This window comes from candidate division KSB1 bacterium (assembly GCA_034506335.1).
Taxonomy (GTDB): Bacteria; Zhuqueibacterota; Zhuqueibacteria; order JANLFK01; family Oleimicrobiaceae; genus Oleimicrobium.
Map to the genome: position 1 here is coordinate 12,609 of JAPDPR010000008.1, position 57,671 is coordinate 70,279.

Annotated in this window: 41 protein-coding genes, 1 tRNA gene, 1 other RNA gene and 1 pseudogene (1 of these 44 only partly in view); 10 read left to right on the forward strand and 34 right to left on the reverse strand. The window is 59.2% G+C overall.

Annotated features, from left to right (window positions below):
- The 3 genes from ONB25_04285 to ONB25_04295 form a co-directional block, all read left to right on the forward strand.
- Positions 1 to 2,471: hypothetical protein (locus tag ONB25_04285; GenBank protein MDZ7392110.1), on the forward strand; the 2,471-nt coding region annotated here is incomplete at its 5' end.
- A gap of 23 nt (positions 2,472 to 2,494) precedes the next feature.
- Positions 2,495 to 5,539 carry a hypothetical protein gene (locus tag ONB25_04290; protein ID MDZ7392111.1) on the forward strand — a complete coding sequence of 1,015 codons (3,045 nt, stop codon included), beginning with the start codon at positions 2,495 to 2,497 and terminating at the stop codon, positions 5,537 to 5,539.
- A 486-nt stretch (positions 5,540 to 6,025) separates the two neighbouring features.
- Positions 6,026 to 6,109: transfer RNA gene (locus tag ONB25_04295), tRNA-Leu, on the forward strand.
- Positions 6,110 to 6,154: 45 nt separating this feature from the next.
- Here the strand turns inward: ONB25_04295 and ONB25_04300 are convergent.
- Both ONB25_04300 and ONB25_04305 read right to left on the reverse strand, forming a co-directional pair.
- The gene (locus ONB25_04300) at positions 6,155 to 7,105 is read right to left on the reverse strand and encodes a DMT family transporter (GenBank protein MDZ7392112.1); all 951 of its coding nucleotides are present in this window, start codon (positions 7,103 to 7,105) and stop codon (positions 6,155 to 6,157) included.
- 24 nt (positions 7,106 to 7,129) lie between these two features.
- Complete coding sequence (locus ONB25_04305) at positions 7,130 to 9,037, reverse strand: CocE/NonD family hydrolase (protein MDZ7392113.1); 1,908 nt, start codon at positions 9,035 to 9,037, stop codon at positions 7,130 to 7,132.
- Positions 9,038 to 9,333: 296 nt separating this feature from the next.
- Between ONB25_04305 and ONB25_04310 the strand changes: the two genes are divergently transcribed.
- The 6 genes from ONB25_04310 to ONB25_04335 all read left to right on the forward strand — a co-directional run bounded on the left by ONB25_04310 (position 9,334) and on the right by ONB25_04335 (position 14,124).
- The gene (locus ONB25_04310; GenBank protein ID MDZ7392114.1) at positions 9,334 to 10,002 is read left to right on the forward strand and encodes a hypothetical protein; all 669 of its coding nucleotides are present in this window, start codon (positions 9,334 to 9,336) and stop codon (positions 10,000 to 10,002) included.
- A 95-nt stretch (positions 10,003 to 10,097) separates the two neighbouring features.
- Complete coding sequence (locus ONB25_04315; GenBank protein ID MDZ7392115.1) at positions 10,098 to 10,721, forward strand: GNAT family N-acetyltransferase; 624 nt, start codon at positions 10,098 to 10,100, stop codon at positions 10,719 to 10,721.
- 360 nt (positions 10,722 to 11,081) lie between these two features.
- Positions 11,082 to 11,945 carry an RnfABCDGE type electron transport complex subunit B gene (locus ONB25_04320; GenBank protein ID MDZ7392116.1) on the forward strand — a complete coding sequence of 288 codons (864 nt, stop codon included), beginning with the start codon at positions 11,082 to 11,084 and terminating at the stop codon, positions 11,943 to 11,945.
- 28 nt (positions 11,946 to 11,973) lie between these two features.
- Positions 11,974 to 12,192 carry a NifU family protein gene (locus tag ONB25_04325; protein MDZ7392117.1) on the forward strand — a complete coding sequence of 73 codons (219 nt, stop codon included), beginning with the start codon at positions 11,974 to 11,976 and terminating at the stop codon, positions 12,190 to 12,192.
- A gap of 34 nt (positions 12,193 to 12,226) precedes the next feature.
- Complete coding sequence (locus ONB25_04330; GenBank protein ID MDZ7392118.1) at positions 12,227 to 13,042, forward strand: DUF116 domain-containing protein; 816 nt, start codon at positions 12,227 to 12,229, stop codon at positions 13,040 to 13,042.
- Between the two features lie 50 nt (positions 13,043 to 13,092).
- Positions 13,093 to 14,124, forward strand: a complete 1,032-nt coding sequence (locus tag ONB25_04335) for a hypothetical protein (protein MDZ7392119.1) — start codon at positions 13,093 to 13,095, stop codon at positions 14,122 to 14,124.
- Between the two features lie 99 nt (positions 14,125 to 14,223).
- Here the strand turns inward: ONB25_04335 and ONB25_04340 are convergent, their stop codons facing one another.
- The 18 genes and pseudogenes from ONB25_04340 to ONB25_04425 form a co-directional block, all read right to left on the reverse strand.
- Entirely contained in the window at positions 14,224 to 14,997 is a 774-nt protein-coding gene (locus ONB25_04340; GenBank protein MDZ7392120.1) for a type III pantothenate kinase, read from the reverse strand.
- A gap of 74 nt (positions 14,998 to 15,071) precedes the next feature.
- A complete protein-coding gene (locus ONB25_04345) occupies positions 15,072 to 15,881 on the reverse strand; it encodes a biotin--[acetyl-CoA-carboxylase] ligase (GenBank protein MDZ7392121.1) in 810 nt (269 codons plus the stop codon).
- A gap of 94 nt (positions 15,882 to 15,975) precedes the next feature.
- Positions 15,976 to 16,908: a site-specific tyrosine recombinase XerD gene (xerD, locus tag ONB25_04350; protein ID MDZ7392122.1), complete on the reverse strand. Its 933-nt coding sequence runs from the start codon at positions 16,906 to 16,908 to the stop codon at positions 15,976 to 15,978.
- Positions 16,909 to 16,921: 13 nt separating this feature from the next.
- Positions 16,922 to 17,635: a hypothetical protein gene (locus ONB25_04355; protein ID MDZ7392123.1), complete on the reverse strand. Its 714-nt coding sequence runs from the start codon at positions 17,633 to 17,635 to the stop codon at positions 16,922 to 16,924.
- 1 nt (position 17,636) lies between these two features.
- The gene (locus ONB25_04360) at positions 17,637 to 18,077 is read right to left on the reverse strand and encodes a hypothetical protein (protein MDZ7392124.1); all 441 of its coding nucleotides are present in this window, start codon (positions 18,075 to 18,077) and stop codon (positions 17,637 to 17,639) included.
- A 92-nt stretch (positions 18,078 to 18,169) separates the two neighbouring features.
- Positions 18,170 to 18,367, reverse strand: a pseudogene (locus tag ONB25_04365) (cold shock domain-containing protein).
- A gap of 109 nt (positions 18,368 to 18,476) precedes the next feature.
- Positions 18,477 to 19,223: a PASTA domain-containing protein gene (locus tag ONB25_04370; GenBank protein MDZ7392125.1), complete on the reverse strand. Its 747-nt coding sequence runs from the start codon at positions 19,221 to 19,223 to the stop codon at positions 18,477 to 18,479.
- An 18-nt stretch (positions 19,224 to 19,241) separates the two neighbouring features.
- A complete protein-coding gene (gene rsmB, locus ONB25_04375) occupies positions 19,242 to 20,633 on the reverse strand; it encodes a 16S rRNA (cytosine(967)-C(5))-methyltransferase RsmB (GenBank protein ID MDZ7392126.1) in 1,392 nt (463 codons plus the stop codon).
- Positions 20,634 to 20,640: 7 nt separating this feature from the next.
- Positions 20,641 to 21,591: a methionyl-tRNA formyltransferase gene (gene fmt / locus ONB25_04380; protein MDZ7392127.1), complete on the reverse strand. Its 951-nt coding sequence runs from the start codon at positions 21,589 to 21,591 to the stop codon at positions 20,641 to 20,643.
- Positions 21,592 to 21,663: 72 nt separating this feature from the next.
- Positions 21,664 to 21,978 carry a preprotein translocase subunit YajC gene (gene yajC / locus ONB25_04385; protein MDZ7392128.1) on the reverse strand — a complete coding sequence of 105 codons (315 nt, stop codon included), beginning with the start codon at positions 21,976 to 21,978 and terminating at the stop codon, positions 21,664 to 21,666.
- Positions 21,975 to 23,135 (reverse strand): tRNA guanosine(34) transglycosylase Tgt, encoded by a 1,161-nt coding sequence (gene tgt / locus ONB25_04390; protein ID MDZ7392129.1) that lies wholly within the window; start codon positions 23,133 to 23,135, stop codon positions 21,975 to 21,977. Before tgt ends, yajC begins: the two co-directional genes overlap by 4 nt.
- 8 nt (positions 23,136 to 23,143) lie before the next feature.
- Entirely contained in the window at positions 23,144 to 24,517 is a 1,374-nt protein-coding gene (radA, locus tag ONB25_04395) for a DNA repair protein RadA (GenBank protein ID MDZ7392130.1), read from the reverse strand.
- A gap of 1,004 nt (positions 24,518 to 25,521) precedes the next feature.
- The gene (locus ONB25_04400) at positions 25,522 to 26,751 is read right to left on the reverse strand and encodes a tetratricopeptide repeat protein (protein MDZ7392131.1); all 1,230 of its coding nucleotides are present in this window, start codon (positions 26,749 to 26,751) and stop codon (positions 25,522 to 25,524) included.
- A 50-nt stretch (positions 26,752 to 26,801) separates the two neighbouring features.
- On the reverse strand, positions 26,802 to 27,956 hold the full coding sequence (locus ONB25_04405) for an aminotransferase class V-fold PLP-dependent enzyme (protein MDZ7392132.1): 1,155 nt from the start codon (positions 27,954 to 27,956) through the stop codon (positions 26,802 to 26,804).
- A 103-nt stretch (positions 27,957 to 28,059) separates the two neighbouring features.
- Positions 28,060 to 28,815, reverse strand: coding sequence for a slipin family protein (locus ONB25_04410; GenBank protein MDZ7392133.1), 756 nt, complete (start codon positions 28,813 to 28,815; stop codon positions 28,060 to 28,062).
- Between the two features lie 40 nt (positions 28,816 to 28,855).
- On the reverse strand, positions 28,856 to 30,154 hold the full coding sequence (locus ONB25_04415) for a nodulation protein NfeD (protein ID MDZ7392134.1): 1,299 nt from the start codon (positions 30,152 to 30,154) through the stop codon (positions 28,856 to 28,858).
- 37 nt (positions 30,155 to 30,191) lie between these two features.
- Entirely contained in the window at positions 30,192 to 30,413 is a 222-nt protein-coding gene (locus ONB25_04420) for a DUF2905 domain-containing protein (protein MDZ7392135.1), read from the reverse strand.
- Between the two features lie 22 nt (positions 30,414 to 30,435).
- Positions 30,436 to 31,575 (reverse strand): P1 family peptidase, encoded by a 1,140-nt coding sequence (locus ONB25_04425; protein ID MDZ7392136.1) that lies wholly within the window; start codon positions 31,573 to 31,575, stop codon positions 30,436 to 30,438.
- A gap of 330 nt (positions 31,576 to 31,905) precedes the next feature.
- On the opposite strand from ONB25_04425, the gene ssrS reads away from it, so the two are divergent.
- Positions 31,906 to 32,094: non-coding RNA, 6S RNA (gene ssrS, locus ONB25_04430), on the forward strand.
- Between the two features lie 250 nt (positions 32,095 to 32,344).
- Here ssrS and ONB25_04435 read toward each other — a convergent pair.
- The 14 genes from ONB25_04435 to ONB25_04500 all read right to left on the reverse strand — a co-directional run.
- A complete protein-coding gene (locus tag ONB25_04435) occupies positions 32,345 to 33,880 on the reverse strand; it encodes a YifB family Mg chelatase-like AAA ATPase (GenBank protein ID MDZ7392137.1) in 1,536 nt (511 codons plus the stop codon).
- A gap of 103 nt (positions 33,881 to 33,983) precedes the next feature.
- On the reverse strand, positions 33,984 to 35,411 hold the full coding sequence (locus ONB25_04440) for a hypothetical protein (GenBank protein MDZ7392138.1): 1,428 nt from the start codon (positions 35,409 to 35,411) through the stop codon (positions 33,984 to 33,986).
- Between the two features lie 38 nt (positions 35,412 to 35,449).
- Positions 35,450 to 36,412 (reverse strand): glycosidase, encoded by a 963-nt coding sequence (locus ONB25_04445; GenBank protein ID MDZ7392139.1) that lies wholly within the window; start codon positions 36,410 to 36,412, stop codon positions 35,450 to 35,452.
- A 358-nt stretch (positions 36,413 to 36,770) separates the two neighbouring features.
- Complete coding sequence (locus ONB25_04450; protein ID MDZ7392140.1) at positions 36,771 to 37,613, reverse strand: carbohydrate ABC transporter permease; 843 nt, start codon at positions 37,611 to 37,613, stop codon at positions 36,771 to 36,773.
- On the reverse strand, positions 37,613 to 38,548 hold the full coding sequence (locus ONB25_04455) for a sugar ABC transporter permease (protein MDZ7392141.1): 936 nt from the start codon (positions 38,546 to 38,548) through the stop codon (positions 37,613 to 37,615). The genes ONB25_04450 and ONB25_04455 overlap by 1 nt, the downstream gene beginning before the upstream one ends.
- Before the next feature lie 6 nt (positions 38,549 to 38,554).
- Positions 38,555 to 39,865 carry an extracellular solute-binding protein gene (locus ONB25_04460; GenBank protein ID MDZ7392142.1) on the reverse strand — a complete coding sequence of 437 codons (1,311 nt, stop codon included), beginning with the start codon at positions 39,863 to 39,865 and terminating at the stop codon, positions 38,555 to 38,557.
- Positions 39,866 to 39,875: 10 nt separating this feature from the next.
- Positions 39,876 to 41,294 carry a peptidyl-prolyl cis-trans isomerase gene (locus tag ONB25_04465; GenBank protein ID MDZ7392143.1) on the reverse strand — a complete coding sequence of 473 codons (1,419 nt, stop codon included), beginning with the start codon at positions 41,292 to 41,294 and terminating at the stop codon, positions 39,876 to 39,878.
- A gap of 22 nt (positions 41,295 to 41,316) precedes the next feature.
- Positions 41,317 to 44,478, reverse strand: a complete 3,162-nt coding sequence (locus ONB25_04470) for a T9SS type A sorting domain-containing protein (GenBank protein ID MDZ7392144.1) — start codon at positions 44,476 to 44,478, stop codon at positions 41,317 to 41,319.
- Between the two features lie 106 nt (positions 44,479 to 44,584).
- Entirely contained in the window at positions 44,585 to 45,607 is a 1,023-nt protein-coding gene (locus ONB25_04475; GenBank protein MDZ7392145.1) for a PorV/PorQ family protein, read from the reverse strand.
- Between the two features lie 25 nt (positions 45,608 to 45,632).
- Positions 45,633 to 48,779, reverse strand: a complete 3,147-nt coding sequence (locus ONB25_04480; protein ID MDZ7392146.1) for a hypothetical protein — start codon at positions 48,777 to 48,779, stop codon at positions 45,633 to 45,635.
- 51 nt (positions 48,780 to 48,830) lie between these two features.
- Positions 48,831 to 51,545 (reverse strand): TonB-dependent receptor, encoded by a 2,715-nt coding sequence (locus tag ONB25_04485; protein ID MDZ7392147.1) that lies wholly within the window; start codon positions 51,543 to 51,545, stop codon positions 48,831 to 48,833.
- Between the two features lie 176 nt (positions 51,546 to 51,721).
- Complete coding sequence (locus ONB25_04490) at positions 51,722 to 53,149, reverse strand: T9SS type A sorting domain-containing protein (protein MDZ7392148.1); 1,428 nt, start codon at positions 53,147 to 53,149, stop codon at positions 51,722 to 51,724.
- Between the two features lie 159 nt (positions 53,150 to 53,308).
- Positions 53,309 to 54,313 (reverse strand): LacI family transcriptional regulator, encoded by a 1,005-nt coding sequence (locus ONB25_04495; protein MDZ7392149.1) that lies wholly within the window; start codon positions 54,311 to 54,313, stop codon positions 53,309 to 53,311.
- Positions 54,314 to 55,114: 801 nt separating this feature from the next.
- Positions 55,115 to 57,671, reverse strand: the 3' portion of a protein-coding gene (locus ONB25_04500) for a hypothetical protein (GenBank protein ID MDZ7392150.1). Its footprint extends 80 nt past the window's final position; only the last 2,557 of its 2,637 coding nucleotides appear in the window; its start codon lies off the right edge, out of view; its stop codon occupies positions 55,115 to 55,117.

A 57,671-nucleotide genomic window follows, 5' to 3' on the forward strand; every position in this document is an offset into this window, starting at 1 on the left:
ACAGTTTGCCTGGGAGTGTGGAGGTAAAGGAGTTCAGTCGGGAGCCGGATGAGGTGGTGGGGAGGAGGGTGGTGTGGCGGTTGGATTCGCTGCGGGTGGGCGAGGTGATGCGCCTTGCGTTTGTGGCGGTGGTGGACTCGCCGTTGGTGGCGTCGCCGCTTCGTCTGCTCAATGTGGCACTGGTACGGGCAGCCAATGACACAACAGCTGGGAACGACACCTCTACGGTGGAGGTGGTAGCAGAGGAGCCGCAGGAGGTACCGCTGTGGTGTGATGTGCAGCTGACCAAAAAGGCGGATCAGGACACTGTGATGGTGGGGGCTACGTTGAGTTACAGGTTGGTTGTCACCAATTTTGGTCCGTCTCCTGCGACTGAATGTGCGGTGCGGGACACGCTGCCGGTGTGGGTGACGCCCATTAGGTTTGTGCCTGCTCCGGACAGCCTGGTGGGTCGGGTAGTGGTGTGGCGGTTCCCAGAGATTGCCGTGGGTGAGGAGCGGGCGATTGAGGCGCTGGTGAGGGTAAATGGTGGGGCTCCGGAAGTACCGTTCTGGTTGGTGAACTCTGCAGTGATCAGCGCCTTGGGGGACACGAACGTCGTGAACGATCGACAGCAGGCGTGGACCGTGGTGGTGCCTCAGCCTTGCGAGGTGTGGGTGAGCAAGGCGGCGGAGGTGGATACGGTGGAAGTGGGCAGCGTGTTTGCGTACCGGCTTGCCGTAGGCAACGAGGGGCCTGGGCCGGCCTATCGGATTGCGGTAGTGGACACGTTGCCGGTGCACGTGGCGGTGACCGAGTTTGGGATGCGTCCGGATTCGGTTGAGGGGCGCGTCGTATGGTGGTGGATTGATTCCCTGGGTGTGGGGGAGCGGAGGGAGTGGGCGGTATGGGTTCGGGTGGACTCGTTGAGCAGCGGCCAGATGCGGAATGTGGTGGTGGTGAATGCGGCTGGGGATTTGGTGCCTGGGGATGACGAGGCAGAAAAGGCGGTGATAGTTCGTCCTCGTCCGGTACGGCCGGTGGTTTGTGACGTGCGGATGGTGAAGCGTGCGGATCGGGACAGTGTGTGGGCAGGGGGTAGGATTGGGTACGAGCTTGAGGTGAGCAATCTGGGTCCTGGGGTAGCGCGGCAGGTGGTGGTGGTGGACAGTTTGCCTGGGAGTGTGGAGGTAAAGGAGTTCAGTCGGGAGCCGGATGAGGTGGTGGGGAGGAGGGTGGTGTGGCGGTTGGATTCGCTGCGGGTGGGCGAGGTGATGCGCCTTGCGTTTGTGGCGGTGGTGGACTCGCCGTTGGTGGCGTCGCCGCTTCGTCTGCTCAATGTGGCACTGGTACGGGCAGCCAATGACACAGCAGCTGCGAACAATGTAGACAGCACAGTGGTGGTCGCTGAACAGCCAATTGTGGCTCAGCGGCAAACAGACCTGGCCCTGACCAAGATGGCAGGCGTGGAGACTGTAGGCCCGGGCGAAAGCTTCACCTGCTTCCTTACGGTCCGAAACATCGGGCCTGTCCTTTCTGAGCCGGGATGGCTGGTGGACCTTTTGCCCGAACACACAGTGGCTGCGGACTTTAGCGTTACACCTGATAGCCTGGTGGGCAAGCGTATAGTCTGGCGCCTACCTGAGCTTGATAGGGGTGAGAGCCACGAGGTGGCGATGCGACTCGTCGTGGCTGCGGCACTCCCTCTGGACCTTACGCGTTTGGATAACACCGCCTTTGTGGCTGTACCCAACGATAGCAACGCTGCGAATGATCGTGCGTCAGTGACGGTGCAAATTCGCCGTGTGCAACCGGGCGGCGACAGGTGCGATGTTGATGTCCAGAAAGTGGCCACCCGCGATACAGTCGTTGTTGAGCAGACTTTCTGGTATCAGATTCTGGTGCGGAACTCTGGACCGGCTGTTGCCAGGGATGTAGTGCTAAGGGAGTTTGTTCCGGTTGGGCTCAGGGTGCGTACCTTTAGTCCCCCGCCGGATTCGGTTTCCGGCAACGTGGCGGTTTGGCGGATCGCCGCGCTTGCCCCAGGCGAACAAGTGCAGGTAGTCCTGGAGGCCATTGTTGCAACGCCACCAGAGTACTACCCTGCAGAGCTGCTCAACATGTGCACCGTGAGTGCTCAGGGGGACACCATGGCCGAAAACGACGTGTCGCGCGCCAAGGTCGTGATAAGCGAAGTGGCGAGCGACTGCGACGCTTTCTACTTTGACAAGAACCTATTTGAGCCGGAACGCGGTGTTCCTCTCACCATTTTCTTCGGATTGCAGGCGACGGCTGAGGTGGCCCTGGACCTGTATGACATTACTGGTTACCATGTGACAAGAATCGTAAAAGGTACCTACGGTCCGGGCGTGAATTCGTATGTCTGGGAAGGAACCACGCAAAGCGGCGAGAAGGTGGGAAGTGGCGTCTATGTGATTGCCCTGCGAACCGGAGGACTCATCTGTTGGAAGAAGGTTATTCTGCTCAGATAAAAACCCGCGCACCCAACAGGTGCTTGCGATGGGGTGCGCACGCCGGGGCACTTTTGGTGTTGCTGGTCTCCGACGCGGCGCTGGTCCGCGCTCAGGTGCGGGCTGGGGCTGCCTACCTGAAGGTGCAACCGAGTGTCCGTTACCAAGGGATGGCTGGCGCCCTTACTGCAGCCATTGACGAGGTGCAGGCCTTTTATGCGAATCCTGCTGCCACGGGGTTTTCCCGGGAATGGCAGTGGTCTGCCGCCTATACGCGGTGGGTGGCCGACATTTACAGCCTGTCGGCAAACATAGGCCGTCAGTTCCGGATGCCCTGGAGCAGGCGCTTCGGCGCAGCCTTTGGTCTTTGCTACCAGGGAGTGCGTCCATTCGATAGCACTAAGGGGCGGCAGGCTTCAGTTTCGGCAAGCGACGTCTTGGCGGTGCTGAGCGTAGCGAGCCCATTGGCTCTGCTTTCTCCCCACGTGGCCATTGGCGCCAATTTCAAGTACTTGCGCAGCGATCTCATGACTCATGCCGCCGGCGCCGAAATGTTTGATGTAGGCATGATGTGGTGCTCACCGCGCATCGGCCTCAAAGGCCCTTTTGAATATGGACTGTTGTCCGCAGGGATAGCCGCAGATCATCTTGGTGCACCACTCACATTTCAAGGGGAAAAGACACCGCTGCCACGAACGCTACGAGCGGGGCTCGGCCTGCATTTGGGCGCGCACGAAGGGCTCCAGGTACAGGTGACGGGAGACTATCACTGGGTCCGGGATGAAGTTGGGCGCCTCTGTCTCGGCGCGGAATTGGCCTGGGGGTATCGTCTGGCAGTGCGCACCGGATACGAGTTCAATGACCGCCTGCTGAGCAAGTTGTCCGCCGGCATGAGCCTGCGCCTCGATGATCGCGTCCCGCTTGCGGGGAACGTTCTTAGCGGCAGGAATCGAGCCTTGCGCCTTGATGTGGGTGGCCTCGAAGCGAACGAGCTGTTCGACGTAGCCAGCCGTGCGGGAGTCCACCACTACACCATTGGCCCGGAGCGCTTTGAGCTGCTCCAGCCTCTGCCCCACGATACTCTTCGCAGCATGGAAGCTGTGCTCCGCTGGCAGGCAGCACGGGATCCAGACCTTTTCGATCAAGTGCGCTACCTTCTTGTGGTGGAGCGAGTCACAGGCATAGCGGCGGAGCGGTCAGAGCTCGCGCGTCTGCTCGCCGTGTTGGCCAAGAAGGATATCGAGCTGAAAAATGCAGTGGAGGCGTTTGGACAGTCTTTCCTGATAATGTCCGATTCCCTCTTTGCGGAGGATAGCCCCACCTACCGTGCGGGCTTCTTGCCCCCTGGAGACTACCTCTGGACGGTATTCGCCTATGACCGGGATCAACACTGGCGTGTTGCAGCGCAGCGCATGTGGCCCTTCCACGTAGTAGCGCCCGACATCGAGGTCGTCAACATCTCCTTTGAGCCCGATCCCTGGATCACTGAGAGCGATACGCAGGGGGTGGTGACCGTCAACCTGCGCAACAACGGTTTCTGGACCGCGGAGAAAGTGACGCTTACCGTAACCGCTGCCCAAGGGGGCTCATTGTCCACACCTGACACGGTGTGGAAGGGCGCACTTCATCGTTTGGCTCCGCACACAGACCAGTCAGTGGCCTTTACCTGGCTCACCGCCAGACCTGGTTTGCATCATTTCCAAGCGGAGGCGCATCTGTTCGATGGCAATGGCAGGCCCTTAGCCGAACATGATACACTGAACAATAGATCGACGGCGTCTTTCTACACCATTCCAAAGGGCAGGGTGGCAATCCCTGATACGGTGCCTGCCTTCTTTTTTCCGCTCGTTTCCCAGCAGGTGCCTCTCGTGACCAAGGTTTTCTTTGACTTCCAGAGTGCGGTGGTGCCAAGCGAGTACTATCGTCCTTCGGACTGGTTTTATGCTCCTCTGGATACCCTGGCCAAGCGCGTCATTCGCCGCCCTGAGGTGGTGCTCCGCATTGAGGGATTTTGCGATGCGGTCAATGGAGAGCCGCTGGATTTGGCCCGAAAAAGAGCCATGGCCGTACGCCAAATCCTGCTGGACCTCGGTGTGAGGGGGGAGCAGGTACCTATTGACAGTGTCCATTGGGCAGTCTCGCCGGACAAAAAGATCACGCAGAATGCAGGCGTGCACCAGGAGCGGCGTAATGTGCGTATCAGGGCTTTCCGGCAGGGTTCAGATATCGCCGAGCTAGAGGTTATCGCTCCCGTGTCGTTCCGCTGCCTCCATGAACCTCCAGTCCCATTGCCAGTCGTCTTCGCCAATACCGTGAAAGGGGTGGTTCCAGCGAGGTGTGGGGTTCTACGATTGAGCAGCGACGCCTTGAACGACAGCATCCCCGCTGGGTACGCGTTGCCTCCAGGTGATTCCCTGCGTTGGCCCTTAACCGAGAGCGATACTGTGTGGGTACACAGGGAGGTGACTTACACGCTTGCCCTCACCGATACGCTGGATCGTCACTTCCGGACGAGGGGCAAAAGGGTTTACCTGGCGCCAAAAGGTTCTCACCTTCCGATTGTGGTTGGTCTGGCGGAATTCAACGACCCGCAGCCTTTCCCGATTGTTCCGTGGAAGAACCTGTTGCATGAATTGGGGATGCGCCTCAGGTACGCGCCCACCATGTACTTCCGCTTCGTGGGCCACGCCTGCGGCATCACCCCGCGCTCGGTGAACAACGCCTTCTCGCGTCTGCGGGCCGCGAATTTGCAGGAAGACTTTATTAAAGCTGTTGCCGAGATAGAAGGGCACGAGCCGGCGCTTTGCCGTCTTGTTATGGCTCGGCTCGACAGGGAAGGAACGATGGGCAAAGGGGCGGACGAGCCCTTTACCCTGGTCCTTGACGAGGAAAGGTTTGCCCAGGAGTATCAAGCCATCGATCCCGCTGCTTTTGCAAAGCTGAGGGCGCTGCAAGAGCTGCCTCGGGCCTCTTGTCAGCCGTTCGTCTTCAGCCGGGAAAGTGGTAAACTCCTTTTGGAGGGGGATAACGGTACTCCAGTAGGACGCCAAATCAACCGGCGGATTCAGATAGAATTCTTCTACAAGTAACGGGCCTTATCCGAATGCTTGGCTAGGCGCTCGCTTGAGATGTGTGGACGGCGCCAAGGAGGGGGCGCAAGCACGGCATCGCTTCCGCCCTTTGGACGGTGAGGCCGGATGCAATGGGGCAGAGGTTGTCGAGGAGCAGACGGGCCTCCGAGGACATTGGTGGGGCGCGACGCGGGCACCCATTACCACGGCTGCCGTTACGCAGGCGCTAGCACATTCTGAGGAGCTTGGGTTCTGCGTCCCCCAGCGCCTGGGTCGTTTCTGTGCCGAGGCTTCGGGCATCCTGGGTTCAGCTGCTGTCCGCAGCAAAGCGCTCACCGCCAGTCAAACGGCACGGGAGACCATGAACAAGCCCAGGAGCAACTGTGTTTCCGACGGGTCTAAGAGTTGGCCACGATGTACTTCTTTCCTCGTTGCGCGCGGTTCTAGCGCCGATCCAACATTTCCCTTGATATTATGCCGGGTGTTTGCTAAATTTTCCCGCGCGCCGGGGTGGTGAAACTGGTAGACGCACAGGACTCAAAATCCTGCGGACTTTTGTCCATGCGGGTTCGATTCCCGCCCCCGGCACAGCCAAGGGGCCGCACGCGTGCGTGGTGTGCGGCCCCTTCTGTTTCATGCTGCCCTGCTGCGCCAGGCTTCCACGTGTCGTGCAGAGCGAATCACGAGGATCCCCCCCGCGATGAGCAGGCTCCCTGCCACCCACTGCCCAAGTGAAAAGCGTTCACCAAAGAGTTGGCCAGAAGCGAGAATGGTAAGAAACGAGGTCATGAGCATAGAGGAGGAGCATATCGCCACGCCGAGGCGCGCCACGGCCATGTAGTACGCGACCTGGGCGATGGCAAGGCCCAACAGAGCGGAAAGGGCCATGAGCAGGGCGGTGCTTAGGTCAAGGGCCGCAAGACGCTGGGGGTGCCCCAAAAGTGCCATAAGCACGTTGGCGCTTGCGGCCGTATAAAGTGCGATGATGGCAAAGGCGAGTCTTGGATCCGCCGCTCTCAAGAATCTCCGCACCGTGAGTCCGTATCCCGCGGTGAAGAGTCCACAGCTCACCATGATGACCACGCCTACCATGCTGGGGCCATGCGAAAGGCCCCCTTGTTGCACCATTAGCGCTCCGTAGCCGGCCGCCGCCACAGTGAGCCCTATAGCAAAACGGGGGCTCTTAATGGCCGGACGCTCATCCGGAAAGATCACAAACGAGCCGATTACAGACCAGACTATGGAGCCCCGCGCCAAGAAGCTCATGAGCCCTGGGTTAATGAAATAGGGCGCCCACGTCCACAAATTCTGGCTCACGATGTTGAAAAAGGTTGGCACCAGCGCACACTTCCAGAGCCCCTTCGGCACCCGTCCGCGACCAGCTCGAGATAGAAGGAAGGGGAGGTACACCGCCGCAGCGACGGTGTACCGGTAGGCGTTCAAGGTCCAGGCATCCAGCAGGGAAGAGAAGTATTTCAGAAAGAGCGGGATAGATGCCCAGCAGAGGATAGCCGCACCAAGTGCGAGGGTGGCTCGCGGGCGAGAAACGACGCCCACGGTGCTGCCGTCTACGTGGCCACCCATGAGAGCATTCCTCGATCGAGCGGCTCAGTGCGTGATGACAAGCTTGCCTGTAGCCACTAATCCTGCCGCCCTGAGGCGCACCAGATACAGCCCTGCAGGTAACCCTTGTGTGCTTAAAGGCATCGCGGTTTTCTCCGGACCAATGTGCTGCCTCGTAGGGCCCGCCACGGCGCGACCCCTCACGTCAAATATGACAATCTCCAAGTCCGCGGGGGCGTGGAGATCAAGAAGGAGTGTCGTCCTCTCGCGGGCAGGGTTGGGGTAGAGTCTGACCAGCCTGGGCTGTTCCGGGGGGCGCCCAGTTGTCTCTTCGACTACACTGGGGCCGATCAAGTTGGTCACCGGCAAGAGGAGGTGTGACGGATAGAACTCGTTGCACATGATGGTGTTAAAAGCCACGCGAGAGGCTGGGTCAGTGCCTGGGAGTGCACCGGTGTTGGGGTTCGGTTCGAACCGGGGATAACTGCTGCTGGTCACTTGGAGCTGGACCCGATGGCCCGGCGCAAACACAATCGCGGTGGGGAGGAGCTCAATGCAAAACTCGTACACCACGCCTGGTTCCAGGGGCTGGCCGAAGGCGAACCCTTCGCGATAGCGGGCGCGCAGGACGCCATCACAGACGAGCATTTCCCGGCCGTCGGGGTAGACATCCACAAGCTTCACGATCCAGTCCGTGTCGGGCCCGTCCGAGGAGGCATACAGAGTGACCGTGGGCGTGCCCACTACCTCTAACGGTTCTTCAAGCGGCGCAGTGGTGAAGCGGAGAAGATCGCTCTCCTGATTGGGCCTCTGGTCATAAGGCCCCGCCTCCAGAAAGGGCGGCAGGTTCTGTCCACCTCTCGTGGGGACCGGCCTGGTGGGGTCGAACGCGTAGGCAACTGCCGCGCTCGCATCTGCGGGCGGAGAAGCAGCTAGTTCTCCGGATGCCGCAAGGAAAAAAGTGTGCCATGACGGCTGGGGCGGCCAGGCCTCGCACCTCACCCATTGGTTCCCCGGCCCATGGGGCGAATCGGTGTCGCCCATGAGATAAATGCGCACTGGGGGCAAGTCATCGGGGTAAGGATTTCCCTTGAGCCAGACGTCGAACCATCGACGCGTTTCCCCCACCAGGTCGACAGCACTGTTTGCCGGATAGCTTAGCTCTCCTGAACGGAAATCGTGGGTGGTGGGCGCTACCAACAACACCTGGCGGCCCTTCGCCTGGCTCCCACCGTCTGCTTGGAGTACGGCGAAGGCGTTGATTGGTCCCCGGCAAAACACATCGTACCAGCCTGCCAGGTGAAAAATGGGCACGTTGACCACACTCGGGCGCTCGAAGAGGTTGGCCTGCTGCCAGAATTGGTCGTAGGTGGGGTGTTCCCGCATCAGGCTTATCATTTCGGGAGTGCCCCGAGCAGAGAGCCATCCTTCCACCAAGTTCTTCTGCAGTACGCCTCCTGGGTACACTACCTCATGATACAGATCCGCTGATGCCAGCCCCACGAAGCAGCAGGCAAGGTGAGGGGGAGCAGCACCAGCAGCCAGGTAGGCAGAGATGCCCAGGGCTGACAACCCCCAGAGCCCCACGCGGCCATCACACCATTGCTGGGCTGCGATCCATTCCACGGTGTCGTAACCATCCTGGTTACGTCCCCATCCGTCGTCCAGGAATACCGAATCGGTCCCTGCAGAGCCGAAGCGTCCGCGTGTGTCCTCGACAACAACAGCATAGCCGGAACTGCGAAGGAGGTTAGCGAACAAAACCACGTCCGGTGAGCGCCGGCCATAAGGGGTGCGCAGAGCCACGGCCGGCCACGGGCCACCACCGCCGGGCAAGTAGAGGTCCCCGGCAAGGGGAGTCCCATCGCGCATGGGAATGGTGAGCGGCGTCTGTCCTGAAAGGCCCCCGTAAAGAACCAGCATGAAACCTGCCACAAAAGCCGACCTCTTCATGAGAATCTCCCGAGGAAACCTTCTTGCCTGTACCCGTTGGCAACAAACATAGCGATATTTCTGCACAAAGCCAAGGGCTTTTCTCAAGTCCATTGGAGGTGTTGACAGAAAAGACTTGCGAGTTACCTAGTCTCTTCGTACATTCAAAAAAAGCTGTGGTGCAGGTTGCGTCCCATTGGCCTTGATGCAGAGTGGTAGCTCGCCGAACCAATCTGGGGTTGACCTGAGGTCCTGCCGAAGGGCTACCCTATAGGCGCCGTCCCTGGTTTGCGTACTCACGCATGAGGTAAGATAAGATGTGTGCTCGTGGACTCGTTTCTCTCGCTACGCTCGGTGTCCTGATGACCGCGCTCAGGTGTATCCACCCAGGCAAAGCGGATCCCCATCTGTGGACCACTGACTTTCAGTGGGAGAGACCCTACCTCACTTCCACCGGGAGGAACCCGTACTTTGTTCTGGAACCAGGATGGGTTTTGGAATTGGCCGACGGGGAACACAGGCTCACTGTCACTGTGCTGCAAGATACGATCAGAGTGGACGGCGTGTGGTGCAGGATCGTGGAGGAGAGGGAAACAAAGGGCGGGGAGCTTGTGGAGGTTTCTCGCAACTACTTTGCGATGAGCAAACGCAGCAACAGTGTGTACTATTTTGGTGAGGATGCGGGCGGTGCGTGGCAGAGCGGACAAGGGGGTGCGCGATTCGGATTGATGATGCCCGGCCTCCCCTTGGTTGGGGCGCGCTATTATGAAGAAATCGCCCCAGGCGTGGCGATGGATCGCGCAGAGATCGTGAGTGTGAGTGACACCATTACCACGCCGGCAGGTATTTTTTCTCCTTGCCTGAAGATCCTTGAGACCACACCCCTTGAGCCCCTGGCGCGTGAATACAAATGGTATGCACCGGACATTGGCCTTGTACAAGACGGCTCAATGAAGCTGGTGTCGTATGGCAGGCGCGGGAGCTGAAGGGGCATCTGGACTCTTTTTCCCATTGCGCGACTTTCTGCACGGTCGGCTCGCTCAAGTCCGGCACTTGGCCTCGGAGAGGCCTACTCGGTCAGATGAGTGAAGTCCACCTCGTTCAGCCTCTGTGTTCCGCCCAGGTGAAGCCCGCTGCGCACGTGTTGGCGAGGGCCTTCCGCTCGGATCCGGCCTTCGTCTATGTGCTGCCACAGGCCCAGCGTCGCGAATCCGCCCTGGCTTGGCTTTTCGAGCGGCTGGTGGCCGCGACCCTGGAGGCGGGCCGTGCCTTCACCACCGCCTCGCTGAGCGGTGTTGCTCTGTGGCTGGGACCGGGGCGACACACGTTGCCGACAAGTACACTCTTGGCAAACGGCCTCGCCCTTTTGCCGTTGACGCTTGGCTGGCGTTCTTTCGGGCGCTTTCTCAGGTTAGGGCGCTGCACTAACCAGCTGCATGAACGCACCATCCGCGATCCGCATTTGGTCCTCTTCGCCCTGGGTGTCGATCCTGCTCGCCAGCAGCAAGGAATTGGTCGTGCTCTCCTGGCACCGATGTTGGCAGAGGCCGACGCGAACGGTCTGCCGTGTTACCTGGACACAGCCAACGCCGCCAACCTCGCCTACTATGCCGCACACGGCTTCGATTTCGTCTCTGAGCGGACCATCGCAGAGGCCCTCGTGCTCCGGGCGATGGTGAGGATGCCGCGGCAGGGTCAGGCGTGAGCGCGCGAGGTGCTTCTAGAAGGTCATTCGGCGTTCCCCAGCAAACGCTTTCCCAGCCAGTGGTGAGAGTGATTTGGCTCAGGTGCCGAAAGACGGGGCTTTGACCGGACCCTGGGGTGACAACCCATGACCACGGTCGGCTGAGACCGAAGAGCCCCCGTGACTGACGGCTCCAGACCTCTTCCAGATTCGCGGGAAAGAGGCGGCCAGGCTGCTCCTGAGTGGGGAAAATTCCCCTTGATTTTTTGGGATTTTGTCTGTAGCTTTTGGCCGCTCGGTTGGCAATGATGTGTGCTGCCGCCTCTGGGCGAAGATTGCACTGAATGAAGGTACAAACTCTACTGCAGGGCGCGTGAAAAGATGAGTCCTACGGTTGTTGCGATCCTGGCGTCGATGGCAGGGTTGGGGTTTTTGGGGGTGCTCTTTGGTGGGGGATTGGCCTATGCGGCGAAGAAGTTTGCCGTACACGTGGACCCAAGGGTGGAAGCCGTGCAGGCGGTGCTCTCCGGCGCGAATTGCGGGGCGTGCGGTTACCCGGGATGCGCGGCATTTGCCCAGGCAGTGGTAGCTGGGGCCGCCCCTTACACCGGGTGCATTCCGGGTGGCGCGGATTCCGCGCGCCAAATTGCCGCCATCATGGGCGGCGAAACTGGCGAACTTCAAGAGGCGCCGGTAGCGGTGGTCTGTTGCCAGGGAGGCAAAGCCGAGGCAAGGGACCGCTTTATCTACCAAGGCTTTGAGGACTGCGAGGCGGCTCAGCTCATCGCTGGGGGGCAGAAGGCCTGTATCTACGGCTGCCTGGGCTTTGGTACGTGCGTGCGCGCGTGCCCGTTCGATGCGATGACCATGGGCGACAACGGATTGCCGGTGGTGTTCGAAGACAAGTGTACAGGCTGTGGCAAGTGCGTCAAAGCCTGCCCGCGCGGAATCATGCAGCTTATCCCACGCACGCAGCGCATCTTCATCGGATGTAGGTCCCAGGATAGGGGCAAGCAGGTGAAGGAAGTGTGCACCGTCGGGTGCACGGGGTGCACCCTTTGCGCTAACCCCAAGACTACGCCATCGGGTTCCATTCGGATGAATGGTTTCCTGCCGGAAATCGTGAATCCGTTTGCCGAGGACCTGGAGATGGCCTTCGAGAAATGCCCCACGCACAGCTTCGTCCGGCGTGGGGTGAGTGCCCCCGTCGAAAGGGCGCAGGTGGAGGAAACCACCGCAGCCTAGTGTTTTGAGCTCAAACATGGAGAGAATTATGCAAGAAAAGGTGAAAGAAGTGCTCGACAAGATCCGGCCAGCACTGCAACGAGATGGAGGTGATGTGGAGCTGGTCGAGGTGAAGGACGGCATTGTTTCGGTGAGGCTCAAAGGAGCTTGCGGCGGATGCCCTATGTCGCAAATGACCCTCAAGATGGGCATTGAACGCGAGATCAAGAGGCTGGTGCCGGAAGTAAAGCAGGTGATCGCCGTCTGAATTCTGGGGAGCACAGTCCTGGGGTGCGCTGAGGATGGCAGTGAGGAAGACCGACTCGTTGGCAAAGTTCGAGATTCGCGACCGCAACCTGGGGGACGAATGGCTGGTCCCAGACTGGTCGATGGAAGAGGCCTCACGCGAGATCCACGTTGGAAGGCGTCTCTTTCTTGGGTTTGCCCTCCTCGCGTTACTTTGCCTTGGTGCTGCCACATGGTTCACCTGGTACCTCATCGCACCCCGACTGAGCTCTTTTCACCCCATCCTTCCGTACGCGGTTGGGATTGTGGTATTGGTGGGAGGGGCGATTTCTCTCGCATGGTTCGGTCTAACAGTCGTCTCCATTGTTTTTGAAAAGAACTTTCTTCTCCTCCTTTTCGGCCGTGAGTTTTCGCTCTCCTTTCTGACCCCCCTGGTCTTGCGACTGGGACGGCGTTTTGGGATCTCCCGCGACGAGATGAGCCATTCTTTTATCCGGGTGAGCAATTCCCTCATTCGCGCCACAAGGAGGACGGTTCAATGCGAGCGGCTTCTGATCCTGTTGCCGCGGTGCTTGCAGCGGCCACTAAAGGAAAAGGTGGAAGACCTGGCGCGCAAGTATGAGTGCCAGGTCTATGTCGCCAGCGGCGGCGAAGCTGCTAGGCGCGTGGTTGCTGCTACCCGTCCCACGGCCATCATCGGCATTGCGTGCGAGCGTGACCTTCTCAGCGGACTCCAGGATAACGTCACCAAGATCCCGATTATCGCAATCCCAAATCGGCGACCAGAGGGGCCCTGCAAGAACACCCTGGTGGATTTCGAGGAGGTGGAACGGGCGGTGCAGTTCTTCCGCGGGATTCCTGCTGCCCATTAGGTTCCGCACTCTCCCCCTGGCAACTTTGCTTCTGCTATTGCAGGTGCATCGTGACTTCCAGTGAAAACAAACCCCGTGCTCTGGCGCTCTTTTCCGGCGGACTAGATAGCCTCTTGGCCGTGGCGGTGGTGGTGCGGGAGGGGGTTGAGGTTGTCGCCCTGCATTTTGTAACCGGGTTTTCGGCCAAGGGTCGAATGGCGCCACAAGCCCAAGAGCCCGCTTATGACAGAATCGTGCAGGCGGCAGCGTCGGTGGGGGCGCGCGCGGAGGTCATCGACCTGTCGGGGCCGTTTGTGGAGGTGGTAACCAACCCTCGCCACGGCTATGGCCGCTTTGCCAACCCCTGCATTGATTGCAAGATCATGATGTTGCGCAAGGCCAAGGAATTGCTGGGGCAGTACGGGGCCCGCTTTGTGCTCACCGGTGAGGTGTTGGGGCAACGTCCAATGAGCCAACACTTGCCGGTGCTCAACCTGATCGAAAAGGAGAGTGGGCTGCGTGGGCTATTGCTCCGGCCCCTTTCGGCCAAGCTGCTCAAGCCCACGATTCCCGAGCTGGAAGGGTGGGTGTCGCGCGAACACCTTTACGCTTTCAAGGGGCGCTCACGCAAGCCGCAGATGGCTTTGGCCGCCGAGCTGGGGATCACCTCGTTTGCCCAGCCCGCAGGAGGGTGCCTGCTGACCGACGAGAATGTGGCACGACGGCTTAGGGACCTCTTTGCCCACCGGGACAAAGGGGCGGTGAGCAAGGAGGATTTGCACCTGGCGATGTACGGTCGGCACTTTCGCATCTCCCAGAAGGTCAAAGCGGTAGTGGGGCGCGACGAATGGGACAACGTCCACCTGGAGCAGCTGGCAGGAGATTGGTGGAAGCTGCGTGCCCTGGACTACCAGGGCCCATTGACATTGGTGGAACCCACCGCTAACCCGGAGGAGCTTTCCGTAGCCGCAGAGTTGACGGCACGGTATTCAGATGGCAAGCACCAGTCCACGGTGCGTGTGCTCGCCGAGCGAGCAGGGAAAGAGATGCTGTTCGCTGTGACGCCGCTCTGCGAGGACGAAGTCAACGCAATGAGGGTCTAGTGGTGGCCCTCAGCGAGGCCTTTGCGTTCACGGGGGGCCTCCAGGCAGCTTTGCCTAAGCGGTTAGCGCGATCTTTCAGGCCTGGAGTAAACTGCCTCTCTAACGAAGGCCGGCGATTCTTTCGTAAATCAACCGCATGCCATGGAGGGTGAGGTGGGGGTCAAGCCGGTAATCGGCAGGCAGCATGGGCGCCATCACAGGGGCCAAACCCCCGGTGAGTATCACCTGCGGGACTGCCTGAATCTCTTCGCCGATTCTTCTCACCAGGCCCTGCACCATTTCCACCGTGCCACACATGAGTCCGGCCTGCATGCTGGACTCGGTGTTACGTCCGATTAGCCGCTCGGGGAACCGGAGCTCTACCTTCATGAGCTTGGCCGCACGCCGATGGAGCGCCTGCAGGGAGGCCTCAATTCCCGGAGCAATCACTCCGCCCAAGTAGTCGCCCTCCTCAGACACCACGTCGAAGGTGGTAGCGGTGCCAAAGTCCACGATGATCAAAGGCCCGCCGTAACGCGCATACCCGCCCACGGCGTTGCAGAGGCGGTCAGCACCCACGGTCGAGGGGTCCTCGTAGTGAATGCGAATACCCAGGTCAAGGCGGGCGCTCACCACGATGGGCTCGTGCCGGAGGCGTTCCCGGATCATGGTCTCCAGGGTCAGGGTCAAATTCGGCACCACAGAAGAGATGATGCTCCCTTTCACTTCGGCCAAATCCAACCCCTCTGCTGCGGCGAGAGGATATAGGAGGGCCCAGCATTCGTCTGGCGTTCGACTTACGATGCTGCTAAATCGCCAGCTGTGCAAGAATTTCTCCCCCCGAAAGAGTCCTGCCACTACCTGAGTATTGCCGATATCCACCGTGAGAAGCATACCGTTCTCCTGTCCTTTTTTGACCCAGCCGTCTACATTTCCTTCGAACAAAGGATGGTCTGAGATTTGGAAGCCTACCCGGGCAAAAGGTGACAATCCCCGGCCAGAATGTGGCGCACCTCTCCCCACGGAGTCTCCAGCACCAGGGAGCCATCGGGCGCAATATCCTGCGCGACACCTCTGAGCGTTGTTTCGCCTTCTGCGATGCGCACCTCGCGGCCCAGGTGGACGCAGCGCCTTTTCCATGCTTTGACCAATTGATTGCCACGACTCTTTTCCAGCTCTTCGTACCTCTTCTCCAGTGCCAGTAGCAAGGCGGCCAGCAGCTTCATCTCGTCCGGCAAAGTGGGTGTGTGGTCACTCAGCCAAGTGGCAGTAGCCAGCACTGACTCCGGGAGGCCCAAGGCGCGGGTGCGGTTTGTGTTCAAACCGATGCCTATCACCGCGAACTTTACCCGGTCGCCCATCAGTTCGCTTTCGGCCAGTATGCCGCACAGTTTCTTGCCGTCCACCAGCACGTCGTTCGGCCATTTCAACTGCACCTTGAGTTTGGTGGCCTTCTCCAGAGCCTCGGCAACCGCTAAGGAAGCGGCAAGTGACAGCAGGCCGCACCGTTGTGCAGGGAGGGTGGGGCGGAGGACCACAGAGAAATACAGCCCTGCGCCCGGAAGCGAGTGCCAGGTGCGCCGACCGCGTCCGCGCCCGCGTGTCTGCTGGGCTGCGACCACGGTTAACCCTTGTTCGGCACCTTGGGTGGCCAGGTCCCGGGCCACATCGTTTGTGGAGCCCACAGAATCCAGGAAACGAATCTGACGCCCCATGTAGCGCGTCTTTAGCAGAACGGCCAGTCTGCTTTTTTGGAGAACTGTCTGAGGTTCGATCATAGCCTTCGGTCAACTCCAGCGTTCGCTCAAGGGCCAAAGACCACCTGGAGGGTCGGATGCGGGCCCACAGCGATGTCTTTCTTGGCGCGGCCCATCAGCTACCGCCAGGATGCCGCTCCCTCCGCTGTTTGTGCCGTTGCTCCAGAGGGTGGAACTGACGATGCACTTCCCGGAGATATTGCCTGTCAATGTGCGTGTAGATCTGCGTCGTACCGATGTCGGCGTGTCCCAGCATTTCTTGCACTGCGCGGAGGTCTGCACCTCCTTCGATAAGATGAGTCGCGAAGCTGTGGCGTAGGCAGTGCGGCGAGACCGTCTTGCGAATACCCGCTCCCAGCGTGTGCTTCTTGATGACCTCCCACACGGCCTTGCGGGTCATGGGCTGCCCCCGTACCCCAATGAACAGAACGTCCCGGGATCGATGTGCCTTGGCGTAACAGGGACGCACCTCACGAAGGTAGCGTTCTACCCAGTGTATCGCCTCTTCTCCGATGGGGACGATTCGTTCCTTCGAGCCTTTGCCAAAGACTCGTATCAGGCGTTCTTCGACGAAGATGTCGCTGAGCTGTATGGCCACCAGTTCCGATACGCGCACACCAGTGGCGTAGAGGAATTCGAGAATGGCTCGGTCCCTCAGGCCAAGCGGCGTGGATACGTCCGGTTGCTCCAAAAGACGCTCCACTTCAAACTGGTCGAGGACGGTTGGCAAATGGTGCACCTTCTTGGGAAGGCACACGGTTTCTGTGGGATCGCTTGCGGCCAGCTCCTCTGCCACCAAGAACCGATGAAACATTCTAATGGCCGAAAGATTGCGGCCCACCGAGCTGGCGCACAGCCCCAACTCTGCCAGCCAAGCGATAAACGCCGTGACCATAGTGGGCTGAACGTCATCGGGCCGTAAGACACCACGTCTTGCCAGATAGTCCACGTACCGCTCCAGGTCATGTCGATAGGCGAGCAGAGAGTTGCGTGCCATCCCTCGTTCCACGACCAGGTAGTCGATGAACTCTTCCACCAACTGCTTCATTGGGGCGCGGTGCTTATTTCGAGGGCTTTGTGCTTGTTCTGCCTGGACAGACCCGCTGGCAGATGCCGCAGATGTAGACGCCGAGACTTCTGCTCTTGGCATAGGCACGCACCTGGTCATAGCAACGCTGAAACTGAAAGTCTGCGGCCGTTTCGCCAATCGCCTGCGCCGGACAGGCCGAAATGCACGCGCGGCACTCTTGGCAGCCGAACTCCACCAACCCCGGCTGTGGCACGGGGAGGTCAGTGAGCACGGTCACTAAGCGTACCTGAGCGCCGAAGGCGGGACTGACCAGGAGGTTGTTGCGGCCAAGCCAGCCCAAACCGGCTGCTACCGCGACATGGCGATGGGAGAGGTGCCCCACCTGAAGATGCCAATCCACTACTTGAGACGCAGGGACCGGCACTGCTCTCCACCCTCGTTCCTGGAGCAGGCCGGCGATGAGAAAGGCCAGCCTGTCCAACAGAGCGTTGGCTTGGCGATAATGCCACTTGTACAACAGGGTGGGGCCGTCATGGAGCCCGTCAAGTATGGCCTGTGAGAGGCGAACTCCCATGGAGAGGGCCGAATCCAGGCCTTCGGCTTCCCCAGGGGCAAAGTGGAAAGAGGCCTGCAGATCACCGAGCTTGCACGCTCCAAACAGTGCCGCACCATTGTTCAGGGCAAAGTCGCGCAGGATGGGGAGGAGTTCACCCGCCTCGGTCACCGGTGCCACACTCCGCCTCATGCTATTTGGACTCGGGAAGGAGGTGTTCGGTCAGCGAGAGGGCAATTCCTGAGAGCATCACTTCGGGCCCGAGGCGCGTAAGGTCACCGGACAGAAGACTCGTGTCCACATTAGCATACAGGGAACAGCCAGCCTCTTTTTCCACAATGAGACCTGACAAGCGCCCCTCATGTTCACCAATGAAGGTCACTTCCCCAAGGAGTTCACTCACCACATACCCCGTGCAAAAGTGCAGCTGAAGGTGGGCATTGCCGGTATACACGGAAACCAGGTTGCCTTGCTTTTCCCCAATGGAAATATCCGGATAGATCTCCAGGGCGAGCCGGCGGCCGTCTTCTTCGTTTTCCAGAAGAAAGCGATAGTTGTTGGCCATCTTCTTGGGCTGCACACCCAACACTTTTGCAATCTTTGCAATATCTCTGTTTCCAAACACGCGCTTCATGTCCATCCTCACGGCAAAGGTGACCAGCGCTACTCGGAAGGATCCTTGTCGCGTGCCGCTCGCTCCGGCAGAACGTTTTTCTCTCCCGTGGGCATTTTGATCACCCTGATCGCTTTTGGCCCCTTCTCTCCTTTGACACTCGCAAACAAAACTGGTCTGCCCGGTTCAAGGGTGCGAAAGCGTTCCTCCTGGATGGCCGTGAAGTGGACAAACACCTCCTGACCTTGCTCGTCTTCTATGAAGCCATACCCTTTAGCTGCATCAAACCACTTCACGAACCCTTTGCGCATTCGCAGTCCGTCTGCCGCTTCTTCCTCCGGCTTTGGCTGCTGGTTGCCGGGAGGAAATATAGCCAATCGGTCCGTCATTGTCAAGGCGATTTGCCCTGGTCCTGTAGCTTTACTCAGGTAGGCGGCTTACTACCAAGTCGACGGGTTGCCCCATGACCGCCTCTGACCCACCGGCAGGGACCTGGTCAATGACAGTGTCCGGGAGCAGCTTTTCTGAGGTCTGATACCGTATCGTACCCAGGGTCAGGCCTGCACGCTCGATAATCTTGCTGGCTTCGGCCAGCGACTTACCTATCAGCTGAGGCACCACGAACTGGTCGGGCGCAGGGCCAAGGCTCACGGCGATATCAACCTCGGTCCCTTGTCTGACTACTTGTCCTTCAGGGATCGACTGGTCACATACCACGTCGCGCAGGTACTCGGTGGAAAAGACATACTGGATGTTGCGAAGAACTAGGCCCTGGGAGGACAGTTCGAGAGCGGCACTGCGTTCGGAGCCGCCAACCACCTTAGGCATGGTAACGAATCGTTCACCTTTACTCACGGTCACGTAGATTCGTCTGCCCCTTTTTGCCGGAGCGCCTGGTTCAGGGCTCTGAAACAGCACCACCCCCGGCTCATGTTCGCTGTCAAATTGTTCGCCGGCCTTGACGATGCGAAAACCCGCTTGGCTCAGCTTCAACTGGGCGGCAGCATAGGTTAAACCCACAACATCGGGGACGGCCACGTCCCGACCATGGCGGGTATACAGGGGCATGATCACGCGATCGCACGTCACATACAGCAGAATGATAGCCACTGCGCCCCACAGTAGTCGTTTCAGAGTAGCGAAAATCCTCTCTGGCTTGGGCACCATCGTTCTCCTCCGGCAAGACTAAGCTCGCCTGACTAGGCGCGCGGCAAAGCTCCCGTCCATCCCATGGCGGTAGGAGGTGCGCACGTAGCCGGCCCCATCGACCAGGTCCGGGTGGATGTACTGGGAGGCGTGGTCAAGTTCGAAGCCTGGATGGGTCTGAAGAAAATGTTCCACCACCTGCTCGTTCTCCTCGGGCTCAATGGTACAGGTGCTGTAGACCACGACGCCGCCCACCGGCACCAGGCTTGCGGCGCTATGGAGCAGCTGCTTCTGGAGTGCCACCAGCACTGGTATGTCCTTTTCGCGCCGCTGCCACCGCAAGTCTGCACGTTTGGAGAGCACCCCAAAACCGGTGCAGGGAGCGTCCAGCAGGACGTGGGTTGCCTCGCGCACGGCAGGCCGCCTCCCATCGGCGACCACCGGGAACAAACGGGTTAGTCCCAGACGAGCGCGATTCTCGGCGGTGAGGCGAGTGCGCAGCTTGCTAATGTCGGAGGCGATGATGCGCGCCCGATCGCCCGTGAGCTCCGCCACATAGGCCGCCTTTCCACCCGGTGCCGCACAGAGGTCTACTACCATAGAATCCGCAGTGGCGCCAAGGAGGCGCGCAGGGAGCCCGGCGCTGACGTCTTGTACGGAGCATTTGCCGTCGCGGACAAGGTCCATGCGCCGCACGTCAACCTGGTGGTTGCCAAGAACAAGAAAGTTTTCGTCGTAAGGCGAAGGAATGGGCGAGGCAATAGTTTCGAGGTAGGCGCGGATTTCTTCCGGCTCGGCTCGTAGCCGGTTCGTGCGCAGGGTGAATCGCGGCACGGCGTTGTTCGCCTGGCACATGCGCACCGTCTCCTCGACTCCATAACGGCTCACCCATCGGCGTACCATCCAGGCAGGATGTGAGTAGCGTGCAGTGATGGCCTTCACCGGATCGTTTTCCATGGACGGCCACGGGATGCTCTCCCGTTGGCGGATGAAAGAGCGCAACACGCCGTTGACCACACTCGCCCAGTTCTTGCCTGCTGTCGCCTGGGCCAGCTCCACTGCCTGATCCACGGCAGCATAGTCCGGAATCCTGTCCAGCGCCAACAACTGGTACAGGCCCGTCTCCAAAATGGGGAGGATCGTGGTCGGACAACTCTTGAGCCCTCGGCGGAAGAGGTGGTCCAGAAGCCAATGGATGGTGCCCATCCAGCGGCAGCTGCCGTTGACCAGCTCTGTGGCTAGCGCACGGTCGCGGGGTGCAAGAGGGTAACGCGTTAGCGTCTCGTCCAGCAGCAGGTCCAGTCGTCCGTGCCCCTCATGCCACTGCCGCAATACGTGCACTGCAACTTCGCGGGAGGTGTTCATCTGTCGGCGCGCCGGAGCGGGTCTGGCCGCCGCAGACGGCACTGGTCGAGCATTACGTGCCTTCATTTGTTGCCTATTTCCTCTCACCAAAAATGATCCCAGGGTGCAATGAGTGCCCCTGCAGGAACTCCTCGGCGCTCATGCGCCGCTTACCCTCCGGCTGGATCTCCAAGAGCGCCAATACCCCTTCACCAGTGGCGACATGGATGAGGCCGCTCTTGCGATCGACCCGCGCCACCTGTCCCGGACGCTTGCCGTGTCCGTAGGGCTTGACCACCTGTGTGCGGTAGACCTTGAGTATCTTGCCCTCCTGATAAGTAAACGCCCCAGGAAAAGGGCACAGTCCTCGCACCAGGTTATGAATTTGTGAGGCCGGTCTGCGCCAATCGATTTCGCACATCTCGCGCACGATCTTGGGTGCTCGAGTCGCCTCGCCCTGCTGTGGCACCGGCTTGACCGACCCTTCCGCAATCCGTTCAACCGTCTCGACCAGCAACTCTGCACCCGCCAATGCCAAACGGTCGTGCAGCTCCCCTGCGGTTTCTTCCGGACCTATGGGGAGTGCACGCTGCAGGAGGATGGCACCAGTGTCCACCTTTTCCTCAATGAGAAAAGTAGTCACCCCGGTCTCGCGTTCACCGTTGATGATAGCCCAATTGATGGGCGCGGCGCCTCGGTATTTGGGAAGAAGCGATGCATGGAGGTTCACCGTGCCTTTGGGTGGCATGGTGAAAACCTCCGGCGGCAGGATGCGGAAGGCCACCACCACAAACAGGTCGGCAGCGCACCGGCGCAGCGCAGCCAAGAAGGCCGGGTCGACGAGGTCTTCAGGCTGAAGCACAGGGAGCTGATGGCGACTGGCGCACAGCTTGACCTGGGAGGGTTGTAGGGTCAGCCCTCGTCCCCGCTCGCGGTCCGGGGTGGTCACCACCGCCACCACCTGGTGCTGACTTTGCACCAATGCTTCAAGCGAGGGCACCGCAAACTCTGGGGTGCCAAAGAACACAATTCTCAGCGCATTCATAGCCCTCCACGCGACGTATGAGAGGTTTGCGCAGGGCGCCGCGCAAGCGGCACGGCGCCGACTCGGATCAGGTTAGGCTTTGTAGACAATTCTATCCTTGGCAACCTCCACCTTCACGTTTTCGGCAATTTTCAGGATAACGATATTCTCCTGTTCTTTTTCGCCCACCACCACGCCGTAAATGCCGCCTGCAGTCAGCACGCGATCGCCCTTCTGGATGCTGGCTAGCATCTCGCGCACTTGTTTTTGCCGCTTCGCCTGCGGACGGATGAAAAAAAAGTACATAATGACGATGAGCAGAAAGATCCAGAGGAACATGCCCATGGCGGGCCTTGCCCCGGCAGAGCCGGAGGCGCTCAACAAAAGCGCGGGCAAGAATGCGGTCACATTGGCCTCCTTGCATTGGTTAGTTCTTCTTCGCTTTCACTCAAATAGTGCCCCAGGAACTCTTCGCGCCATGCAAGAAAATGCCCCTGCGCGATTGCCTGGCGCATTTCGGCCATCAGGCGCAGGTAGAACCTCAGATTGTGAATGGTGGCCAGGCGCAGGGCGAGGATCTCTTCCGCCTGAAACAGGTGTCGGATGTAGGCGCGACTGAACGTACGACAGGCATAGCAGTCGCATGTCTCATCGATTGGGCGAAAGTCCTCGCTGCAGGTCGCGTTCTTGACCACCAACGGTCCCGTCCTGGTGAACACGGTGCCGTTGCGCCCATTGCGGGTGGGCATAACGCAGTCAAACAGATCAACGCCAAGAGCCACGCAGTGGATAAGGTCTTCCGGCTTACCGACGCCCATGAGGTACCGGGGACGGTCCTCAGGAAGCCTTTCCGCACAGAGTGCCGCAGTCTCGTAGAGAGCGCTCTTGGGTTCGCCCACCGAGAGTCCCCCAATGGCGTATCCCGGAAAATCAAGCTCCGCGAGGCGGTCACAGCATTCTTCGCGCAGATCGGGGTACGTGCTCCCTTGCACGATGGCAAAGAGACTTTGTTCGAACCCCAGGACGGGCTCGGTCTCCTTCCAGCGCTTTAAGCTCCTCTCTGCCCACCGCACGGTCATTTCCATGGAGTCCTTCGCATAGCTCCACTCACAGGGGTAGGGGGTGCATTCGTCCAGGACCATAGCGATGTCCGAACCGAGAGCCCGCTGCAAGTCTACTACCAGCTCCGGCGTGAAGAAGTGGTAGGAGCCATCCAGATGGGACTGAAAACGTACCCCTTGCTCGTTTATGGTGCGCAATTCAGCCAAACTAAAGACTTGATAACCGCCGCTGTCGGTGAGCACTGGTCGGTTCCAAGAGGCGAAGCGTTGAATACCCCCGGCTCTTCGCACCAGCTCTACCCCTGGGCGCAAGTAGAGGTGGTAGGTGTTGCTCAGGATGATTTGGGCCCCGCACGCCACCAGATCGTCGGGTGACAGAGTTTTTACCGTCCCTTGGGTGCCCACGGGCATGAACGCGGGGGTTTCCACGACGCCGTGTGGTAACTCCAGAGTTCCCACGCGCGCCGCACTGTGGATATCTTTCTTCTGAACGGAAAAACGCACGCCTTTCCCTATGTAAGTAACTGCTTGAGCGCAGCGTCAACGCGCTCTACCCCAACTACGTCGAGTCCGCCTGGGCGTCGTGTGGTGCGCATGCTGGAGGATGGCACCAGGGCGCGCGCAAAGCCCATTCGCTGGATTTCTCCCAGGCGCTTGTCCAGATGGGCCACGGCACGCACTTCGCCGCCCAGCCCTACTTCGCCGACTGCAACTGCCACCGGGTCGACAACCTTGTTCTGCATACTGGAAGCGATCGCCACGGCAATGCCCAAGTCTGCGGCTGGCTCATCCAGGCGGGCTCCCCCAGCCACGTTGACGAAGACGTCGAAAGTGCCCAGCCTAAGCCCAAGGCGTTTTTCCAGCACTGCCAGAAGCAGCGCCACGCGGCGATGGTCGACGCCCGAGGTGGTACGCTGAGGCACACCGTAACTAGTCGGTGCCACCAGCGCCTGAATCTCTACCAAGATCGGCCTCGTACCTTCCAAGACGCAGCTTACCACGCTGCCGCTTGTGTCTCCCCGCCGCTCGGAGAGAAAATAGGCAGAAGGGTTTGTTACTTCCGCGAGGCCGCTGTCCGTCATCTCGAAGACGCCGATCTCGCGCGTGGAACCGAAGCGGTTTTTCACTGCACGCAGGACGCGGTACATGTGGTCGCGGTCGCCTTCGAACAGGAGCAACGTATCGACCATGTGCTCCAGTGTCTTGGGGCCCGCGAGATAGCCTTCCTTGGTCACATGCCCAATCAGGAAGACGGGAACTGCACTGCGCTTGGCCAGAGAGATCAGCTCTAACGCACATTCCCGCACCTGGCTGATGCTGCCGGGCGCGCTCTCGAAGAGCGGTTTGTACATCGTCTGAATCGAGTCGACCACAACCAGCCCTGGGCGCAGCTCGTCAATGGCTTCCAGCACTGCGTCGATGTTTGTCTCTGCCAGCACAAAGAGGTGCTCCCCACATGGGCCAAGCCTTTCGGCCCGCATCTTGGTTTGGCGCGCCGATTCCTCGCCCGAAACGTAGAGCACTGCGCGATCCGGTTGGGCAAGGGCCATGGCCTGCTGCAGCATGAGCGTGGACTTGCCAATTCCCGGCTCACCACCAACCAGAATCACAGAGCCGGGGACAATTCCCCCACCCAAAACTCGGTTGAACTCCCCAAATGGCGTCCGGATGCGGGGTTCTTCCGTGCCGGCAACATCGATGAGCCGTACTGGCCTACTCAAAGCCGGCCCAGGGAGCCGCTGCGCCCGCGCGGGCTGAGGCACAACCCTCTCTTCCACGAAGCTATTCCACGCACCGCACTCCGTGCACCGCCCGAGCCATTTCGGCGAGACGAAACCGCAGGACTGGCAAACGAATCTGCTCTTTTGCTTTTTCCCTTCACTCATGCACTGGTCCCCAGCCAAGGGAGAACCGCACCTGTGGAGAACGCCGCGGAGCGCGGGCACGACAGAGAAACAATACCACACGGAGCAGATACTTCTAACGCTGGCAACCTTTTAAGGTTTCCGGATATTGTCTTTCCCGTCTCTATTTCGATTTGTACGCCGATGGCGCGCACTCTCGTACGAGCGAGTTGCTCGCGCCTTGAACGAAACCGATTTGTCTCCTCCGCCGCCCAGAAGGCGGAGACGGTCTTGCACGGGTCCCATGGGAACCCTGCTGTGCGCTCCTAACTGCCCGTTCTCAATGTGTGCCGGTCCGCTCACCTCCTCCTCGTTGGTGGACCCACTGATTGGCCTTGAGCGACCTGACCGGCTCTTGCAGCACCCGTCCGTTTGCTGCCACTGCGTTCGGTCCGGCTGCACGCGCCCTGGTCCTCGCCCTTGGACCGCAATCTCACGGAGTTGAGCACACGAGTCAAGGACTCATCTCGCACACACTGTGCGTCACGTGATCAGAAACAAGGGGCCAAGGTGTGTGTTACCTTTCCCTTGTGTGGTATTCGAGATGTACCAGCCCGTGCTTGAGCCGCTGCGCCTGCGCTCGATTTGCCTCGGGGAGGCTGCCACGGTGTGAAGCAGGCCGAGGCCTTAGAAAGGTGTGCGCCCTCTGTGCGTGTCTTCCGCACGTGACCTTGCGCTACTGCGGAGGTCCTGAATCTCGAATGCAAGAAACCATGGGCCGCGTCTGGAGCTCGGACGCTGACTGTCCACCAAGTCTCCGGTGCTACCGACTAGGTGCAGGAGTAGGTTTTGGCCCCCGTAGAATGCGGCTGCGGACCCTGCAGGCCGGTTTAGGAGTCCACGCGCCAAGAATGCTCCGTGAGCCGCAGCCAAAAGCTCGCGACGCAGGGTGCGCCTTTACAGAAGGCGCCCAAGCCAAAATAGGGAAAATATTGCAGAAAATCAAGTCATTTTTTCCCGGGGTCGCTGGTTGCGTCGCTATTGGCCTAAAACAGTTCCTCCAGCTCCTCTATCGCAGGCGGGCGGGTCAAATCAATCAGGTAAAGCTGGAATACACGTGTGCGATCAGAGTGGAACACGATGCGGTCCCCCTCCGGCGAAAAGCGCGGATGTCCATCGATGGCCTCATCGTCGGTCAGGCGAAGCAAAGCTGTGCCGTCCCGTGCCATGAGAAAGAGATCGTAGCGACCGTTGTCCTTCGCGGCAAAGACGATTTGTTTGCCATCGGGTGAGTAGCAAGGGGATGCTTTCGCACCCAGAGCGTCAGTGAGGATGCTTATGCGACCAGTGCGTAATTCCAACTCGCAAAGAAGGGACCGGCCATTTTCCTCTTGGACGAAAAGCAAAAAGGCACCGTCAGGCGACACTGCTGGCCCGAAGGAATCGACATCCGGGCCAGTCACTGGCCGAGTGGTACGACGCGTCAGATCCAGTGCCATCAAAGTACGCCGCTTTTCGCTTTGCGCACTGACGAAAAACAGGGTATGGCCTTGGGGATCCAGCACGGGGTGAAAGTCGTCCGTATGCGTGGTGGTCAAACGCTTGACCTGGCTCTTGTCCAACGCGTAGAGGTATATCTCGCGCTGCTGCAGTCTGGGGTCCGCAAAGGGCTCGCTGTCTCGCGTGGAGGTGAAGACCAGTACACTGCCGTCGTGGGAAACAAACGGGGCCTCATCTCTGCCAGGGTGGTCGGTCAGGCGGGTCAAAGCACCTGTGCGAATATTCAGCACATACAGGTCCCAGTTACCACCCCGGTTGGATTGCAAGGCCAACCGCTGACCGTCGGGGAACCAGCTGGCAAAGGCGTGGTGATATCGTCCGGTGGTGAGCTGCTCGATGTGGAACGGCCGACCCAACTCGCGAGCCAGGCGCGCCAAGAGCTCACTACCGGCCGGAGAGCGGACCGCCCGAAGGATGAGGTTTTTTCCTTCACTATGTAATCCTAGGGTCCTCAGGGTTTGGCCCTTTTCGTAAAGAGCAGGGGGATATTCAGGCGCTCGCTTTAGGGCGCTGTCAAACTGCGCCACCGCCTGGCGGAGTTGGCCGAGGCGGGCGTAGGCCACGCCGAGTCTGACTCGCGCATCGACATCTTCCGGCGCAAGCTTGACTGAGAGGACAAGTTCGTTCAGCGAAGTTCCGGTTCCTCCGTGCTGGGGCTGTCGCGATGCGCAACCTGTGACAAACAGGGCCAAGACCAGGCAGAGATACCTTCCCATCAAAACAACTCCTCGGCGTTCATAGACCCAATTCCGCGCACACGGTGAGATCATGGAAGTGCTTCCACCAGCCGGTCAATGTCCTCCGCGTTGTTGTAGAAGTGGGGCGAAATCCTGATTAGCCCATTCCTCTCGGAGGTCACCACCTTTTTCTCCAGCAGCTGCTCATAAACCATACGCGCAGGAACGCGCCGATGCCGAAAACTGAGGATGCCAGACCGGTGGCCGTCCGTCATGCGGGTCACCAGCTCGTACCCTTTCTCTTGGACCAGAGATGCCGCGCGTTCGGTGAGCCACAGAACCCTTTCCTCGATTTGCGGGACACCCACTTCGGCAAGCATGCTCACACTGGCGCCGAGTCCAGCGATGCCCAACAAGTTTTGACAGCCGCCTTCGAAGCGGTGCACAGATTGCTTGTACGGCTGCCGAAGATCGGAAAATGCGGTTGGATTCTCCACACTCAGCCATCCAAGGGTTGGGGTGAAGAGGGAAGGGAGTAGCTCCTTCCGTATGTAGAGCATTCCCTGCCCCCACGGTCCCATGAGCCATTTGACCCCGTTGACGGCGACAAAGTCGGCCGCCACTGCCCGTACGTTCATGCGCAGCGCCCCCACGCCTTGGGTGCCGTCCACGAAGAAGAGCACATTGCGCCGGCGACACAGTTCACCCACTGCTGCCAGGTCATGGCGCCACCCATCGTCATACTCCACGAAGCAGAGGCTCAGCAGACGCGTGCGCTTGTCTATTGCCTCGGCCAGCGGTTCAATGCTGCCGTCCCTTGGCATCTTGACCAGGCGCGTTTCCACCCCTATGTTCTGCAGATTAAGCCAGGGATGAATATTGGCTGGGAATTGATTGACCGGCGTGACGATGTTGTCGCCGGGTTGCAGGCGGAGTGCCTGCGCCACTAAGGCAGCGGCCGCGGTCACGCTTTGCACAAAAGTGATCTCCTCCGGCTCCGCCTGGATGAGGTCGGCCAAGAGTTTCCTGGTTTGCTCGGCAAAGGCGTGCCACTGCTCCTCTCTCAGGTCGCCGTACTCGCAGTCCCGGAGGTGCTCGAGGATTTTCTCTTTGACCCTCCGCGACTCGGGGGCGTTAGAAGCATGGTTAAGGTAGGCGTACTCAGGGACGATCGCGAACTCACGCCGGTATCGGACAACGTCGCGGTCAGTGAGCATCGACGGGTGCGGTTCCGTTGGTTTCATGCATGCAAAGCGTAGCCAGGCGGATCCTGAGGTGGAGAGGAGAAGGCGAGGCCTCTGGTCCTCGCCTTCTCCCACTTTGTCCTGTGCCTGGCGTGCTCCTCGGCTACCGTCTTCGTTTTTTCTCCAACTCAATGAACGGTTTCACCAATTCGATCGGGAGCGGGAAAACGGTGGTGGAGTTGTTCTCCGAGGCAATCGTGGTTAGAGTCTGGAGGAAGCGGAGTTGCATGGCCATTGGTTCGGAGGCGATGACCTTGGCCGCGTCGGCCAGTTTTCTAGAGGCTTGGAATTCGCCTTCGGCATTGATCACCTTGGCACGCCGCTCACGCTCTGCCTCTGCCTGACGGGCCATGGCGCGCTGCATCTCCGTGGGCAGGTCCACATGTTTGACCTCCACCATCGAGACTTTGATGCCCCAGGGGTCGGTCTGGTGGTCGATGATCTGCTGGAGCTCCCGATTGATCTTGTCGCGCGCCGATAAGAGCTCGTCCAACTCCGCCTGACCGAGTACGCTGCGGAGCGTGGTCTGCGCCAGCTGCGAGGTCGCAAACAGATAGTCCTCAACTTCCACCACTGCCTTGGCGGGGTCCATCACGCGGAAATAGAGGACGGCGTTCACTTTCACCGAGACGTTGTCGCGCGTGATGACGTCTTGGGGTGGCACGTCCATGGTGACCGTGCGCAGGCTGACCTTCACCATTCTGTCCACGAATGGGATGATGAGGAAAATGCCCGGACCGCGCACCCCAACCAGTCTGCCAAGGCGAAAGATCACGCCTCGCTCATACTCCCGCAGAATCTTGATGGCGCTCAACACAAGAAAAAAACCTATGACTACGACGATGATGAGAGGTGACATAGTCTGCCTCCTATGGCTTGTGTGCTGTCACTGCGCGCGGTCATCGACCCGCGGCAAGCTTCTCAACTTTCAGGCTCATGCCTTCCACTGCTACGACACGAATCTTTTGTCCAGCGGGGATGGGTTCGTCGCTGTAGGCGGTCCAGATCTCCCCGTGGAGTCTTACCTGCCCCTCTGGGGCCAGGTCGGTGATCACTACCCCTTTTTCTCCGATCAAACCCTCCTTGCCTGTGGTTGGTTTGGTCATCTTGGCCTTCAGTGCCATACCCATGGCGAAGAAGAAGAAAACCCCAGTGGTAATCGCTGCTGCAAGGGCGACTCGCCAGTCAAGGCGCATGCTGGGCATTGACGCCTCCTGGAACAGCATCAACGAGCCGATGAGCATGGCTATGATCCCTCCAATGGTAAGAACCCCGTAGCTCGTGACCTTCACCTCCAAAATAAAGAGCACAAGGGCGAAGAGAATAAGCAACAACCCTGCGGCACGAATGGGTAACTGCTGCAGCGCGAAAAACGCAAGGATCAAGAATATGCCTCCCACGACGCCCGGCAATACCGACCCGGGGTTGGACAGCTCGAAAAAGATCCCATAGATGCCGAGCACAAGAAGGATATAGGCGATGGTGGGATTGGAGATCCTGTACAATATGAGCGAGCGCCAGTCCATGTGGTATTCGTGGAGGGAGGCCCCTTTGGTGTGCAAGGTCTTGCGGCCCGAAGCCACCTCTGTCTCTTTGCCATCAAGGGTTTCCAGCACCTCGTCGAGAGAGGCGCATACATAGTCGACCACCTTTTTCTTCAGCGCTTCCTCTTCGGTAATTGAGGCGCTCTCGCGCACCGCCTTTTCGGCCCAATCAGCGTTGCGGCCTCGCTTTTCCGCAATGGAGCGCATCCATGCTGCTGCCCAGTTGGTGGTCTTTTCGGCCATCGTCTTGGAGGTGTCCTGGGCCCCAATACCTACCGGGTGTGCCGCGCCAATGTTGGTCCCGGGTGCCATGATGGCGAAATGCGCTGCCATAGTTATGAAAACGCCAGCGGATACGGCTCCGCCGCCGCTGGGCCACACGTAGACCACCACGGGGACTTCTGCGGCCAGGATACGCTTTACGATGTCCTGCGTGGAAAGCACCAACCCGCCAGGCGTGTCCATCTTGATCACCAGACACTCGGCCTGTTCCTTCTCGGCTTTTTCGATGTGCCTGATGATAAAGCGCGCGAGTACGGGGTTGACGTCACCCTCAACCTTGATGACGTGCACTCGCCCCGCAGCGCCGCAGACCTGCGCAGCGAGCAGAAGAAGGGAGGCGATGACCGGTATGCGAACCAACGTTGTCTTCATCTGTTCTAAACCTCGTTGGACCCCGTGTTCTCGCGTCCTACCGTCTTGCAAACAGGTAGAGGATAAGCGTGAGCAGCAGGCTGAGCACGATGCACGTGGTCACTGGAAAGTAGAAGGTGAAATGTTTGCGTTGGACAACGACATCTCCCGGCAAGCGCCCGAGCAAGGGCAGTTGCTTGAACAGCAAAAGCACAACGCCGACCCCTGCTAGGAGCAAGCCTACCACAATCAGGATACGCGCCACAGGTTGGAGATCCATAGAGTGCATCGCCGAAGGGTTTCTACTGCCGCCTAAGCGGCAGATTCCGGTCCCAATGGAGCACGTTGTACTTCTGGCAAATCTCCATCACTCGCTCAATGGGCAGAGCCTCGGCCACGTGACCGTTTCTGCCTTGGACTGTTGTTGCACAGAACAGGGAATTGAGAATTGCCTCTTCGGTGGCTTCGACCGCTGCTAAGAAGAGCGGGGAAAGGGCGCTGTTGGGTAGCTCCTGGAATCGATGCACGCCTCCTTCCGGTTTGCGGGGCAGCCGCACCGCCGGGTGGGTGGAAAAAGCAATCACATAGTCCCCACTGCCGTTGGAGCAGTAGCCGCCTGTGCGCGCCAGCCCGAACAGTGCGCGTTTTGCGAGTCGCTTGAGGTTGCGACTGAGCAATGGGGCGTCAGTGGCCAGCACAATCATGCAGGAGCCATCTCCTTGAGCACCCAATTCTTCTGCCATGGCGAAGCGTCCCAGCTCCCTGCCCACCGGCGCGCCGTTCACCTGAAGAATCCCATCAAAGTTTGTTTGCACCAGCACACCTACGGTGTAACCGCCGCGCGAAGGAGGGAGTACACGGGATGCTGTGCCGATGCCTCCCTTGAAACCGAAACAGACCGTACCAGTTCCGGCGCCCACCGACCCTTCCGCGACCGGACCTGAGCTGGCGTGTTCGATGGCGGCGAGCACTTCGCCAACGGTCAACCGCCGAGCCGTGATGTCGTTGAGCCAGCCGTCATTGGTCTCGCCAACCACTGGGTTGACGGAGTGCACCGCTTCGTTGCCGGGTGCGCGCAGAGTGTAGTCGATGAGAGCCATGGCTGCCACTGGAACGCTGAGCGTGTTCACGAGAGCGATGGGCGTCTCTATCTCGCCTAATTCCTCGACCTGAGTGGAACCGGCCAGCTTGCCAAAGGCGTTGCCAATGCTCACAGCCGCCGGCACTCGCTCCTGGTACAGGTTGCCTCCGTGCGGGACGATGACCGTCACGCCCGTCCGCACGCTGTCGCCCTCGATCACCGTGTAGTGGCCGACCCGGACCCCGTCGACGTCGGTGATGGCGTTCCACGGGCCCGGGCGAAGCACCCCGATGCACACGCCAAGCTCGCGGGCGCGCGGACGCCGTGCCTCCCGTGGGCCTTGCACTTCCGACGCACGCATTGCCGTGCTCAACACGAGAATGGCCAAGGCGAATCCCATCCGCTACCCTTTCTGCGACCGAACTGGAAACAGGTCGCCTTCAGGCACTCGCAATTTAGCAAAAGGGCTTATCAAAATCAACTTGTTTTTCCAGACGTGGTGGTTACTGGCCGGTATCCACCTGTTCGTCATCAAGAATGCAGAGCGCCTGGAAAATGCAAAGAGCGTACCTGGCGCAGAGGGAACGCACGTCCATCTACCCAATAAGAAATGTGTGCGAAAAGAGCTGCGAAACAAATTTTCCGCTTGACATTCTCGAATATTTTTGCTAAAATGCAGGTGGCTTCGAAAATATCCCTGCAAATTGAGCGGTGGCTTGTCAATTAAAGAGCCAACACCTGCCAATAGGGAGCCGAGCTCTGGACGTGGATCACATGCCTCACCGCGCGCGCCGCGGTAGTGGAAGTGAGAAACGCCCAGGCGGTGCCCACCGTGTTGAGCACGGTTCTTTACGCAACCATCCTAATTTGCAGGGATTTTTCTATTCCTGCCATACCGCGCTCACCTTTGCCTCAGTGCCCCTTGCGTGTGGAAGTCTGCGTGGTGGGGCAATTTTGTCCTCTAGGCGGCAACTCTGGGCCCCTTGGTTCTGATATGTGGTCGGGTCGTATGGTGCAGAGGGATTCGCCCTTGCGGATGCAAGCCACACCGCCCGCTGCTTGAGTATTGGCTATGTGCCACAGGGAGGAGGGACTCGAGTGCCGTGCTATGGCGCGAAAAGCCCAGGGGTTTACAGCATCCAGTTTCTGTCTAGCGTGCGGTATTGAATGGCTTCGCTCACGAACTCGGGTCGAATCTCCTCGCTTCCCTCCAGGTCGGCGATGGTGCGGGCTACTTTAAGTACACGGTCGTAGGCACGGGCGGAGAACCCCAGTCGGGTGATGGCGGTGCGGAGTAGCTCTTCGCCCCGGCTGTCTACCTGGCAATAGCGGCGGATATCCTTCGACTCCATACGCGCGTTGCAGAAGAGCGTTTTCCTGTCTTTGAAGCGGCGCAGCTGAATCTCGCGCGCCCTGATCACGCGTTCTCGAATAGCTGCCGAAGGCTCACCCACCGTCTTGCCAGCAAGCTCCCGGTATTTGACCGCAGGCACCTCCACGTGCAGGTCAATCCGGTCCAAGAGTGGACCAGAAATCCTCGAGAGATACCGCTGAATCTGTGGGGGTGTGCATGAGCACTCATGAGTTGGGTCGGTACGATACCCACACGGGCATGGATTCATGGCTGCGACCAACATAAATTCGGCCGGATAGGTGAGCGACATCATGGCGCGGGAGATGGTCACCTTGCCATCTTCCAGAGGCTGCCTAAGCACCTCCAAGACGTTTTTCTTGAACTCCGGGAGTTCGTCGAGGAAGAGGACACCGAAATGGGCCAGGCTCACCTCGCCCGGTTTGGGGATGGTGCCCCCGCCGATGAGGCCGGCATCGCTGATGGTGTGGTGTGGTGAACGAAAAGGGCGGGTGGCGATGAGCGCCGTATTAGGTGGCAACAAGCCCGCCACGGAGTGAATCTTGGTGGTCTGCAAGGCCTCTTCGAAGGTCAGGTCCGGCAGGATGGTGGGGATGCGTTTGGCCAGCATGGTCTTGCCGGAGCCAGGAGGCCCAATCATGAGAATGTTGTGTCCACCAGCAGCGGCGACTTCCAGCGCGCGCTTCACATGTTCCTGGCCCTTTACATCCTGGAAGTCGATGTCGTATTGCCGGCTTTGCGCAAAAACCTCTTGTAGGTTGACGGTGAAAGGTTCCGGATTAGTGCGGCCGTCCAAGAAGTCGACCGCTTCGCGCAGATGGCCCACCGGGATGACCGTCAGCCCCTGGGTCATGGCCGCCTCTCGGGCGTTCTCGTTCGGGACGATCAGCCCGGCGATGTTGTTGCTACGCACGGCCACCGCAATGGGCAGAACACCGCGCACTGGCCGGACCGTCCCGTCCAGGGCTAGTTCACCAACTAGGGCAAAGTTGTCGAGACGAGAAAGCGCCACCTGGTTAGTCGCTGCCAAAATGGCAACAGCCATCGGCAGGTCAAAAGCCGAGCCTTCCTTTTTCACGTCCGCAGGTGCCAGATTGACGGTTACCCGCTTAGGGGCAAGGCGGAAGCCGCTGTTCTTGATGGCGGCGCTCACGCGCTCCTTGGACTCGCGCACGGCTCCGTCCGGAAGGCCCACAGTGGCGAAGGAGGGCAACCCCGACTCTAGGTGCGCCTCGACCTTCACGATGTAGGCGTCGATCCCTAAGACTGTCGCACTCAGTGCCCTGCCCAGCATAGACTACCCCGTTTGGCTTACCGCTTGGCAATATAGCAGAAATGAGGAAAAAAGCAAGCGAAAAGCACACCGGGTGCACACATATGAGGGGGACGAGCTGCAGTCACCGGCGGTGTGAGGCTTTTCTGGTGCGGGGCTCCGTCCTGCTCCCCACGGAGATGGTAAAGTCCAGCGCTTGATGGTCAAAGCAGACCGTGGCGGCCCTAACTCCTCCGCTGAATACGCGGCATGTGTACCCCGGTGAGGTGGGACAGGCGCGGGTCGTATCAGAGCGGTAGCTAATGTAACGCGCAGCCACCGGGTGGTGTAGCACCTCCAGCAACGTCAACAGTGCTTCCACGGTGGATTCGGCCCCGGCATTGCGGTTGATGCGTTCGGGACCTTCGAGGCCGTCATAGCACATGCCAGTCGTGGTGTCATACATCGGCTGGCCGGCGGGGTTGTTGCCAAAAAACCAGCCTGCCACGAGTCCGGCAGCCACCGCAAAAGTGGTGTCACCAGTAGCCTGCGCCACACCCAGGAGGCCGAGTGCGGTGCATCGAATGTCATAAGCAATCTGGGGAAACTCACTTGACTGGATTTGCTCGCCCAGGACAAACTGGTGCATCTGACCTTCTGCCAGCATGCGCCCAGAGAACTGTCTGGCTTCTCGTTCAGCCGCCGCCAGGAGGCGTTTGTCACCAAGAAGTGCGCCCAAGTCGGTCAACGCCTGGCTTTGTGCGTTGCCCCACGCGTGCCACACGCCCGACCAGGAGAGAAAGGCGCCCGGGTATCGCTCTGATTCCTCCAGCTGCATTGCCAGAAGACCGTCGCACAGCTGCCGCGCCATGGCGCTGAGCTCGGGGTTCTGCTCTGCCCGGAGGTATTCCGCCAATCCTAGGAGCAACTCGCTAGTGGCGTCGGCCGCGTACTGCTGAACGAGCCATTTCGGGTAGCGGCGTCCTTGGATCACCTCGTACTGCTGGTAAGAGTCGAGGAGCTTTGCCAATGGAGCACGACAGCGGAGGAAAGCCTGACGAAGTTCGGTGGCGAAGGGTGCGTCTCTATGCACAAAGAAGCGATAGGCGCTTGCCAGCGCCCAGTACGCACGCGCCGCAGTAAAGCCGAAGCCCTTGCGGCTGGTGGCTCCTTGGCTATTGATCTGGAGGCCATGGTCCACAAAGTTGCAGAATTCTCCGTCTTCGGTCTGGAGTTTGAGAACAAAGCGCAGCAGCCCGCGCGCAAGGTGTAAGCGCGAGGTGTCGCCGGTGAGGGTGGCGTGTCGCAAAAGGGCCACGGCCGCTCGGGCAGCGTCGTCAACGCAGGCAATGCCCTCCCCGGGGGCGGGGACCCAGTGGTAGTCAGGGGCTTCCGCGTAGATGTGCACGATGACCACGGAGTCGCCGTCCATGACTCTCCACTCGCAGAGGTGCTCGAGGTGGGAAAAATTGACCAGCGACCCCTGGAGTGCAGGGGGGCGCGGGCAGGCACAGGAGCAGGCGGTGAGGATGCCCGCAAGGCACGCCTTCCACCTCCGCCAGGCTGCATACATAGCGGTCTCCTCCCCAGTGCCAGTCGACCTGCGATGTCTCAGCGTTTCCCCTTCAAGTGAGCCAGCAGGTCAGCCAGGGGTGCAGTGGCCAAGGCGATGGTGGTGTCCGCTGCCCCGTAGTACAGGCGCACCTCCTTTGTCTGTGGGTCCAGTATCGCACCGCACGGGAAGACCACGTCGGCCACATCACCTACGCGCTCGTATAGCTCACGCGGGCCGAACACCCATGTATCGGAGCGTGCGATGACCGTGGTCGGCTCATCCAGGTCCAACAAGGCCAGTCCCAGGCGGTAGATGGCACCGGCGGCAGTGGTGCGCACGCCGTGGTAGATGATGAGCCACCCCTCAGGCGTCTCGATGGGCGGCGCGTTGAGACCGACCTTGCGCGCATCCCACCATCCGCCTTGCCGCGCCTCCAACAAGATGGTATGGTCGCCCCAATGGGTGAGGTCAGGGGAGTAAGAGACCCAGATGTGCGCGCCCGCTCCCGGCGTCACTGGCATGGGGCGGTGAATCAGCAGCCACCGCCCTTTGAACCGTCTCGGAAACAGCGACGAATCTTTGTCCTCGGGCGGCATGATAGGACCCCGACGCTCGAAGGTACGAAAATCCTTGGTCATGGCCAACGAAACCAGGGGCCCCCTCTCCGAGAAAGCGGTGTATGTGATTGCGTAACGGTCCAGCTCCTCCAGCCACACGATGCGTGGATCTTCGACCCCCCATAGTTCCTCGGGGTGGTGCTCAGGGTCTGGAGCAAAGGTCGGCTGGGGATCGATCTGCCAATTGCTCACGCCGTCTTTACTGCGCGCCACGGTCAGGTGCGAAAAGCCCCGCATATCTTCTACGCGGGCCAAGAGCAATGTGGAGCCCTCGAAGAGCACCGCTCCGGGATTAAACACGGCATTGGCCGGATAGGGCCAATCGGATGCTGTCAAAATAGGATTTCGGGGGTGACGCCGAAAGAGCTCAGAGAATTGCGCAAATCCTGCCACGTCCTTCATACCCGTTTCCACACCTCCTGGCAAAGTTCAGTTCCAACATGTCCTCTCCATCCCATTCCAGCTTTGCAAGCAGCGCAAAAGCGCACCACACAGAACCCAGGGATCACCGTAGCAGCCGGAAACCAACTGGGCATCAGCGCGCCCGGGATTCTGTGGCTCACAGCCGCCTCTTGGGGGAAGAACCCTCGCCTCGTGTCCTTGTGCGCCCCGAGGCTGTCTCAGCATGTTGACGATGTCCAAGCTTCTGCGCGTGCGCGCGACCTTGTGCTTAGAGAAACATGCCTGCTCCGGCGGGGTGAGGTAACCCCGGCTTGGGCTTGTCCTGCGGTGCCAATTGACAAGGTTGGCACCACGCTTCTCAGCTTTTCAGCCCCGTGGTGGCCATGCTGGCAATAAAGTAGCGTTGGAAGAATGCATAGGCCACGACAATGGGCAGCGCCAGAAGCGCGGCAGCGGCCAACCGGACTCCCAACAAACCTTCGGCCTTGCCGCCCACCGCAAACAGAGCCACCAACTGTGGCATGGTCATCAATTCCCACTTGCGAATCACGATGATGGGCCACAGGACTTCGTTCCAGATGTTCATGAACGTGAGAATGGCCACGGTAATCAACGCAGGTACCGACAGCGGCCACATGACGCGAAACAGGATGCTTAAATCCGAGCAGCCATCAATGCGCGCCGCGTCCAGCAGATCCTGCGGCACGCTCTTAAAATACTGCGCAAATACCACAATTGCGAAGGCATTTATCATGTATGGCACAATTAAAGCGTAATAGGTGTCGTTCCATCCTAACTTGACCATAAGCACGTAAGTGGGGATCAACGTGATCTGGAACGGCAAAGTCATGGTGAAGAGCACAAGCGCAAAGATCCCGTCGCGGCCCCGGAAGTGCAGGCGCGACAGGGCATAGCCAGTCATCGAAGTAAACAGAAGTACCCCAGCAGTCGCGGAGAGAGAGACAAACAAGCTATTGGCAAAAGCCCGCGCAATTGGGATCTTGGTGAACACGAGGCGGTAGCTTTCCAGGGTCAGTTTACTCGGGACCGGGTTCAGACGTCCGATCTCCGCCTCGGGTCGCAACGTGGCAGAAAGCATCCATACGAATGGGTAAAGGCACACAATGGTCCAGCAAAGAAGCAGGACATAGAGTGCAGCCTTTTTGGCGCACTGGATAAGCCGTGCTGTGCTGGCGTTCATTATCCTATCTCCTGCTCCACCAGTCTTTTTTGCAGCAGCACGACCATGAACACGATCAGCGCGAAAAAGAAGCCCAGGGTTGCGGCATATCCCATGTGGTTGAATTGGAAGGCCTGGTTGTAGATGTACAAGACTGCTGAAAGCGTGCTGCGGATCGGCCCTCCACCGGTCATGATGTAGGGCTCGATAAACAAGGAAAAACCACCGATGGTTGAGAGAATCACGACCATCACCACGGTGGGATTAATCATCGGCAGGGTGATGTGGCGGAACTTACACCACTGCGAGGCCCCCTCGATGTCGGCTGCCTCATACAAATGGTGTGGCACACTCTGCAGGCCCACCAAAAACAGTACGATGTACAACCCCACATTCTTCCACGTGGCCATGATGGCGATGGAGGGCATGGCAAGTATTGGGCTCGTCAACCACGGCAATCTGCCCAGGCCGAGCGAGGAGAGCAGGTTGTTCAGTATTCCAGTGTCCTGCGCATAGAGGCTGTCCCAGAGCATCGTGGTCACCACGCCCGACACTACCACCGGGAGGAAAAAAACTGCCCTGAAGAAGCCACGGAGGCGGAGCTTCTGGTTCAAGAAGACTGCCAGAGCGAGCGCGATGACAAGCTGCAGCGGGATATGAATGAGCAAGAAGACACCGGTGTTGACCAGTGCCCGGAAAAACAGCCGATCATGGAAAAGACGGTGTACGTTTCCCAGGCCCACCCACTTCATTGATGAGAGGATATCCCAGCGATGGAAGATGAGCACGAAAGAAAAAACCAAGGGGAAAGCCATGAAGGCCAGAAAGTGTATTACGTAGGGGAGCAGGAGGAGGTAGCCGGTGGCACGGGAACGGCTTCTGATTCTTCCCCGACTGCTCCCGCGTCTAGAAGCACATCCCTGTGGGGTACTGCCGGTACCTGACGTGTGGTGCATGGGCTGCTACTCCAATATGAGCCGCGCCTGCTCTGCGGCGTCTTGAATGGCCTTCGCTGGCGTCTTCACCCCGTACACCACGCAGGCCTCAAATTCGTTGGACAAGATGTCAAAGATTTCTTTGAGCACCGGGCTGGTATCGGTTCCACGCACAAAGCGTGCCTGGTGAGCAAACCGCTTCATGAACGGGTTTGTTTCGAAGTAAGAAGCATAAAGTGGGTCCTGGAGAAGGCCTGCCCGCAGGGGCAGCTGGTCAGTCATCTCCAACAGTAGAAGGTCCGCCTCACGGCTAACAAGAAACTTGGCAAATTGCCATGCTAAACGTGTATTGTGCGTGGTACGAAAGATGACGATGTTCTTCATGTCCCCATAGGTGTACACTGGTCCAGTGACCCCGTCAGGCCGTGGAATGGGGGCAAAATCGTAAAGAAATCCTTCGGGTTTGAACTTCTCGGCATGTCTAATCTCCCACGGGCCGGTGAAACGCGATGCTACAATCCCCTGCAAAAAAGCATCGGTTCGTCCCACCATGCGCTCCTTTGGGAAATACCCGCGGTCAAAAAGCGTGCGCAAGAAGCTGAACACTTCGACGGCTTCAACATTGTCGAAGGCCACCTCTCCATCTTGGAGAAGGGTTCGGCCTTGAGTGGCAGCGATGTACAGCGGGTAAAAGTCAAAGAAACGCTGCCACCACAGGGCGCGGATATCAGTGATCCCCATCCAGCGGTCGATGCGACCATCCCCGTTTGTGTCGCGTGCGACCTTTGCTGCTGCCTGCAAGTATTCTGAATACGTAGCCGGAAAGTGGTCGTACCCAGCTTCGGCGAGCATCGTTCGGTTGTAGATGACCATTACCGGGTTTGTTTTCCAGGGTATTTGGTAGATGTGACCGTCAGAAGAACGGGCTTCCTCCAGCAGGGCAGAATCCACCCGGGAGGCGATGGCCTCGGCAAAATCGGGGAAGGTGTCCAGTGCCACAAGCTGTCCGGCACGGGCGTAGGCCTCCACATCTCCTGGCCACATGTTGGAAAAGACATCCGGGGTAGTCTTTCCCACCACTGCCGCCAAGATGGCCTCCTCGGTGGACTGACTCTCTGGCACAGGTTGATGAACTACCGGGGTCTGGGGGTGAAGGGTGTTCCATTGGGCAACGAGCGCTTTGGCCAGGTCGACTTCATATTGGTTGTTCGCCGACCAGTAGACCAGATGAGTCCTTGGACTTGAGGGGTTCCTACCACAGCCGGGCACGAGGACAAATTGGCCCGAGGCAAGCGCAAAGACAAGAAGAGGTTTGAGCTGGATGTGTGGCAGGTTCATGTTAGACCAGTTATTGTTCCCCATCTTCAGGAAGTGCCGGCCATGGTGGCACCGCCAGTGTGCCGTATTGACCTGGTCGCACCCCGACTAATTGGAGGCGGGTCAGTGTTATCGACTGCAATGGTTTGAGGTTCTGCTCCACGGGGAAGCGTCTGCGCAGCTGATAAAGATGGCGCCGTAGCGAGAAGTCTGCTCCGGGGTTGGCCCGCAGGCGCTGCAGCATCAATTCGGCCAGGAAGTGGTCGCGCCACATAGCAGTTTCCTCTTTTACCTGGGCTGACTTGTAAATGCCCTTGCGCCGAGCCTCCTCAGCCAGAAAGTGGTCGCGAACCATGGTGCTCAGCACCCGTGCCATTGAGGAACGGCACGCGTTCGGCGAAGAGGTAGCGATTGGTGGTCGCAGCACCCGCCATCGTTTCAGAACGTCCGCAATGGACCACTGGCCACCCGCAAAGCGGAGCAAGACCATGTCGGCTGCATGGGAGAGTTCCTGCGAAGCTGGCACGAGCACTTCGTCTCTGAGAAGCACTTGACGCTCGGCAAAAGGGGGAAGGGTGCTCTCAGCCAATTCCAGATGGCGAAGCACTGCCTCGCTCAGCAGTTGGAAGGCTCGTTCATCCACTTCTACATTCTTGTCGCTCATGACCTGCTTCACGTAAGCCTCGGCCCGGACTGCTTCTTTGCGAGAGCGGAGTACCTTGCTGGCCTTGTGTCGGAGGTCTACCCCGCCTGTTTCCGCGAGCGGCGGCGAGAAGGTAATCGAGTCCACTCTGCACACCACATAGCCGCGGGTAGTCTTGACCACAGGGGATATCTCGCCGACATTGAGCTCGAAAATGGCCTCATCAAGGGTTGGTTCGAGGTCTCCCCATCGCGCCGTAAACCGAAAGCGGCTGGTATCAACTGCGATCGTTCCCCTGGCGCTGAGAGCTTGCGCGAATGAGCGCGAGGCCAAAAGCTGCTGGCGCACGGACTCTGCCTCCGCCTGGTTCCTGGTCAGGAAGAACTGCACGGTCCGTGTTTGAGCCATCTTCTCCGCGGCTGCAGCGACCTCTTCTGGGGTCAGGTGGACCTTGGCCGCTACTTCCCGTGTGTACAGGGCCCGCGCCGCAGCAAAATCGGCGCATAGCGAGACTGCTTCGCGCAGACGGTCATCTCGGTGCAGACCATTTGCCTCTGCTTCCAGGGCCAGCAGCTTTTCATCAATGAGCAACTCCAACAGCGCTTTTTTCTGTTCCTCCTGTGTGCCACGGACCTGTGGTCGTACTGCCAGCTCGCAGCGGGAAACAAACTGTTCCCGAGTAATCTCGCGATCCCCTGCGCGTGCGAGGACAACAGATTCCTCCCTGGAGCGCCCACACCTGGTGGCACAGAGCGCCAACGCCGCCAGAATAATCAACGTGCACCGAAATGACCTCTTGAGAAGCACGTCTTCTCCTCACCTACCTCAGCTACCGTAGCAAAAGCACTTTGCGGGTCAAGCGTTCTTCCTTTGCCGTCAATACTACAAAGTAGAGCCCGCTAGGCGCGGGTCGGCCCAGGGCATCGTTTCCGTCCCAAGCTACTTCCTTAAATCCAGCTACCGCAGGGCCCCGTGCCAGGGCCACCACCTCTCTCCCCAGGACGTCGACTATGCGCAAGCACATATCAGCCGTTGCGCTAGGGAGGCCGTACTCGATGGTCGTCTTGCCGCTGAACGGGTTCGGATAGCTCTGGAAAAGGGCAAACTGCGACGGCACAAGAGGGCCAGGGGAATCGTGCACCGCTGTGCCCTCGGCAACGAGGTTAGCGATTTCTTCGGTGGAAAGCGCATAGCTGAAAATCCGAATGTCGTCCAGCACACCGGCAAAGTTGTAGCCCGAATCATGTGGCAGCATCTGCCCGATGGTAAGATCGATGGTGGTGGTCATGAGGCGGCCGGACCAGTCTGCGCGGCTGTCGAGGTTCCCGTCCAGGTAAAGGGCCATCCTTGTGCCGTCAAAGATGGCAATCACGTTGTAGAAGCGCCCTGGTATGATCTCTGTGCGGCTGTCCAGGTCCTTCACGCCACGGTCGGTCTTGATAGTCCAGCGCACTCTTTTTTCCGGGATGAGCGAGATCTTCCAGCGGTTGTCCCAGCTCCCGTGCGAGATGGGGTACTGCTCGCGTCCGCCAAAGGCGGCGACGTTCATCCAGAGGCTGATGCTGATCTCGTCCTGGAAATTGAGCGTCGTGGTGTTGGGTACCCGGATATTGTCGTCGTCGCCGTCAAAGGCGTATGCGCTGTTTGCGTTTCCGAAGCGGTCGGCAGTGAGCTGGGCACCATGGACTGATCCATGATGGCCAAAGCCGCTCTCGTCGCGGGCATCGCCGTGGAAGGGATAGTAGGCCACTGGGATGCCACAGCCGGGGTTGGTGGGATCTTGCACGACAACGCCGATACTGTCCGAAGCTTGTCCACCGTGGGGATCGGAGACGATGCACCGCAGGACATAGAGGCCAGCCGCCGCTGGTGCTGTCCAGGTGGCGGATGAGTCGATCGCGTCGATCATGCCGCCAGAAGCAGACCAAGCAAAGCTCAAGCTATCGCCGTCCTCGTCCCAGGCGGAACAGACCACAGTCGCCACCTCGCCCAGGCCGACTTTGCGCGGACTTACCTCCAGGGAGCGAATTCTCGGGGGGTGGTTGATGAAGGCCACCACTTCAACCCGCACTGAACTCGAGTCGCTGGCTCCACCGGTGTCAAGTACACGGCAAGAAATCGTATGCTTGCCGGCTTCCGACGGCGCGACCCAGGAGACTTTGTTGCCGCTCCCTTGTAAGGTACCGCCCGTGGCACTCCACTCGTATGTCAGGGAACCACCGTCTCGATCAACCGCGGTGCAGTAGACGTCTACTGCCTCGCCGAATACGAGGAGGGACTTTGTCACATCCAGGCTCTTGATGCGTGGCGGATAGTTGCCTACCGGCTGTCCGGAACGGTAGTCTACCACCACCCCATCAATGAGCGTTTTGTCCAGTTCAAAGCTCACGGCACCCCCCGCCGGCGCGAGGACCAGCAAGATGGCACTATTGGCCGGGATCGTCACGAGGGACGATCCGGTCACATTGTATGCTACAAAGGAGTTGGACACGACCTCGTAGAGGTCGCACGGCGTTGGCCCCACCGTAACGGTGACGCGCTGATCGGTGTCGTAAGGGTTGAAGTACAAGTAGGTGGGGTAGGCCGGTGCGTGGAAAAAGTCCGTCTTTAGCACGTCCAACCTCAAGATCATGGGCACCTCTGTGGTGTCGATGATGCCGCCGAAGATGCCCACGTGCGAAGATCCATAGAGCGCCAGGTTGGTCGCCGCCCAACCCCCTTCTATTGCGTCCCCAGTGGCGTAGGGACTCACTCCGGTGTGGAGGGCGTGCTGCCGCAGTGCCTCGTGCGCAAGGTAGGAGTGCGGGTCATACTGGTGGGCCCACTCCTCGCTGTCTTGCCTGTCGTCCGGAAGGTAGTTTGTGTAGAACAGCCGCGAGGCGTTGGCACAGTTGAGCATCCACTTGCCTATGGCCCGTGCAAAGCGGTCATCATAGCGGACCATGGGGACCAGGGCGCATGCCATCTGGAAGCCATTCATGACGAAGGCATACCCACTGTACTTTGCTTCACCGATGAGGCCCGCACAATCGTACCCGCCCCAATTCCCAATCGTAGCGCCCCAGTCGCGTACGTTTTGACTGGGGTCGAAACACCAGTTCAGCAACTTCTGGATGTTGTAGCTTGTGCCGAGCTCTGCGTTCATGCGCGCAGCGGCATAAACGCCGTAAGGCAGCTGGAGTTCATAGGACGGGTTTGTGCTTCTCGATTCCAGGAATTCCAGGCACCACTCGGCGCCGATGCGATATTTTGACTCACCGGTGACCACGTAGGCATTGTACAACAGCCAGGCAATGGCCCCCGCCGCCTCCGGTTCCGGGACGCCACTGGCCAGGGGCGTCATGGTAGACAGGTTGAATGCCCTGTAACCCATGAACGGTTTTCGCCACGGTGTGGTGCTGCCGCCCATGGCTTTTACGGCTTCCAGCCAACGGTCAGCTACCATGCGGAACTGGTGGTCAAAGTCCCCGGTGTGCGGATAAAGATAGGAAAGCTGATAGAAAAAGACATTGGGCATAGTGTCGTACCACCAGTCTTGCCCACTGCTTGCCACCGGGCCATTGAGGTAGACGTTTTCCTCAGGCCGGCGGTTGAAGAACTCCTCACACATCAACACCCAGTTGTGGCCCCATTGGTTGCGCTTGTCTACGCCGACCAACGTGGCACCGATGACCGCGGGGATGACATTAATGGCTTCCGCCGACCGTGGGGCACGAGTGCCCACGTAGCTGTGCAGACCGAAACTACCATGCTCGGGGTAGTTGACGGTGGAAGAATAAGTCCAGATAAGTGGCAGGTACTGGCCAGTGCGCGAGAGGTCAAAGACGAGCGAGTCGTAGCCCAAAGCCACCTGCTTCCAGTTGCGCATTTGGTACGGCGCGGGTTTGTTGGGCATCAGCTCGATGCGCGGAATGTCGATCTGCTGGCTCGCCACGTGTCCTATGCCCACAAGGAGCCATGCCGCAGTGGCGCAGGCCCTGTGCCCACGCATACCTCTGAACCGCCTGGTCGCGTTACTCATTGAACGCTCACCTCCCGCCTCTCCGTCCTGTCCGGGGTCGTGGGGCATGCGCTTGTTCTTCTCCCTTGCAGCGTGGCTACCATGAGCCGCCGATGGAGATGCGATGTACGTTCTCCAGCCGTCCAAAGTCTGCGTACGCGTAATCGACGCGGACGCTGCGGTTGCCCAGCAGGCGAACTGCTATGCCCGTGCCGAGGGTGAGGCCTTCTTCGCCGTCGCGAAGGAAAAGGTTGTTGTACCCTCCACGCAGGAAAAACATTTCCCTGAAGGCGTATTCGCACCCCATGTGAAGGCTCTCGGTGTTGTCCATTGGGTGCACTGCGTCAGTCGCCAATGTCACACGGTGCATAGCGTTGCGTAGCAACTCCAGTGCGACCCCCACCTGAAACGTGAGAGGAAGAGGCCAGGGATCGGTCTTTAGCTCGGCGAAGATGCGGTCGTTGTTGCCCATCTTCTTTGGGTCAGGGTCGTGAAAGATGAGCAGATCATCCCCCTGCATGCGCATATCGGTGCCCAGGTTGCGCAGAGCGGCGCCGATGCGCATGCCGTGAAAACCGGTAGTGAAGAGGGTGCCCATATCCAAGGCCACGCCCCAGGCGTGCTCTTTCCAGATGCTCTGGTAGATGTACTTGCCGGTGAACCCTATGGAAAAGCGGTCGGTTAACGAGATGCCGTAGCTGAGGGCGAGGGCTAGGTCCCCGGCTGAGAACTGTTCGCCCGTGCCCTGGGGCATCTCCACCGTGCGCACGGGCATGTCGCTCATACTCAGCGCCGTGACACTGGCGCCGATACTTCCCCAGCGGCCCAGGGGGAGGACCGCACCCGCAAAGTCAAAGTCCAGCCCGCAGAGCCAGTCGGTATGGACGAAAAGCAATTCCACCTGCGGGAGGCGGGCAATTCCCGCCGGATTCCAGTGCAGAGCGCTGGCGTCATCGGCAGTGCCCACGAAAGCTCCCCCCAAGCCTACGGCACGGGCCCCGACGCCGATCTCCAAGAACGGTGCCGCCGTTGTGCCCACATTGGACACGCTGCGCCCGCCCTGCGCGCAGGCGATGGCGACGTACAAGCTCCAAAGACAGATGGTGCGCACTGTTCTCATCGTCAATCTCCCTCGGTAGAGGCCGCTACTTGATCACCGCAAACCGCCCGGTGGTGGAACCGATGCCTGGCGCCTCGATGTGGTAGAGGTAGATGCCGTAGGCGATATCCTGGCCATCCTTGGAAACCAGGTCCCACGTCGCAGCGCCGTAGCTGGCCGGCGAGTCGTGGTAAATCGTATCCACCAGATCGCCCCGCACCGTGTAGATGCGGATGGTGCACTTGGGGGGAAGGTTGAGGAACTGCAGGCGCCTTTCGCCGCGCCCGAAGCGATAAGGGCTGCGCGGCTCCCAGCTATTGGCCACGACGTATGGATTGGGGACGACAATCACCTGGTCAAGCATTGACTTGGCGACCTTCACGTCGTATCTGGGCGCGCTCACCCCGAAGGTGAAGCGCTCGCCTTTCCGGAAAGGCTTGGTAGTGGCGATCCTGAAAACGTCCCCGGGCGCCGGGGGGATGAACACCGATTTGAGACTGTCAACCTCAAACGTGAGTCGCCAGGTGGCCGTTACCTTCCACGACGAAAGCGGGTCATCGATGAAAATGGTGATCCCCTCACCGCTGTCGGGTGTCAAGGTCGAGTCCTTCACAACGTCCCGGAAGAAAAACTGCGCAGGCACGCCCTCGGTGATGTTCCATACGCTGAACTTCACCGGCGTTTCCGGGAATCCCAATTTGCGCGCCGAGCGGGCCTCCACCTTGTCCGAGAAGCGGATCTCATAGTCTGCCGGATAGGCCGTCGAATGGTGCAAAGCCGGGTTTTGGCTGACGAACAGCGGGTCAAAGTCCACATAAGTTTTGTAATTGCAATTGCCAACCAGCCACCCGGTCCGCGCATAGTCCACCTGCACTTGAGGATGGTTGAAAAGGGTAACCACCAACCCGTCGAACAAGGGGGATTCGGTCTCTTCTAGCACCGGAAGACGGTGGAATAGGAGCGTGGTGTCAGCAGAAACAATGCGATAGATCGAGTAGAAGGGAATGCCGCTGTTATGGAAGCGCGAGGTATCGTCGAACACCACCTGGTAGCGAGCATTGTCCCACACCGAATCCTCGATGACAAACTGCACGCGAAGGCTGCCGGTGCCAGGGCCCTCGTGGCTCACCCCTTGGTCTTGCAGTGCCGCCGATACGTAGCCGGCGGAGGGCGGATTTGGCACAACCACCGCGGTGTTCACATCAGTTTCCACATTGCCAGCAATGTCCACCTTGATGACGCTGGCGCACTCTGCCGGCGCAATCCCCTCTACCTCGCCGGTGGCACTGGTGTCCACCAGACCTCGGTCATAAGATACGACCGCATAGTAGTAGGTCTGGCCGTTCTGGACATCGGTGTCGATATAGACGTGGCGGAGGCCAGTGTCGTTGCCGAGATTGAACTTTACCCCTTCCACATCAATGGGGTGCAAACCCTTGATGCCGTTCTGCAGATCAAACTGTGCGATTGGCTTACGGAAGGTCGGCCTGCCGTAGGCATCTGTGATTATCCTGTTCTCCAAGAATTCCGGCTCGGTGCTGCGGTAGATGCGGTAGCCCTCGAAATCATACGCTTGCAGGAAGGGGTCCCAAGAGCTCTCGGCCCTGCTGTCCCAGAGTAGAGTCACCTTGCCGTCGCCGGGGATGGCCGTCAGGGTCGGTTTCTCAGGTGGCTTGGCAAAGCGATAGTCGGCATTGTAAATCTGCTGGACGGTCTTTTTTGTACGGGCCAAGTCTTCTGCATCTTCGGCAAAGATCAGAGCCATGGAATAGTTCTCGGTTTGGCCTGGGCGCAATGGGAATGGGCCAGAAGAGAAGAACATGCCCAGGTTGGCGGTCACCTGCAAGGCATCCTTGGGCTGAGGTGCCGAGACAAACACTTTCCAGTTCTGCTCTTCATTCCACAGCTCGTAGGTGTGTACCGGAAAGATGCGGAACCCGGTCAAGCCGATTTGGTCGGACTCGTCCTTGTCCAGCAAGCTGTAGTTCGGTTCGCCGGGGGTGGGTATGCCGTCCGCCTCGCCGCGGTCGGGTCCGGTGTAGCCCAGATCAAACGGGCCGATGCCGTCCTCGCCTACGTCATCGTGCAGGGGTTCACCAGGGTCCCACTGCCCGTTCCCATTCAGGTCCTCATATGGGGTCCAGTCCATGTCTTCGTCCGAGGACCAATGCGGTCGTGGTTCGCGGTTGAAGGCTTCGCGGAACGCGCTCACGTCCACACAGCCATAAGGGTAGGTGTTCACCCAAACGCCCGGACTGGGGTCGTCGCGCCGCTCGTCGACGAGGCCGTCATCGTCATTGTCTCTGCCATCAGTCTTGATGCCTGGGCTTTCTAGAAACGCGAAGCCCGCCACCCCAACCGGTGACCACCGCCCAGGAGTGCCAAATCCGTCCCAATCCCAAGCCCAGGCAATATCCAACCTGAGGTTATAGTTGCCAGTATCGTCCGAAGAGTCATCTGTCCCCCCGACTCCCCAGTCAATGTAGAAACAGTAGTAAGTGCTGTCGTAGGTTGTCTTACCCTCATTGGTGATGAAGTAGATGGCAAAGATCACGTCCTCCGCCAGTACTTGGGACCACTGGAAGAGGCGTGCCGCCACCTCTAGGCCGAGGCCACGACGCAAGGTGTCATCGGGGTCGGGGTAAAAATCCCACTCTTCGTCCGGGTCGTCATCAAACACAAAGTAGCTTTCCAGGTCGGCGTTCATTACGCCTTTGCCAAAGAACCCGTTCCAGAAACCGTCCCAGTCTGCAGGTTTGTCCGGCCAATGAACTGGCCAGGTGGCTGGGTCGTTGCTCATCGCGGGTTTATCGCCTCGTGGATTGAAGTAGCCGGGTAAAGGCGCCCAGCCCCACAGCTCATCCTTTGGCCCCTTATCCACGAACTCACGATACTGAGTCTCCATTGGGTAGATGACCTGTCCCTTGTTGTCGATGGCTCGCGCTTGGACAACGAGGGCCACACCATCGACATAGGAGTGCCCGCTCCCTTTGGGCCATTCCCCAGAAGGCTGGTCAGGCCAGTGAGCGATCTCCCCCCAATTGATGAAGATAGTTCGCACGAGATTGCCGTCCATAATCCCCTGCCGGCGGTAGCGCGCGTCGCCCGTATTTGGATCCGGCGTGCGCTGCGCTTGCAAACCCTGTGGGAGGAAAACCGCTAAGGCCAAGAAACTCAAGAGTACACGCTTCATGACGCGATCCTCATATCGTGGCTGATGCCTACCTCGCGCAAGGCGCGAATTTCAAAAGTCCAGGGTGAACCCGACTTGCACCTGCCGCGGCGCACTGTAGAAGTCTGGGCGGATGTAGTACTGCTCCAGCGTATTGATGCCCCGTGGCCGCAGACCTCCCGCATACACGGGCGCAAGGGAATACCCAGCCCTCCCCGTGTCGGTAAAGACCTCTACCTCATTCAGACGGTCGAAAAGGTTGTACACGCGCACAAAGAACTGCACCGCCAACTTGCCCAGCGAGACGGTCTTGTAGGCATACATGTCAACATTGTACTGCAGAGGTTTGCGACCGCTATTCTCCACTGCGGTCTGGATGTTTTGGAAGGAGGGCGTGTAAGGCAAACCGGTTCCGAGGCGCCCGATCAGATTGACACTAAAATCGTCGTCAGTGCCAAGCGTGAGCGTCGCGTTGATCTGGTGGCGCCGATCCCAGTTCAGCGGCACCATCTGTTTGGTCGTCTCCCGAGGAGGATCGCTCTGCTGGTCAAGGAAGGCCGTGTTCGGGTCAGAGGCGTTCCCTTTCGCTATTTGAAACGTATAGTCCAGCGTGGCCCCAACTCCTCCTCTGTGCCGCTTTTCAAAAGCAACCGTGAGCCCCTTCACATTCCCGTAGTCACGGTTGATGTAGCGGCCGTAGCGCATGCCTTGTAGTGTCATCAACACTTCGGTGCCCAGCAGGTTGCGGATGTCCTTGTAGTAAGTCGTCACATCCAGTGCCAGATCCTCGGTGAGTTGTTGCTGCAGGCCGATTTCATAGATGACCGTCTTCTGGGGTTTGAGGGTGGTGTTCCCCACCGTGTTCAGCAGACTGTGGGGTGGGGGAGAGGGAGTGCTCTGCAGCGGAAAGATGTCGAATTCCGGATTGGTGTACATGTAGTCCAGATTCGGGATTTGAAAGAAGTGACCATAGGAGACATGAATGACCCCCCGCTCAGTGATCGGGTAGGCGATGCCCAGTCGGGGGCTAAGCTGCGATGAACCTTCAGCCCGTACCCTCGGTGATTGAGTCGGCTCACGAAAATCTGTTGGCACATCTCCGTCGGGTTCGAAGTGGTCAAATCGGATCCCCGCATTGACGATCATGTAGTCGAACTCCATCTTGTCCTGCAGGTAGGCCGCAAACTCCACCGGACGATGGGTGTATTGATTGTTGTTGAACGAAGTGCGAGGAGGGATGCGCTCAGGGAGTTCCGGAACGACCTCGAATTCATGCATCCACAGACGGTGGCGTTTCACCTCTACACCCGTCTTGAACTGGTGGGTCTGAGTGGCCTGGTAGGTGAGGTCGAACTTGCCGACGATCGTGCCCGTGCTCCTGTGAAAATTCCACATCTGCATGCCGCCGGTGAGAAAGGCGTTCGCACCAGTGTCCTGCAGTCTTCTGCTGCTCACGTAGTTTGGGTCGAAAGGATCTTCCAACACGAACTGTTTGTACGCAGTGTAGAAGTAGGTCCCCTTCAGGGAGAAAAAGGCCCTTGGGCTTAACACTCGATTCCAAGCGAGGCTGGTGTTATAGCCGCGCTGGTAACGCTTGTAGTCGCCTGTGGGGTTCAAGCGGAAGCGGTGATCATAGTACTTGAAATACGAGTCTTGGACAAGGGTCTCGATGCTTAGCTTATCAGCGGAGGAAAGACGTACGCTTAACTTCCCTTGCGCGGTTGCCCGGCGCTCTGGATTCATGGGAACTGCCGTTGCTTCGCGAATCAACCGTTGGGCAAGCTCTTCTGAGAACGGATAAGTTTCACCGTGGGCCATTATCGTCCACTTTGACTCGGCGTCGGCAGTAAAGTCCGACTGGTCGCCGGGTCTACAGACGTCCTTGCCGTAAATGTACCCTTCGCTGTCATAGTAGCGACCGGAGAGGAAAAAGTTGATGGCTCCCCTACTGAGAGGAAGGGGTCCGCTCAGTGTTCCCTGCAGATTGTAGGAGGGATTGAGCTTTTCGATATTCCAGAAAATCCTTTTTTGCTGCTCCCCCCAGGATACATAGTCACCAACATAGGCAGAGAGACTCCCACTGTACCGTTCTCCGCCTTCCCGGGTGACGATGTTTACCACCCCGGACATCGCCTGACCATGCTCGGCGTTGAAGGTGCCGCTGATGACTTGGAGCTCGGCAATAGCGTTGTTTTCCACCTCAAATGCCGGCTGCCCCGAGTAGATGTCGTTAACCGGGATGCCGTCGATCATGTACATCACTTCACCCGTGCGACCACCACGGAAGTGCCCTTCGATCACCCCGGCTTGAAGGTTAACCACGTCGTGAAAGCGATCCACAGGGAGGCGCTGGATGGTCTGGGCGTTGACCACAGCCTCCGTGGAGGTCAGGTCTTTCCGCACCAGGGGACGTTCTGCTACCACGGTCACTGCCTCGCCAAGGTCAAGCACAGTCTGCTTGAGGCGAAAATTGAGTGTCGTGGTCATGTCAATGGACACCCTGACGTTCTCGTACCTCACCTCCTGGTAGCCGATCATGCTTGCTTTCACTGTGTACACACCAGGAGAGACGTTGATAACAAAGTAGTAGCCATTCACATCGGTGGCGGCCCCCATCGTTGTTCCCTCAATGATCACGTTCACGCCAGGCAGTGGCTCGTTGCTGTCAGCATCGACGACCCTGCCAGCGATCTTGCCTGTGGTGCCGGCCTTGAGAGCTCCACCAAGAGAAGTCAAAACGAGGCTACTAATCACTAACAAGACTGCAGAAGCACAGCTACGGTTCATCGCCCTCTCCCGAGTTGACCAGGAGCTACGCCACTTTCGTGGCGCCACTATGCTGTCCTTTTTCCTGGGCCGCGTGCCCAACCCAAGTACTCCTGAGGCAGGTCATGCCCTTCGTGAGCCGCCAGGGGAAGAATGAGGGGCTGCCTGCATTTGTGCGGGCAGCCCCTCAGGAGATTCTACCTGACCAGCATCATCTTGCGGGTCAGGGTGCCGTTCAGCTTGTACACGTACACGCCGCTTGGCACCTGCTTGCCAAAGCTGTCGGTACCGTCCCACACCACCGAGTAGCGCCCAGCGAGGCGGAACCCGTCCACGAGCGTGGCAATCTTCTGACCGAGCACGTTGTAGACCTCCAACGTCACCTGCCCATCCTTCGGCACAGTGTATTCAATTGTCGTGGATGGGTTGAAGGGGTTGGGGTAGTTCTGCAACAGCTCGTGCTGTTTCGGCAGTTGATGACCTGCCAGGGGTTGGAACCTCTCCACGGCGGTTGGCACCAAGGTGATCTTCTGGACGCTAAAGTCGTCGTACCAGCAGAAGCCTTTGGTGAAGGGGTTGAAGCGGGCGCGGACGGAGATGCCGGCGGCATCGGGTTCGGACTTGGAGATGATGGTGTAGTAGGTCCAGTCCGAGGAGGAGTCGCGCTCGTCGAAGTAGAAGAACTGATCGCCACCGGTCAGATTCCAATCGGTGTAGATGGGATCGCGATGGTAGAAGAAACAGACGCTCATGCGATCATCGTGACGATACTTGGTGACGTTGGAGGGCAACCACTCCGGATTGGTCAGCCCCTGGTCACGCTTGACCCAGACACTGATCTTGTACCAGGTGTTGGGCTCCACCGGAATCGGCTCCGAGTAGAAGACCATCTCATCGCCGTTGTCGTCGGTCTCGCGCAACAGCGCCGACCAGTCACCACTGTGCTTCTGGGTGTTATCCAGGTTGGCAAAGCCCTCATCACCGGCATGCCACTCCATCCACCCCTCAGGCGTCTCCGCATCCCCGTTGAACGGCCACATCGACCACGGGTCAGACCCACAGCCAATGTTGTCAAAGTACACCGTACCGGTGGCATCCTTGCCCATCACCAACTTCATGTACATTCCATCCGGGTCGGTACCTGCCGGAATGAGCAAGCCATCGGTGTACTCGGTCCAGTCCTTGTTGGCTACACTCTGATCGACGGCGACAAACTGCTCGCCCAACAAGGTGCCGCCGGCGTAGAAGGAGAACAGCACGCCAATCTTGCCATCGTCGGTGGCGGGGTTGGTGTTGACCCCCACCGTCTTGGCCCAGAAGCTGAGGCTGTACAGACGGTCGGCCTTGGCGTTGTTCCAGTACAGCTTGGCATTGTTCTCGCTCACCCATCCTGCCGGTTGAGCAGTGGTGGCCGTCTTGCTCACCTTGAAAGAGTGCTGGCTGTTGTAACCCTCCCAGGACCACTCACACTGCACCCCCGCCTGCCCATCGCCAAACGGCGCCCAGAAATTCGGCCGCATGTCCTCCATATCACCATTCGGCAACAGGTTGGTCTGCGCGAGCAGAGGAAGGGCCACAAACAAGCAGGAGAGCAAAGCAATGCTGCGTACTCTTACGCTCATCATTTCTCCTCCTGATTTGGTACAGCAGCACAGACGCTGTCTTTCACGGGACTAGCTGAGAAAGAGCGCTCTCTTCGGTCAGCGATCACCTCCTCTCTGGACGATAGTGGGTTGCAGGAGTCGATCCGGACATCACCTCCTTTCGGCAGCGTACGGGGACGTTCATGCGGATTCTCGTAACACCAGGGTAGTGGGTACGATTGTGCGACTAACGGCGCGGTCATTGTGGTTGATGAGTTCCACCATGCGCCTGATGGCAATCGCACCCAGTTCTTCTTTTGGGACCCTCACCGTTGTCAAGGCGGGCTGTACAGTGGTTGCCGATTCCACGTCGTCAAATCCTACTATTGCCACCTGGTCTGGGACGCTGATGCCTTTCTCCTGAAAATGGCGAAGTGCACCAATAGCCATGGCGTCGTTGGCCGCAAATAGTGCGGTGAAAGGCTGTCCTCTGAGAAGTAGCTCCCGGGCCGCTTCGTAGCCGTCGGAGACTGCGGTGTAAGGCTGGTCAGTGACCACCAGCGCGTCGTCAGGCTGGATGCCGGCCTGCTCGAGGGCTTGGCGGTAGCCCTCAAGGCGATCGTGAATACTGGGGTGCTCCAGGTCACCGCCGATGAATGCAATACGCCGATGGCCGCGGTGAATGAGGTGGCTCACCGCCAATTGCGCGCCCCCAACGTTATCAATGAGCACTGCAGAATACTGGCCGCGCGGGGGAAAGTAGTCCACCAGGACAATAGGGAGTCCCTCATCGCGCACGTATTCGATCAGGCGGAGCGGCACTTTGCCGGCGAAGATTACACCGTCCACGTCACGCTCCAAGAGGAAACGCGGCACTTCCTCGCCGCGGAAATTCTCTTCAACAGTGGTGAGCAAAATGTAGTAGTCCTGCCCCCTCGCCTCGAATTCGGTGCCGAGGAAGACTCTCGTGTAGAAGGGTTCTGCGCGAGAAAAACGGTTCTTGGTGAGAATGAAACCGAGGTTGCCACTGCGACGGGTCACTAAGCCGCGGGCGGAGCGGTGCGGGTGGTAGTTGAGCTCTGCCACCGCCTGCAGCACCCGCGCACGAGTGGCCGGGCTTACTTTCCCTTTCCGGTTGATCACCAAGGAAACAGTGGACACTGCCACCCCCGCGTGCCGAGCCACATCCTTGATCGTTGGCTTCATCGAAACGATTCTACTCCTAAGCCTCCTGCCCTCTTGAGCACTGCCGCGCTCAAGCACAAAAAACACCGGAAAGCTTGGTGAAACGTTTCGACGCTAATATAGCCACGCCGAGCCAATTTGTCAAGTGTTTTTTTCGCGAGCACCTCTTTTTGTCGTGTGCCGCACATTGGTCCAGGCGCCGCGCGTGATCGTCCCGTGCGCTGCGGCTACAAAGGCTACTCCCATGGAATGATTGGGGCAGAACGAGATGCCTCACCCTCCCTTTTTCTCTATGCATACTCGCCAATGCCTTGGGCACAGCAGCAAGGGAGCAGTCGGTGGTCTAAGGGAGACCTCCGGCAGGCGCCGGGAGACGGGGTCATCCTTCGGCAACTGTGCCTAGGAGACAAAGGCGAACTGAGGGTTTCCTACAGCGCAGTGGCAATCGTTGCCCGGGGCAGGGGCCGGCCGAGACGACACGACCTGCTCATCCGCAGGAGAGGTCAAGAAGGCGTCGTCCGCCTGGCCACCCCGCCATGCAGTGACTGGTATTGCGGGGACCGTCGCAGGTCTTGACAGATGCTGGTTCACGTGGAAAGGTTGAGTTCCTCGCGCAGGAGGAACATTTGTGCTTTCCTCGCAGGCGGGTGAACTATCGCCCGGCGGGCAGGGTGGTTGAGGGAGTCGGGCTGCGTAGTCTCCTAGTAGGCCGGAACTCCGGAAGCCGCGGGTCTCGCCTAGCCAGCACGAGGCTTGGGAAACACGTCTCGCAATGGCCAAGGGGTTTGGCTGGGCTACGGAGCAGTCGGTTCTGTAGCGCGATCATGGAGCCATGCAAGAGCCTTGGTCTGCCGCCGGTGACCCCAAGGGCGCGGGGCTCCTCGGGGAGAACTGAATGTTGAGCTGCTCCACGCACTGGCGGTGGACCACATGCACCGCAATCAGATACATCCCATCTTGCTCTTCTGTCTCCCAGGCAATGCTCCGACCATCGCTGGTGGAGACGCTCGCGGGCATCCATGGGGACAGGATGCGCAGTGTGGCCATGTGTCCAGGGAAGGCTGCGAGCACTGCAGATAAGCATCGCGCCCTTTCGTCAATGCTCGCCGAACGCAGAGTAGACGTTGCCCCGGCGATGTAAGGGACCTGCGCCGTCCCTAGTTCAATGTCGATCCGCTTTTCCGGGCCGTGGTCGAGCGGGACCACAGCCGAAGGGTATGGGCGTCCGTCAAGAAGTAGCCGCCTCACGAACGGCCCTTCTCCCCGTATCGTCACCCTTACCTTCTTGCCCCGCACCATCCAGTCTGCCATAAACTCCCTTTGCCCCTGCGGAAGGAAAGGAGCAAGGTACAAGTTCCACTCGTCTTCCTTAAGACCGTAGACCGCGAAGATCGAATACAGGTACCAGCCTGCTGCCCATAGAAACTGTGGCTTATCAACCCGGCCGTAGCGCAGGGAATCACGAGCATTGGCGCAGCGGTATTCGTACATCGCCGGCTGACCGTGGGGGCTGTGCGCGATGCCATGCAGGCTCATGGTCCTGGATATGAAGTCATAGGCTTCTTGACGCGCACCAATGTGATCTAGCGCCAGCGCATACCAGGCGTTGCCGTGTGCCCAGATGCCGCCGTTCAGATAGCGGTAGGGTGGCCCTGCCTCGTCGCCGTGGAAGCGGAATTTCGCGATGAGCTGGTCAAAGTCCGCTGGGGAGGCATTGCGCACCCCCAGGGTTGAATCTACAAGCTTGCGCCGCGCTGTCTCCACGAGCGCTCTTGCTTTTTCTTCCACTAGAAGCCCCAGCGCAACGGGCAGCAAAGAGCCGATATAGTAGTGCGGATCGAGCTCTCCGTCCGCAAGGTAGTTCATGAGGAATCCGCGAGTGGGGTCCCAAAGCCGATCACTTAGGGCCCGCTGCATTCGGGTGGCCAGCTCCTCAAAGTAGGCGAGCGAATCCATCCTCCCAGAGGTGAGCAGCAGCTGCACGTACTCGCGCAAAGCGGCGATGGTCAGGGCCGTCATGTAAGTGCGCGGGCCATAGCTATTGCCAATATCCCACCAATCAGGACGGTACGCCCATATCAAGTCGTCCTCGTGTAGATGGGTGAGCACGAGCCGCACGCTTCGGTCCACCATGGGCAAGAGTTCGGCAACCATGGCGTTGTCGCCTGAATGGCGCAGGAAGCGCCCGAGCACCATTACCAACCACAAGTGATTCCAATTGTCCGCCCCCGCATATTCTGTGACGTAGCCGTCATCCTTCCAGTAGTAGGCATGGGGGAGCGTGTGCAGGCTGTCCGCCAGGGAGAATAGAAAGCGCAAGTCCCGGCGCACACGGTCCACATCGAACATGCAGGCCGCCAAGTCGGTGAGGAGCGCGTCGTGTGTGAAGAAGAAATTGTACTGAGCCGGGCACGGCATAGGTAGAATCTTTCCGGCCAGGAAGTGCGCATTCACCGCCATTATGGCCTTTGCCCAGGTCGCGCTCTGCGCTGCGGCAGAGTCCTGGATACGGAGGCACGACCCCTTCAAGGCTGTATGGAGCACCAAGCGACGAAACGCTCTGACCTCTTCACAATATGTCTTGCGCAACCTGCGGGTCAATTTCGCGCTTTCTGCACAGCCGCACTGGCCAATTATCTGCTTGACGGTCACAGTCTCGCCCGGGCGCAGTCTTTTTTCATACTCGAAGGCGATCACTGGTGCCCCGGGGCGATGGTTGGAAAGCACGGTCGTCGACAGGGGTTCGCCCAAGGTAAGCCACGACTCAGCTCGGCCGCCAGAGCGAGCAGCAAGCGCTTGCGCATCTGTCGCGCACGCCGTGGGGGGATGGCCCACGTTGACCACAAAGAGTTCTGCAGGCCCAGTGTCCGGGTCGGTGTAGTGCACCACCACGGTGCCCTTTTCGGGTTGCCACTCGCTCCACGCCTCGTCCTTGGCAGCGTAGCTGTGGCTTGTCCGTAGCGTCCCGTCAAGGTGGGAACGGAGCCGAAACTTTTGCGCTGAGTGGCGATTGTTCCGGAGGGTCACGGTGACCAGCATGGCAGGGGCGCTCAGACAGAACTCATAGCTGATGGTTGCGCGGTAGGCTAGGCTATCGTAGAGGTAGGTGGCCGAGAAAGGAGCTAGAGAGCATGTCCTCGCAGGGGCCTCAAGGAGATGCGGAGGCTGATCGTCGATCCCCACAGCCAGGGCGAACACATGCGAGGAATCCCGGCTCCAGTAGTCCTGGCTATTGTCCAGGCTGTTGGCTACAGGATAGAAAAAGCTTACTCTGCTGAGCAAAGGCGCGCAGTGGTGAGCCTCGATTCCCACAAATGGCCCTCCCACTTCTACCTGAAGGTAAGGCACGGAAGACGTGACGGTAAGCTCGTTCGCCCTT

Coding starts and splice junctions, on each gene's coding strand:
- ONB25_04300 (MDZ7392112.1), bottom strand. CDS start 7,105: ATGGGTGGCCACGTAGACGGCAGCACCGTGGGCGTCGTTTCTCGCCCG.
- ONB25_04305 (MDZ7392113.1), bottom strand. CDS start 9,037: ATGAAGAGGTCGGCTTTTGTGGCAGGTTTCATGCTGGTTCTTTACGGG.
- ONB25_04310 (MDZ7392114.1), top strand. CDS start 9,334: ATGTGTGCTCGTGGACTCGTTTCTCTCGCTACGCTCGGTGTCCTGATG.
- ONB25_04315 (MDZ7392115.1), top strand. CDS start 10,098: ATGAGTGAAGTCCACCTCGTTCAGCCTCTGTGTTCCGCCCAGGTGAAG.
- ONB25_04320 (MDZ7392116.1), top strand. CDS start 11,082: ATGAGTCCTACGGTTGTTGCGATCCTGGCGTCGATGGCAGGGTTGGGG.
- ONB25_04325 (MDZ7392117.1), top strand. CDS start 11,974: ATGCAAGAAAAGGTGAAAGAAGTGCTCGACAAGATCCGGCCAGCACTG.
- ONB25_04330 (MDZ7392118.1), top strand. CDS start 12,227: ATGGCAGTGAGGAAGACCGACTCGTTGGCAAAGTTCGAGATTCGCGAC.
- ONB25_04340 (MDZ7392120.1), bottom strand. CDS start 14,997: ATGCTTCTCACGGTGGATATCGGCAATACTCAGGTAGTGGCAGGACTC.
- ONB25_04345 (MDZ7392121.1), bottom strand. CDS start 15,881: ATGATCGAACCTCAGACAGTTCTCCAAAAAAGCAGACTGGCCGTTCTG.
- xerD (MDZ7392122.1), bottom strand. CDS start 16,908: ATGAAGCAGTTGGTGGAAGAGTTCATCGACTACCTGGTCGTGGAACGA.
- ONB25_04355 (MDZ7392123.1), bottom strand. CDS start 17,635: ATGAGGCGGAGTGTGGCACCGGTGACCGAGGCGGGTGAACTCCTCCCC.
- ONB25_04360 (MDZ7392124.1), bottom strand. CDS start 18,077: ATGAAGCGCGTGTTTGGAAACAGAGATATTGCAAAGATTGCAAAAGTG.
- ONB25_04370 (MDZ7392125.1), bottom strand. CDS start 19,223: ATGGTGCCCAAGCCAGAGAGGATTTTCGCTACTCTGAAACGACTACTG.
- rsmB (MDZ7392126.1), bottom strand. CDS start 20,633: ATGAAGGCACGTAATGCTCGACCAGTGCCGTCTGCGGCGGCCAGACCC.
- fmt (MDZ7392127.1), bottom strand. CDS start 21,591: ATGAATGCGCTGAGAATTGTGTTCTTTGGCACCCCAGAGTTTGCGGTG.
- radA (MDZ7392130.1), bottom strand. CDS start 24,517: ATGAGTGAAGGGAAAAAGCAAAAGAGCAGATTCGTTTGCCAGTCCTGC.
- ONB25_04400 (MDZ7392131.1), bottom strand. CDS start 26,751: ATGGGAAGGTATCTCTGCCTGGTCTTGGCCCTGTTTGTCACAGGTTGC.
- ONB25_04405 (MDZ7392132.1), bottom strand. CDS start 27,956: ATGAAACCAACGGAACCGCACCCGTCGATGCTCACTGACCGCGACGTT.
- ONB25_04410 (MDZ7392133.1), bottom strand. CDS start 28,815: ATGTCACCTCTCATCATCGTCGTAGTCATAGGTTTTTTTCTTGTGTTG.
- ONB25_04415 (MDZ7392134.1), bottom strand. CDS start 30,154: ATGAAGACAACGTTGGTTCGCATACCGGTCATCGCCTCCCTTCTTCTG.
- ONB25_04420 (MDZ7392135.1), bottom strand. CDS start 30,413: ATGGATCTCCAACCTGTGGCGCGTATCCTGATTGTGGTAGGCTTGCTC.
- ONB25_04425 (MDZ7392136.1), bottom strand. CDS start 31,575: ATGCGTGCGTCGGAAGTGCAAGGCCCACGGGAGGCACGGCGTCCGCGC.
- ONB25_04435 (MDZ7392137.1), bottom strand. CDS start 33,880: ATGCTGGGCAGGGCACTGAGTGCGACAGTCTTAGGGATCGACGCCTAC.
- ONB25_04440 (MDZ7392138.1), bottom strand. CDS start 35,411: ATGTATGCAGCCTGGCGGAGGTGGAAGGCGTGCCTTGCGGGCATCCTC.
- ONB25_04445 (MDZ7392139.1), bottom strand. CDS start 36,412: ATGAAGGACGTGGCAGGATTTGCGCAATTCTCTGAGCTCTTTCGGCGT.
- ONB25_04450 (MDZ7392140.1), bottom strand. CDS start 37,613: ATGAACGCCAGCACAGCACGGCTTATCCAGTGCGCCAAAAAGGCTGCA.
- ONB25_04455 (MDZ7392141.1), bottom strand. CDS start 38,548: ATGCACCACACGTCAGGTACCGGCAGTACCCCACAGGGATGTGCTTCT.
- ONB25_04460 (MDZ7392142.1), bottom strand. CDS start 39,865: ATGAACCTGCCACACATCCAGCTCAAACCTCTTCTTGTCTTTGCGCTT.
- ONB25_04470 (MDZ7392144.1), bottom strand. CDS start 44,478: ATGCGTGGGCACAGGGCCTGCGCCACTGCGGCATGGCTCCTTGTGGGC.
- ONB25_04475 (MDZ7392145.1), bottom strand. CDS start 45,607: ATGAGAACAGTGCGCACCATCTGTCTTTGGAGCTTGTACGTCGCCATC.
- ONB25_04480 (MDZ7392146.1), bottom strand. CDS start 48,779: ATGAAGCGTGTACTCTTGAGTTTCTTGGCCTTAGCGGTTTTCCTCCCA.
- ONB25_04485 (MDZ7392147.1), bottom strand. CDS start 51,545: ATGAACCGTAGCTGTGCTTCTGCAGTCTTGTTAGTGATTAGTAGCCTC.
- ONB25_04490 (MDZ7392148.1), bottom strand. CDS start 53,149: ATGATGAGCGTAAGAGTACGCAGCATTGCTTTGCTCTCCTGCTTGTTT.
- ONB25_04495 (MDZ7392149.1), bottom strand. CDS start 54,313: ATGAAGCCAACGATCAAGGATGTGGCTCGGCACGCGGGGGTGGCAGTG.